At 57.1% G+C, this 57,671-nt stretch carries 50 protein-coding genes and 1 pseudogene (1 of these 51 running past the window's edge); 13 read left to right on the plus strand and 38 right to left on the minus strand.

What is annotated here, in order from left to right:
• Nucleotides 1-99: 99 nt before the first annotated feature.
• The 10 genes from NTX17_09115 to NTX17_09160 all read right to left on the minus strand — a co-directional run bounded on the left by NTX17_09115 (nucleotide 100) and on the right by NTX17_09160 (nucleotide 12,764).
• Entirely contained in the window at nucleotides 100-1,281 is a 1,182-nt protein-coding gene (locus NTX17_09115) for a hypothetical protein (protein ID MCX5801530.1), read from the minus strand.
• Nucleotides 1,282-1,816: 535 nt separating this feature from the next.
• Nucleotides 1,817-3,772 (minus strand): ABC transporter permease, encoded by a 1,956-nt coding sequence (locus tag NTX17_09120; protein ID MCX5801531.1) that lies wholly within the window; start codon nucleotides 3,770-3,772, stop codon nucleotides 1,817-1,819.
• Nucleotides 3,769-4,773 (minus strand): efflux RND transporter periplasmic adaptor subunit, encoded by a 1,005-nt coding sequence (locus NTX17_09125; GenBank protein ID MCX5801532.1) that lies wholly within the window; start codon nucleotides 4,771-4,773, stop codon nucleotides 3,769-3,771. Before NTX17_09125 ends, NTX17_09120 begins: the two co-directional genes overlap by 4 nt.
• The gene (locus NTX17_09130; protein MCX5801533.1) at nucleotides 4,773-6,002 is read right to left on the minus strand and encodes a TolC family protein; all 1,230 of its coding nucleotides are present in this window, start codon (nucleotides 6,000-6,002) and stop codon (nucleotides 4,773-4,775) included. Before NTX17_09130 ends, NTX17_09125 begins: the two co-directional genes overlap by 1 nt.
• A 270-nt stretch (nucleotides 6,003-6,272) precedes the next feature.
• Complete coding sequence (locus NTX17_09135; GenBank protein ID MCX5801534.1) at nucleotides 6,273-7,205, minus strand: hypothetical protein; 933 nt, start codon at nucleotides 7,203-7,205, stop codon at nucleotides 6,273-6,275.
• A 93-nt stretch (nucleotides 7,206-7,298) separates the two neighbouring features.
• Entirely contained in the window at nucleotides 7,299-9,491 is a 2,193-nt protein-coding gene (locus NTX17_09140; protein MCX5801535.1) for a DUF5916 domain-containing protein, read from the minus strand.
• A 182-nt stretch (nucleotides 9,492-9,673) separates the two neighbouring features.
• Nucleotides 9,674-10,609, minus strand: coding sequence for a magnesium transporter CorA family protein (locus NTX17_09145; GenBank protein ID MCX5801536.1), 936 nt, complete (start codon nucleotides 10,607-10,609; stop codon nucleotides 9,674-9,676).
• Between the two features lie 106 nt (nucleotides 10,610-10,715).
• Nucleotides 10,716-12,032, minus strand: a complete 1,317-nt coding sequence (locus tag NTX17_09150; protein ID MCX5801537.1) for a hypothetical protein — start codon at nucleotides 12,030-12,032, stop codon at nucleotides 10,716-10,718.
• Nucleotides 12,033-12,091: 59 nt separating this feature from the next.
• On the minus strand, nucleotides 12,092-12,427 hold the full coding sequence (locus NTX17_09155; GenBank protein ID MCX5801538.1) for a ferredoxin:thioredoxin reductase: 336 nt from the start codon (nucleotides 12,425-12,427) through the stop codon (nucleotides 12,092-12,094).
• Nucleotides 12,428-12,506: 79 nt separating this feature from the next.
• On the minus strand, nucleotides 12,507-12,764 hold the full coding sequence (locus NTX17_09160; GenBank protein ID MCX5801539.1) for a glutaredoxin family protein: 258 nt from the start codon (nucleotides 12,762-12,764) through the stop codon (nucleotides 12,507-12,509).
• A 305-nt stretch (nucleotides 12,765-13,069) separates the two neighbouring features.
• Here NTX17_09160 and NTX17_09165 point away from each other — a divergent pair, with 305 nt between their 5' ends.
• Both NTX17_09165 and NTX17_09170 read left to right on the plus strand, forming a co-directional pair.
• The gene (locus NTX17_09165) at nucleotides 13,070-13,861 is read left to right on the plus strand and encodes an electron transfer flavoprotein subunit beta/FixA family protein (GenBank protein MCX5801540.1); all 792 of its coding nucleotides are present in this window, start codon (nucleotides 13,070-13,072) and stop codon (nucleotides 13,859-13,861) included.
• 19 nt (nucleotides 13,862-13,880) lie between these two features.
• Nucleotides 13,881-15,080 carry an FAD-binding protein gene (locus tag NTX17_09170; protein MCX5801541.1) on the plus strand — a complete coding sequence of 400 codons (1,200 nt, stop codon included), beginning with the start codon at nucleotides 13,881-13,883 and terminating at the stop codon, nucleotides 15,078-15,080.
• 4 nt (nucleotides 15,081-15,084) lie between these two features.
• Here NTX17_09170 and NTX17_09175 read toward each other — a convergent pair whose 3' ends face one another.
• Nucleotides 15,085-16,284 carry an aminotransferase class I/II-fold pyridoxal phosphate-dependent enzyme gene (locus NTX17_09175; GenBank protein ID MCX5801542.1) on the minus strand — a complete coding sequence of 400 codons (1,200 nt, stop codon included), beginning with the start codon at nucleotides 16,282-16,284 and terminating at the stop codon, nucleotides 15,085-15,087.
• 175 nt (nucleotides 16,285-16,459) lie between these two features.
• Here NTX17_09175 and NTX17_09180 point away from each other — a divergent pair, with 175 nt between their 5' ends.
• Together NTX17_09180 and NTX17_09185 are read left to right on the plus strand one after the other, a co-directional pair.
• A complete protein-coding gene (locus NTX17_09180) occupies nucleotides 16,460-18,109 on the plus strand; it encodes a glycosyltransferase family 39 protein (GenBank protein ID MCX5801543.1) in 1,650 nt (549 codons plus the stop codon).
• A 50-nt stretch (nucleotides 18,110-18,159) separates the two neighbouring features.
• Nucleotides 18,160-19,128: a D-2-hydroxyacid dehydrogenase gene (locus NTX17_09185; protein ID MCX5801544.1), complete on the plus strand. Its 969-nt coding sequence runs from the start codon at nucleotides 18,160-18,162 to the stop codon at nucleotides 19,126-19,128.
• On the opposite strand, the gene NTX17_09190 is transcribed toward NTX17_09185, so the two are convergent.
• Nucleotides 19,125-19,325 carry a DUF6485 family protein gene (locus NTX17_09190; protein ID MCX5801545.1) on the minus strand — a complete coding sequence of 67 codons (201 nt, stop codon included), beginning with the start codon at nucleotides 19,323-19,325 and terminating at the stop codon, nucleotides 19,125-19,127. The genes NTX17_09185 and NTX17_09190 overlap by 4 nt on opposite strands.
• A 34-nt stretch (nucleotides 19,326-19,359) precedes the next feature.
• Nucleotides 19,360-20,781: an Ig-like domain-containing protein gene (locus tag NTX17_09195; protein MCX5801546.1), complete on the minus strand. Its 1,422-nt coding sequence runs from the start codon at nucleotides 20,779-20,781 to the stop codon at nucleotides 19,360-19,362.
• A 322-nt stretch (nucleotides 20,782-21,103) separates the two neighbouring features.
• On the opposite strand from NTX17_09195, the gene NTX17_09200 reads away from it, so the two are divergent.
• A complete protein-coding gene (locus NTX17_09200) occupies nucleotides 21,104-22,165 on the plus strand; it encodes a glycosyltransferase family 4 protein (GenBank protein MCX5801547.1) in 1,062 nt (353 codons plus the stop codon).
• A gap of 60 nt (nucleotides 22,166-22,225) precedes the next feature.
• On the opposite strand, the gene NTX17_09205 is transcribed toward NTX17_09200, so the two are convergent.
• The 7 genes and pseudogenes from NTX17_09205 to NTX17_09235 all read right to left on the minus strand — a co-directional run bounded on the left by NTX17_09205 (nucleotide 22,226) and on the right by NTX17_09235 (nucleotide 29,092).
• Nucleotides 22,226-23,695: an NADH-quinone oxidoreductase subunit N gene (locus tag NTX17_09205; protein MCX5801548.1), complete on the minus strand. Its 1,470-nt coding sequence runs from the start codon at nucleotides 23,693-23,695 to the stop codon at nucleotides 22,226-22,228.
• Nucleotides 23,696-23,989: 294 nt separating this feature from the next.
• A pseudogene (nuoK, locus tag NTX17_09210) lies at nucleotides 23,990-24,274 on the minus strand (NADH-quinone oxidoreductase subunit NuoK).
• Nucleotides 24,275-24,286: 12 nt separating this feature from the next.
• The gene (locus NTX17_09215) at nucleotides 24,287-24,799 is read right to left on the minus strand and encodes an NADH-quinone oxidoreductase subunit J (GenBank protein MCX5801549.1); all 513 of its coding nucleotides are present in this window, start codon (nucleotides 24,797-24,799) and stop codon (nucleotides 24,287-24,289) included.
• Between the two features lie 51 nt (nucleotides 24,800-24,850).
• Nucleotides 24,851-25,834 (minus strand): NADH-quinone oxidoreductase subunit NuoH, encoded by a 984-nt coding sequence (gene nuoH / locus NTX17_09220; protein ID MCX5801550.1) that lies wholly within the window; start codon nucleotides 25,832-25,834, stop codon nucleotides 24,851-24,853.
• A 90-nt stretch (nucleotides 25,835-25,924) separates the two neighbouring features.
• On the minus strand, nucleotides 25,925-26,284 hold the full coding sequence (locus tag NTX17_09225; GenBank protein ID MCX5801551.1) for an NADH-quinone oxidoreductase subunit A: 360 nt from the start codon (nucleotides 26,282-26,284) through the stop codon (nucleotides 25,925-25,927).
• A 159-nt stretch (nucleotides 26,285-26,443) separates the two neighbouring features.
• Nucleotides 26,444-27,385, minus strand: a complete 942-nt coding sequence (locus tag NTX17_09230) for a DUF4097 family beta strand repeat-containing protein (GenBank protein MCX5801552.1) — start codon at nucleotides 27,383-27,385, stop codon at nucleotides 26,444-26,446.
• Between the two features lie 156 nt (nucleotides 27,386-27,541).
• Entirely contained in the window at nucleotides 27,542-29,092 is a 1,551-nt protein-coding gene (locus NTX17_09235; protein ID MCX5801553.1) for an acyl-CoA carboxylase subunit beta, read from the minus strand.
• Between the two features lie 493 nt (nucleotides 29,093-29,585).
• Between NTX17_09235 and accC the strand changes: the two genes are divergently transcribed.
• The 4 genes from accC to mce all read left to right on the plus strand — a co-directional run bounded on the left by accC (nucleotide 29,586) and on the right by mce (nucleotide 33,885).
• Nucleotides 29,586-31,109, plus strand: a complete 1,524-nt coding sequence (accC, locus tag NTX17_09240; GenBank protein MCX5801554.1) for an acetyl-CoA carboxylase biotin carboxylase subunit — start codon at nucleotides 29,586-29,588, stop codon at nucleotides 31,107-31,109.
• Entirely contained in the window at nucleotides 31,084-31,590 is a 507-nt protein-coding gene (locus tag NTX17_09245) for a hypothetical protein (GenBank protein MCX5801555.1), read from the plus strand. The genes accC and NTX17_09245 overlap by 26 nt, the downstream gene beginning before the upstream one ends.
• Nucleotides 31,591-31,701: 111 nt before the next feature.
• Nucleotides 31,702-33,363 (plus strand): methylmalonyl-CoA mutase family protein, encoded by a 1,662-nt coding sequence (locus NTX17_09250; GenBank protein MCX5801556.1) that lies wholly within the window; start codon nucleotides 31,702-31,704, stop codon nucleotides 33,361-33,363.
• Between the two features lie 21 nt (nucleotides 33,364-33,384).
• Nucleotides 33,385-33,885 carry a methylmalonyl-CoA epimerase gene (gene mce, locus NTX17_09255; protein ID MCX5801557.1) on the plus strand — a complete coding sequence of 167 codons (501 nt, stop codon included), beginning with the start codon at nucleotides 33,385-33,387 and terminating at the stop codon, nucleotides 33,883-33,885.
• Between the two features lie 45 nt (nucleotides 33,886-33,930).
• Here mce and NTX17_09260 read toward each other — a convergent pair whose 3' ends face one another.
• The 10 genes from NTX17_09260 to NTX17_09305 all read right to left on the minus strand — a co-directional run bounded on the left by NTX17_09260 (nucleotide 33,931) and on the right by NTX17_09305 (nucleotide 44,053).
• Nucleotides 33,931-35,016 carry a DUF362 domain-containing protein gene (locus tag NTX17_09260; protein ID MCX5801558.1) on the minus strand — a complete coding sequence of 362 codons (1,086 nt, stop codon included), beginning with the start codon at nucleotides 35,014-35,016 and terminating at the stop codon, nucleotides 33,931-33,933.
• A gap of 114 nt (nucleotides 35,017-35,130) precedes the next feature.
• Complete coding sequence (locus NTX17_09265) at nucleotides 35,131-36,279, minus strand: acyl-CoA dehydrogenase (GenBank protein ID MCX5801559.1); 1,149 nt, start codon at nucleotides 36,277-36,279, stop codon at nucleotides 35,131-35,133.
• A 71-nt stretch (nucleotides 36,280-36,350) separates the two neighbouring features.
• Entirely contained in the window at nucleotides 36,351-37,202 is an 852-nt protein-coding gene (locus NTX17_09270) for a 3-hydroxybutyryl-CoA dehydrogenase (protein ID MCX5801560.1), read from the minus strand.
• 4 nt (nucleotides 37,203-37,206) lie between these two features.
• On the minus strand, nucleotides 37,207-38,391 hold the full coding sequence (locus tag NTX17_09275; GenBank protein ID MCX5801561.1) for an acetyl-CoA C-acetyltransferase: 1,185 nt from the start codon (nucleotides 38,389-38,391) through the stop codon (nucleotides 37,207-37,209).
• Between the two features lie 25 nt (nucleotides 38,392-38,416).
• Nucleotides 38,417-39,550, minus strand: a complete 1,134-nt coding sequence (locus NTX17_09280) for an acyl-CoA dehydrogenase (protein ID MCX5801562.1) — start codon at nucleotides 39,548-39,550, stop codon at nucleotides 38,417-38,419.
• A gap of 11 nt (nucleotides 39,551-39,561) precedes the next feature.
• Entirely contained in the window at nucleotides 39,562-40,236 is a 675-nt protein-coding gene (locus tag NTX17_09285; protein ID MCX5801563.1) for a hypothetical protein, read from the minus strand.
• 61 nt (nucleotides 40,237-40,297) lie between these two features.
• Nucleotides 40,298-40,711: a cobalamin B12-binding domain-containing protein gene (locus NTX17_09290; protein MCX5801564.1), complete on the minus strand. Its 414-nt coding sequence runs from the start codon at nucleotides 40,709-40,711 to the stop codon at nucleotides 40,298-40,300.
• Nucleotides 40,712-40,771: 60 nt separating this feature from the next.
• Nucleotides 40,772-42,424 carry a methylmalonyl-CoA mutase family protein gene (locus tag NTX17_09295; protein ID MCX5801565.1) on the minus strand — a complete coding sequence of 551 codons (1,653 nt, stop codon included), beginning with the start codon at nucleotides 42,422-42,424 and terminating at the stop codon, nucleotides 40,772-40,774.
• 71 nt (nucleotides 42,425-42,495) lie between these two features.
• Nucleotides 42,496-43,461 carry a methylmalonyl Co-A mutase-associated GTPase MeaB gene (gene meaB / locus NTX17_09300; GenBank protein ID MCX5801566.1) on the minus strand — a complete coding sequence of 322 codons (966 nt, stop codon included), beginning with the start codon at nucleotides 43,459-43,461 and terminating at the stop codon, nucleotides 42,496-42,498.
• 58 nt (nucleotides 43,462-43,519) lie between these two features.
• Complete coding sequence (locus NTX17_09305; GenBank protein MCX5801567.1) at nucleotides 43,520-44,053, minus strand: cob(I)yrinic acid a,c-diamide adenosyltransferase; 534 nt, start codon at nucleotides 44,051-44,053, stop codon at nucleotides 43,520-43,522.
• Between the two features lie 489 nt (nucleotides 44,054-44,542).
• Here NTX17_09305 and NTX17_09310 point away from each other — a divergent pair, with 489 nt between their 5' ends.
• Genes NTX17_09310 through NTX17_09325 form a run of 4 tightly spaced genes read left to right on the plus strand, consistent with a single transcriptional unit; the run spans nucleotide 44,543 to nucleotide 49,326 of the window.
• Complete coding sequence (locus NTX17_09310; protein ID MCX5801568.1) at nucleotides 44,543-45,334, plus strand: hypothetical protein; 792 nt, start codon at nucleotides 44,543-44,545, stop codon at nucleotides 45,332-45,334.
• Complete coding sequence (locus NTX17_09315) at nucleotides 45,334-47,766, plus strand: fibronectin type III domain-containing protein (GenBank protein ID MCX5801569.1); 2,433 nt, start codon at nucleotides 45,334-45,336, stop codon at nucleotides 47,764-47,766. Before NTX17_09310 ends, NTX17_09315 begins: the two co-directional genes overlap by 1 nt.
• Nucleotides 47,696-48,778, plus strand: coding sequence for a right-handed parallel beta-helix repeat-containing protein (locus NTX17_09320; protein ID MCX5801570.1), 1,083 nt, complete (start codon nucleotides 47,696-47,698; stop codon nucleotides 48,776-48,778). The genes NTX17_09315 and NTX17_09320 overlap by 71 nt, the downstream gene beginning before the upstream one ends.
• A gap of 23 nt (nucleotides 48,779-48,801) precedes the next feature.
• Nucleotides 48,802-49,326, plus strand: coding sequence for a DNRLRE domain-containing protein (locus NTX17_09325; protein ID MCX5801571.1), 525 nt, complete (start codon nucleotides 48,802-48,804; stop codon nucleotides 49,324-49,326).
• A 72-nt stretch (nucleotides 49,327-49,398) separates the two neighbouring features.
• Here NTX17_09325 and NTX17_09330 read toward each other — a convergent pair whose 3' ends face one another.
• The 8 genes from NTX17_09330 to NTX17_09365 all read right to left on the minus strand — a co-directional run.
• Complete coding sequence (locus NTX17_09330; GenBank protein MCX5801572.1) at nucleotides 49,399-50,691, minus strand: hypothetical protein; 1,293 nt, start codon at nucleotides 50,689-50,691, stop codon at nucleotides 49,399-49,401.
• Nucleotides 50,692-50,782: 91 nt separating this feature from the next.
• Nucleotides 50,783-51,973: a site-2 protease family protein gene (locus NTX17_09335; GenBank protein MCX5801573.1), complete on the minus strand. Its 1,191-nt coding sequence runs from the start codon at nucleotides 51,971-51,973 to the stop codon at nucleotides 50,783-50,785.
• 56 nt (nucleotides 51,974-52,029) lie between these two features.
• A complete protein-coding gene (ligA, locus tag NTX17_09340; GenBank protein MCX5801574.1) occupies nucleotides 52,030-54,057 on the minus strand; it encodes an NAD-dependent DNA ligase LigA in 2,028 nt (675 codons plus the stop codon).
• Nucleotides 54,058-54,121: 64 nt separating this feature from the next.
• A complete protein-coding gene (locus NTX17_09345; protein MCX5801575.1) occupies nucleotides 54,122-54,691 on the minus strand; it encodes an archease in 570 nt (189 codons plus the stop codon).
• A 78-nt stretch (nucleotides 54,692-54,769) separates the two neighbouring features.
• Nucleotides 54,770-56,203 carry an RtcB family protein gene (locus tag NTX17_09350; GenBank protein MCX5801576.1) on the minus strand — a complete coding sequence of 478 codons (1,434 nt, stop codon included), beginning with the start codon at nucleotides 56,201-56,203 and terminating at the stop codon, nucleotides 54,770-54,772.
• Nucleotides 56,204-56,341: 138 nt separating this feature from the next.
• Nucleotides 56,342-56,956, minus strand: a complete 615-nt coding sequence (locus NTX17_09355; protein ID MCX5801577.1) for a protein-L-isoaspartate(D-aspartate) O-methyltransferase — start codon at nucleotides 56,954-56,956, stop codon at nucleotides 56,342-56,344.
• A 147-nt stretch (nucleotides 56,957-57,103) separates the two neighbouring features.
• Nucleotides 57,104-57,412 carry an MTH1187 family thiamine-binding protein gene (locus NTX17_09360; GenBank protein ID MCX5801578.1) on the minus strand — a complete coding sequence of 103 codons (309 nt, stop codon included), beginning with the start codon at nucleotides 57,410-57,412 and terminating at the stop codon, nucleotides 57,104-57,106.
• 65 nt (nucleotides 57,413-57,477) lie between these two features.
• Nucleotides 57,478-57,671, minus strand: partial view of a NifU family protein gene (locus tag NTX17_09365; GenBank protein MCX5801579.1) — the 3' portion only. 28 nt of this gene lie beyond the right edge of the window; only the last 194 of its 222 coding nucleotides appear in the window; its start codon lies off the right edge, out of view; it ends in the stop codon at nucleotides 57,478-57,480.

A 57,671-nucleotide genomic window follows, 5' to 3' on the forward strand; every position in this document is an offset into this window, starting at 1 on the left:
CCGCGTGCTCAGACAGAGGCAGCTCCGGACGAACTGAAGAAGATGTGGTAACCAACACACGAATACTAGCCTGATGATCGTCGGTAAATCGCTCTCCTCTCACACAAAAAACATACTTGACTCCAGCCAGATCCATACTACCCCACCAGCACCATCTAAGGCGATCGTCGGCTGATACTGACTCCCCGTTGCCGTGCACAGCGCTACCCCATTCGCAGCCCACTGAACAACACCCCAACCATTCACCCTCTGCGCATAGATGTCCCAGTTCCCGCTGCGGTAGTCATACCACGTCACAATCGCCCCACCAGCACCATCAGATGTGATCGTCGGAGACCGCTGATCCCCCGTTGCCGTGCACAGCGCTACCCCATTCGCAGCCCACTGAACCGCGCCCAAAGCATCGATGCGCTGCGCATAAACGTCATTCTCCCCGCTGCGGGCGTCATACCACGCCACAATCGCCCCACCAGCACCATCTGACGTGATCGTCGGATACACCTGATTCCCCGTAGCCGTGCACTGCGCTACCCCATTCGCAGCCCACTGAACCGCGCCCAAAGCATCGATGCGCTGCGCATAAACGTCATAGTCGTCACCGCTGCGGGCGTCATACCACGCCACAATCGCCCCACCAGCACCATCTGACGTGATCGTCGGCCACCCCTGATCCCCCGTTGCCGCGCACAACGCTACCCCATTCGTACCCCACTGAACCACGCCCAAAGCATCGATGCGCTGCGCATAAACGTCATTCTCCCCGCTGCGCCGGTCGAACCACGTCACAATCGCCCCACCAGCGCCGTCGGACGTGATCATCGGATACACCTGATCCCCCGTTGCCGTGCACAGCGCTACCCCATTCGCAGCCCACTGAACCGCGCCCAAAGCATCGATGCGCTGCGCATAAACGTCATTGTTCCCGCTGCGCCAGTCATTCCACGTCACAATCGCCCCACCAGCACCATCGGACGTGATCGTCGGATACCCCTGATTCCCCGTTGCCGTGCAGATGGCCACACCATTAGCCACCCACCGAACCGCACCCAAAGCATCGATGCGCTGCGCATAGACGTCACTGTTCCCGCTGCGAGAGTCACACCATGTCACAATCGCCCCGCCAGCATCATCTGAGGCAATCGTCGACTGATACTGATCCCCCATCGCCGTGCACAGCGGATTACCGTTATCCGCCCAAAAGCCAAAAGAACACATCGGAAGTCCCACGACCACCAAGAACCCGACCATCGACACCCCGAACACTCTCATTAGCCTATTCATCTCCATCACTCCTTTCCTCCGAGGGTCGGCCCTCGACCCAAAAGGTCCAGACCAGAAGGATCTCCCGTCGTATGAACCGAGCGACACCCAGGACGGCAAGACATACCGCAACCAGCCCTTCGCCGAAACGAAAAAGCCTCACCGGGGGCCAGTGAGGCTAGTGATCCCTGCGAAAAGCAAGCACAATGGACCGTCTTCGGAAACATCCTTCTGCCCGCCATCATGATATGTGAAAGAGAAGAACTGAAGCTGCCAGTTGCTTTCGCCTGTTGCAAGCGTGGAATATATCACCAGAGTACCGCCAACGCAAGCAAAAAACTCCTGTCGTATTAGCAAAGTAATAATGTCCTATTGTGCGGTTGTGAGTGCTTGGCTTTTCCCATTCGCCCGGCCGGCAATACAAGAGGGGTGACCAGAATGTCTGGTCACCCCTCTCAATTCGAAACAACCCTATGGAGACTATGGTTACTTGAGCAGAATCATGCGGGTCGTATCATCTTCTTCAGTTTCTGAAGTTCTCGGCTTTACACGTCTCCTATTCATGTCGCAATGCCTCGATGGGGTTCAAAGTGGCGGCTTTGCGTGCTGGATAGAATCCGAAGAAGAGCCCTATTGCGAAGGCAAAAGAAAACGATAGCACCACGGAGGCAGGCGTGACTACCGTCGGCCAGCCTCCGAAGCGACTTGCAAGTTTGCTCGCCACCAGTCCCAGGAAAACCCCAACCAGCCCTCCGCTCAATGACACAATGATCGCCTCGACGAGAAACTGACCAAGGATGTCGCGCGGCTGGGCACCGATTGCCTTGCGAATGCCTATCTCCCTCGTCCGCTCGGTCACCGATACAAGCATGATGTTCATAATCCCGATCCCGCCGACGACGAGGCTCACGATTGCAATCCCCGCCAGCAGCATGGTGAATGTCTTGCTCGTCTCCTTCACGGTGGAGAGAATCTCCGCCTGCGAGTCCACGTGGAAATCGTCCTCTTGCCCTTCCCTAATCTCATGATTCTCCCGCAGGAGGCGTGTTATCTCTTCCGTGGCCGTGTCCATCACGCTCTGGGATTTTGCCTCAATGTTGATGGACGACAGGTGGTCCACGCCGAACAGCCGCTTCTGTGCAGTCGCCAAGGGGACGAGGACGATGTCGTCTTCATCCCTCCACCCGCTGCCGCCCTTCTCTTTCATCACGCCGATGACTTGAAACGTGCTTCGCTTGATCTTGATGTATTGCCCTATGGGATCCTCAGTTCCGAAGAGGTTTTCCACCACCGTTTGCCCCAGGACGGCTACCCGGCGCAAGTATCGGTTGTCGCTTTCGCTGATGAAAGAGCCCTTCGCCAATTGAAAGTTGTTGACCTCGGGAAAATTGGGCGTAACTCCGCTAATGCCGGTGTTCGTGTTCTTGTTCCCAAAGACTACCTGGGCGTTCCCTGAGAATGTGGCGTCGACTTTGGCGACGGACGGACATTCTTCCGCGATGGCCAGAGCGTCTGCATACGTGAGGGACGTGACTCCTCCCATCGCCCCCCTGGCAGGTCCCGTCGTTTGGGCACCTGCGCGCACCATCAGAAGGTTCGCCCCCATCTGGCTTATCCTTTGCGTGATTTGCAGGCTCGCTCCTTGACCAATCGCTACCATGGCAATCACAGCCGCCACGCCTACCACGATGCCGAGCATCGTCAGGAAACTGCGAAGTTTGTTTGAGAAGATGGAAAACACGGACACAAGCAGGCTCTCTTTTAGTTCGGAGATGGAGAACACTCTCTTTTTCTTGCCACTGCGTCTCGGCAAAGAAGCCCTGTCCACTTGAGCTCCACCGGCGTTCCTGGTGTCCTCCACAAGCCCACCGTCCCGTAGGCGGAGGATTCGCTGAGCGTGTGCCGCCACCGAATTATCGTGCGTCACCAAGATGACGGTCACGCCCTTCCTGTGTGACTCGGTCAGGATCGCCATTATCTCGCCGCCGGAAACGGAATCGAGGTTGCCCGTCGGTTCGTCCGCGAGGAGGATCGCCGGATCGTTGACGAGCGCCCTCGCGATGGCGACGCGTTGCTGTTGTCCTCCCGACAGTTCTCTCGGTCGATGGCGGGCTCTATCCTCCAGCCCGACGGAGCGCAATGCATCAATACACGTCTGCCTTCGCTTACCGTGATTGCCGGCGTATATGAGCGGGAGTTCAACGTTGGAGAGGGCGCTCTGCCGTGGCAACAGATTGAACGTCTGAAACACAAAACCTATTTTTTCGTTTCGTATTTGGGCAAGCTCGGAATCGGAGAACTCGCTCACGTTGACGCCGTCAAACAGGTATTGTCCGCTTGTGGAGACGTCGAGACATCCCAAGATATTTAGAAGAGTGGACTTGCCCGAGCCCGAGGGACCCATGATGGCAATGAACTCGCCGTCTTCGATCTTGAATGAGACGTTCTTGAGCGCGGGGACCTCTATGTCCCCCATTCTGTAAATCTTGTCGACGTTCCGCAGCTCTATCATCTTCGTCCCATGAACATTGGTATCCGCGGCCGAGAACTCGTCGTCTGCGTACTTGACGGCGTGCTCCCGGTTGTTACGGTTTCACTGAGAACCACCGTGTCGCCCGCCCTCAAGCCCTCGGTTATCTCGATCGTTTTCCCATCAGTGATCCCGGTTTTGACGCTTCGACGAATCGGCCTGTCTTCGAGAACTGTAACGAAGCTGTCTCCGTTCTCCTCAGAAACCGCGCCCTTGGGAATCACGAGTATGCTGTCCTTGCTCGCCACCACGAATTCCACGTTGGCGGTCATTCCGGAGGCCCAGTCGCCGGGCACTTGCACGGGCTCCACCATCACGTCGTATTCCACCACGCCCGAGACCAGGGTACCCTCGCGGGAGATCTTGGTCACCCTGGCGTTCACGCGCTCATCAGGAAAGGCGTCGAGCACCACCCACGCCTTCTGTTTCACTTTTATCTTGCCTATGTCTGCCTCGTCCACCTGGACGCTCGCCACCAGCCTGTCGGCGATCGCGAAGAGGACGGTCGCTGTGGTCACGTTCTGTCCGGGCTCGCAGGAGCGCATTATCACCTCTCCGCGTATCGAGTTGGTGAGAGGCACTAGTTTGTACGCCTTGTCTGCAATCTCGGAGGCCTCCTTCGCCTGCTTGATGGCTTCCTCGTCATTCTTCTCTTGGGCGGATTCAAGCGCGGAGCGGGCCGCGTCCAGGAGCGCAATTCTGTCTTCGCTGGAAATCCACGCGAGGATGTCTCCTTCCTTCACCCTGTCGCCTTCGTTGACTTCCACTTTGTCTATCCTGCCGCTGACAGACGAGCTGACCTCGACTCTCGTGTAGGGTTCGATCGTCCCCGTGGAAAGCACCTTGACCTCTATGCTGCCCGATTCGACTCTGGCAGTCTCGTAGGCGGGTTGATCCGTGTTGGCGAGACGTCTTTCTCGAAGGTAAAAGAGTCCGGCCAAGATGATCAGCACGGGGATTATTATGAAATACAGTTTCTTCATTAACTCGTCCTCCCACACGCCTTCTCCAACCTGGCAGCGGATACCCGGAGATTGTACAGCGCGCTTAGCTGGGTGGTCTCCGCCTGGGTAAGACCGGTTTCCTTCTGCTGCAGGAAGAAATAGGACGTCTTTCCTTGCTCGTATTGCAGCTTCGTCAGTTCGTACATATTGCGAGCGGCCTCCAGAGTCGACTTGTTCACTTCGATGATACTTTGTGCCAATTCCCAGGTCGAGTAGGCTTGCTCGACCTCTTCTTCTATCTGCTGCTGCAGTTCCCGGATTCGATCGCTCTGGCTCTCGAGCGACAAGGTGGCGTCCCGGACTTTCGCCTTTCTTGAGAAGCCGTCAAAGATGGGCAACGAAACACTAATCCCTGCACCCCAGTTGTCCCTCTGGTCCAGAAGTTCGCTGCCCTGCAAACCGTACGATGAGGAGAACGAAACGCCGGGAAGATAGTTGCTCCTGGCCTGTGTGACCTGAGCTTGGAGCGCACCAGTGTTGGCCGTTGCAGAGAGCAGCTCGGGTCTTCCAACCATTGCCTCCTCGATCAGACTCTCGAGTGGCGGAAAGTCGATCTCTGCGTCCCGATACTCCAGGACCACCTCCGACCTTCTAGGTCTGCCAAGAAGCAGGTTGAGCTCGACTCCAGCAAGGACCAATTCATCTTTTGCCCGCTTATCATCGTATTCTGCCTGAAGCACGTTCGCCTCGGCTTCTTTCACTGCAGGCGAGCTCTCTCTGCCTGCCTCGTATTTTAGATTGATGAGCACGAGGTCCTCTCTTCGTCTCTTGACCACGTCCTGCACCAGGGTGATCTGCTCCTGCTTCTGCAGTATCTTGAAGAAAGCCCCCTTCACTTGGAGGATCAGTTCGTCCTCCGACAGATGATACGCTTCCTTCGCCACGTCTACTTTGGCCGTGGCCGCATCCACGGCGGCCTTCCGATATCCCCCGTCGTAGATGGTGTAGCTCAGACCAATGCTGGTCGAGTAGCTCCCCTGCCGATCCCCAAAGGAGCTTCCCGAATTTCTGTAGCTGGAGGAGAGGTCTACGCCCGGGTAGTAAGAGGAATGGGCAGACGTCACGCCGACGTTGGATCTCTCTATCGACGTCTTTTGCTGAACGAGCGTCGGGTTGTTCTGTCTTGCAAGTGAAATGCAGTCCTGGAGAGTCAGTGGCTGTTCTGCAAAAGAGTCGACGCTCAAGATTGTCACCAGGAGGATAATCATCGAACAGAGTCTCCGAATCACGTCACTCCCCTTTTCGTTTCTATTCGCGGGTAACTCTAACCGCGGGAACGCTCTCGTTTGACGACCGTAACTCTTCTTCTCGATTTTCTACTATTTTTGACACCTTCACGACCGGCAAACTTGCGGTCTATTCCACAGTTTCCCCAACGAATAAGGCAACTGTCGCTCCGGGTGCTGCTGGCGCGACCGGCGAATAACTCCTTGGAAGATAACAAACTAGGGGGTGCCGGAAGGTCTGCCGGCGACTCTTCAGATCGCCTGTCGCTTCGTGGCGCAGAGCATCACTGAAAGATGATTCATTTGGTTGCGGTCGTCACGAAAGTCCCGATGCAGATGGGGTCTTATTCTCTCAAAAGCAGGGCCATCGAGAGTCAGTAGCGGGGTCATCACAATGTTCTCCCATCCCCATCTCTCAAAGGCCTCTCTGTACTGAAACGGTCTCACCCGGTTCGGGATGCCTCTGAATCGGAACAGGTCGTACACCTTTTGACCATATCTATAGATGTTGTTTGGATCTCTCTCACGTATCCACCTGGAATGAGTCATCATGCCTATTTCTGTGACAATTACTGCTCCGCTTCTGGCCACCAGACTCAATTGCCGTACGGTGCTCTCGACGTCGTCAAAATGCTCAAACGATGCCTGGCTGAAGATGAGGTCGATTCTCTCCTTTCCAAATGCGGAAACCGCGTCGAAATCGTCCCGGCAGACGTAATTCAGCCTGTCACTGCTTCCTTTCCGTGTCATTTCAAGTTGTCCCCGAAGAGAATCGAGATCCGCAGCGATATCCGCGCACTTCAGGCGTTCGAAAAAGTACTCGTAGAAGCCACCGGGAACGTCCTCAACCAGATTGTTGACGTCGATGGCGCTGTAGCGGCCGACGCCTTTTGCCAGGAGATACAGACCGACACCGAGATCGGAACCGGGCCCCAGCTCCAGAACACTCTTACCGACAAAAAAATCGTTTCTGCCGGTGTAGCCCTTCAGAAAAGAAAGCCACTTCTCGACCACTCCGAGGTCATATTCGGCACATCTGCGGTACTCACTGATGGAAAACGGCTTGGGAGACGAATACCCTTTGAGCGTACTCCTGGCTTTTGAGAGAAACAGGAATCCCAGTCCTGCCACATGGTAGAACAGATTTTGAAGTCTCGTGTGTAGCTTCCGTTCTAGGCCGGCCATTTGAAGACGTGCCTCCCGGTGGTCTCCACAATCGTTTTCGAGCGAGCAAGGTCAGGGCTACAAGGCCAGGGCCGAATTACTCGGAAGAATTACTCAGAAATAGAAGAGGTATTTTATCTTGAACACGCTGGTTCTGTCACTGACGTGCAATCTCTGCGGAAGCAGACTCCCGCCGCCGTCGTATTCGTCGCTCCTGTCGCGGACCTCGTTGATCGCAAAGTAAATCCAGCTCTTGGGGCGGAAATTGTACGAGAAGAGCAGCCCGCCGACCGCCTGCTCTATCTTCTCGGTAGATCGTACGTACACGTTGTCGAGGTACACGCGGACGTTCAAGTTGTTCACCGGCGTCAGGGAGAAGAAGGGACGAGTGTTGACCGTGACGTCCTCGATTCGGTTCTCCGGAGTCCATTCGGCAAAAACGTTCAGATCCGTGCCCACCTCGAGCATGTCCAGCGCCCGCCAATCGATTTCACTCTCCGACCAGAAGTAGGGAGCCAGGTAGTCACGCGCGAAGTTGTAGGTCTTTGAGTAGCCGCCGGACAGTGACGCGTCCCACTTGGGAGAGATGTTGTACCACGAAGAGAGATTCAGGTCGTAGGAAGTGAACTCCTTTTCCAGATCTTTCGAACGCCCCGTCGAAAGACTCAGTTCGTATCCCCAGTCGTTGCGGAACTGCATGTTGAACCCCAGGAGGGCGATTCTATCGGTGAAGGCGTCGGCCTTCTCGTATTGCAGAATCCCGCCCACGTAGACGAGAGCTTGTTGGACACAGCCCTCATCGAAGTACCAGCGAGGGCCGGCCAATCCTGTGAATTCGGCCGTGCCTTTCCACGGCACGAAGCCCACCTCACTCACGTCGAAATCTTCGCCCACGTACCTGCTTCGCGCGGCTAGCAGCCATTTGTCCTTGGGCACCCTCAATCCTGCAGACGCGGCGAAATCCCCTCGCGATTCCCTGTAAGACCGCGCGACCTGATAGGCAAGCTGCCAATCCGCTCCGCGAAAAGCTCCGTCAACATCGATGACTCCCGTCTTCTCGCTGTCGGTGTTCTTGCCGACGTACAACAAGCCGACGGAGGAATTGTCCAGGATTTGCTTCTTGACTCTCACGGAGCTGAACAGTGCCTGCGGTTCCGTGATGCTCTCTCCGTCTGACTCATAGTCCTTCTCGTCCGTCACTGCCAAGAAACCGCCGTATTCCCATTCGCCGGCGCGTCCGAATGCCTTGGTCCCCAGCAGCAGAGGCACTTCGCTACCGTCCGGAAGCTTCTTCCCGATTCTCCTGGAATAGAAAAGCTCGAGCGGCTCGTAGAAACCGGAGTTATTCTCGCGGCCGGACGGCATGAAGACTTCATTTCCTTCGGTGAAAAAGGGACGCCTTTCGTCGAAATACGACTCGTAACGGGAGATATTGAAGGCGTAGGGGTCCGCCTCAATCTGCGCGAAGTCGGGATTGCCGGTCAACTGGAACGTCAACCGTTGCGACGGATTGTAGAAAATGTCGACGCCCGCATTCGGGCTGAGCTTGTACCTGGAGTCGTGCAGGTACTCAGCTTTCAAGATGCCCACGGGATAGATTTCCAGGTTCAGGCCTCTCACGGAGGGACGGAAATCTTCAAGAACCAGCCGGCCGAATTTCGAGATTCTCTGGCCCTCGTTCTCTTCGTACGGACACCAGTAGATGTCTTCTTTCGTTGTCGGAATCCAGCGATCGAAATCGAGACCCCACGCCTCGAGGCCTTCTCGATACTGAATCGAACGATAAGGGATCTCCATTTCGATGACGAATCCCCAGTCGTAGATTCTGGCGGCCGAGAACCAGACGCCGTCCCAGTTGTAGTCGCGGTTGCGGGCGTCGTCCAGCAGTCTGCAATCCGCTCGCACGCCGGCGGCAGAAACGGCGAACTTGTACGCCGTGCGCCTGTCTCCGAAGGTATCGATCATGAGAGAGACGACGTCACCCTCGAAGTCATCGAGCGTGCCCTTGCTGCGCTGAATGTTCTTTCTTTCATCCTGGCAGATCATGAGGCAATAAAGCGCATCATCCGTGGTGAGAACTTTCGCAGTGGTTTTTCGGGAAGGCTCCTTACCATGGAAAGGCTCGAACTCTACAAAGTCGGAGGTCGAATCGGTCTGGCTCCAGAGGGGATCGATAACTCCGTCAACGGCCGGGCCGGACTGAACCTTCCTCAGCACCAGTGCCCTTTGTGAATCCGCCCGAACCTCCGACGGCCCCACGGTGAGTAGCACACATATTACCGCAAGGAAGATAATCTTGTTTCTCATCTTCGTGCTCGGCGAGTCCCTGAATCGAGGGACTCTAAAGACATGTCATCGGCGCCCGTCACTCGGGCCCGATACGCGACATACAGTACGCAGAATCGGGGAATATGTTGCACTCAAAGACGAACGAGAGGCGCGACCGCCTTCGCGCGGGCCTGCGGCCTTGCTGTTCGACTGCGTTCCGGCTATCTCCAGGTGCGCTCAACCTTCCTGATGAGGAAGAACGTGCCGAGGCCGAGGCATAACATGGCCACAAAGAAGAGCGGATATGCAATCTTCCACGACCGTTCCAGGCCGATCATGGCCGAGAATTCCGACATGCCCCCAACGCCGGCAAAAAAGCTCGGAATAGCAACGGCGATGACAATGGCATTGAGGTTCTTCATCATGACGTTCAGGTTGTTGCTGATTATCGAAGCGCGAGCATCCATGAGGCTGGAGATGACCTGGGAGTAAATCTGGGCCATTTCGTAGGACTGGGCGTTTTCTATGGCTATGTCGTCGAGGAATTCCGCGTGAGTCGTCGAGAGCCCAAGCTTGCTCGCGCTTGTTTTGAGCCGTTCGATGACGCGGCCGTTCGAGCTGATTCCCTCCAGGTAAAATACGAGGCTCTTCTCCAACGTGAACATGTTGAGCAACTGCCGGTTATTTATGGAGGAGTTTATCTGCTCTTCGAGTTCGTCGCTGCACATACTGATGGCCTTGATGTGCCCCTGAAAATGGGCCGTGGACATGTATAGGAGTTTAAGAACCACGTCTTGAATGGAATCGACCTTGGCGAATTGTCGACCGTAAAACAGCGGAATGTCCTCCGCGAGCAAAATAATGAGTCGGTTGGAGAACATGAAAAGACCGATGGACTCGACGTTGAAGAGAAAGCTGTCCTTCCCGGTGTAGCGCTTCGGCTGCTTTATGATCAGCGCCAAGTGGTCGGGCTCCATTTCCATTCGCGCAAGCTCGTTGGAGTCCAGGGAAGAGTGCAGCGTGTGTTCATCGATATTGAGACTCTCGATGAGGTATTTCCGTTCAGTCTCGTCGGGGTTGACGTACACGTAGATTGGACATTCTTTGTCCGAACTCTCCACGATTTTGCCCCCGCAGAAAGTGAATTCCTTCACCATGTTCGTTTACCTCCTCGCGTCTCAACGAAATGAGCCATTCTAATTCGCTGCGATCAGCCAGCATAGCATCAAGTCATGTTGGAAGCAATCTCAAGCCGGGAGAGTCTTACAGCGCCGCAGGAATAGGCCGGCGAGACCGCTCACTGTTTCGGCGCCGCCTGCCAAACCACTCCGCCGCGGCCCCCACCCCCAGCGTCGCGAAGATTATCATCAATGGGTACAGCTCGAGACTGTACCTCCCCCGTACGGCGAAGTTCATGTAGAAAAGCGTCTGCCAGATGAAGACACAACAGATCAGCAAGCGCGCGCTGTCACGAGGCAATCTAAGAGATACTGCGAGCCCGAGCAGGAAAAGCGGCAGCAAGAACGACATGAGGAGGATGATTGCGAGTCCCTCGCGAAAGTTGTAGCTCATTATGTTTGGGCTCGTCCACCACAGAAAGAGAATCCTGGTGAGGCTGCGCTGCACGGTTTCAACGGGATTGCGGAGCATGTAAGCAAGACCCTGGCGAAGCAATTTGCGATCGAAGCTCGCCTCATTCATGGTCGCGAGTTCGCCACGGTCAATCAGGTGTGCTTGGACGGCGGCATCCACGCAAAGCACATTGTAGCTCGAGTTGGCGTAGGCGTTGTGTGAGCCCGCCAGGTTGAAACCGAGATTGGTGGCGACCGGGACCAAACCGCGGAGAACAAGCGCGTTGCGTATGGTCCACGGTGAAAGGACCAGTGCGGCGACAAGCAATATCTGCCCGGTGATGGAAAAAGCCCGCGCCCAACTGATGCGCGCCCTGCGCAGGCCGAAGGGCAGAAGGACGATTGATCCAAGAAAATAGGGCAACGAGTAGCCCAAGAGTCCGTAGACGGCCCCGGCGCGAGCCGCGCGCCAGAAACCGGGGCGCCGTGCGACACCGTCAAGTAGTAAGAGCAACCCCGGAATCACTGCCGCATGGAAGCAAGCGGGAGTAAGCCTTATCGAGTAGATCATCAGGGGCGGCCAAAGAGCGACAGCGTAGCCGGAGAACCAGGCCAGATCTCCTCTAATGAACCTGGCCGCAAGTCGTCGGGTCCAGACGGCACAGAGAGCAAAGAAAACCCCCTGCACGGATTGAACCAGTCCAATCCAGTGAGCCGGTAGTACGGTCTTGGAAAAGACCAGGAAATATGAGTAGAACGGAGGAAAGAAGGCATGACGAGGAATCTCCGTTCCGTAGAAGTTGAATACGAAACCTCTGCCGGCAAGAACGTTCTGCGCCACCACTGCCCACTCCAATCCCGAGCCATGCTCACCCCTGAGTAACTGGGTCACCCCCAGGTGCACAAGATATGCGAACAGAAACAGACTCAGTTCGAGTGTGGCCATGCGAGGCAGGCGGCGCGGTGCGGCCTGGTTCGAGAGGGTGAGTACTAGGCTTTCAGCGGGCATATGCTCCAACCGCGTGATAGAACCGGGTCTACAGAATCAGACGAGTTCGCGACCTCTTTCTAGAAGCGGACCTTCTCCGGAGGCCTTCGATCAGGGACATAGACGTGAGGGACTTTCCCTTCGTTCCACTCTTCTGAGGAATAGAGATTGCAGAAGCACGTCCCGTATTCCTTGACGTCCGCCTCTCGGTAGGCGCACGGGCAGATTATGTCCCTGTCGGATTCGCGATCGCCTGACGCCAGCCTGCAGGGACAGCTCATGTAACCGTACCGCTCTTTGTTGGCAACGAGCGCCTCAATGACCTCGGAGGCCTTCGTCTTGTCTTTGTTGAAATAGTATCCCTTTGGTTCCTGCAGTTTTCTCAGGGCTTCGTAAAGTTTCTCGATGTCGCTCATGTCCAACCACCTCGGTCTCAGACTGACGTACGTCTCCAACGTCCGTCAGTCTGCGGTTCGTCTCAAACCTAGATTGACGTCATGTTATTCCCAAAGCATTCCTGATCTCATCTTCCTTGTAGCCCACGATTACCTTGTCTCCGATTATGATGGTGGGAAATGAGTACTGGGGATTCAGTCTCTTGACCTCCGCAAGTGCTGCCTCCCGCTCCTTGCCCGTAAGCAAATCCACGTCCGTGGCCTCATATTTCACCTTGCACTCGTCAAGAAACTTCTTCGTAGCCTTGCAGTAACCGCACGTACTGAGGGTGTACATTCTTACTGGTCTCTGCTCCATGGCGCCCCTCCTCTTGGATTCACAGACATCGATCGCACAATGTCTGCTCACAGAGTTTGGTCGTGAACTCCAAATGCGCGAGCTCTGGCCGGATTATTAGTGACGGCAATTGTCACACGTGACGCCGGCCAAGACAAGCGGATTGTCAGGGCATCCTGCGACGACCGCCACCCGAGCGATTCCTCCGGCCTGCAGTGAGTCGCGAGGGCCTTCTTGTCACTCTCACGTGTTTCTTGACAACCTCAAGCCGGGAGTGGTAGTTTTGGTTCTTTCAGGCGGCTTCTCTGCAATTCATGGAGGAACGCGTGCAAGCGATTGTGTGCATCAAACAAGTTCCAGAGATCCCAAACGTGGGCATCGACCCCCGCACGAATACTCTCATCAGGGAGGGAATCCCCAGCATCATCAACCCGTTCGACATGTACGCGATTGAAGAGGCTCTCCTGATGAAGGACAAGTTTGGCGGCAAGGTCAGCGTGATAACCATGGGACCTCCCCAGGCAGTGGAGGCTCTGCGAGAGGCCCTTGCCATGGGCGCGGACGAAGCGTTTCTTCTGAGCGACAAGGGATTCGCGGGCTCAGACACGTGGGCCACGTCGTACGCGCTCTCGAAGGCCGTAGAGAAGATCGGTGAGTACGACATCATCTTCTGCGGCAAGCAGGCCATCGACGGGGACACCGCCCAGGTCGGCCCTGGCGTCGCAAGGCGTCTCGGCATTCCTCAGCTCACTTACGTGTGCAAGATCAGGGAGATCGACCTGGCGGCAAAGAGAATTGTCGTCGAAAGGATGCTCGAGGCCGGAAAAGAAGTCGTCGAGTCGAAGCTCCCCGCCCTCGTCACGGTGGTCAAGGACATAAATCAACCGCGCTTCAGAACGCTCATAGGAATCAGGAAGGCCACTCAGGCGCAGATTCCGGTGCTGAAGCCGGCGGACATCAACTGCGAAGACGCCAAGATAGGCCTGTTGGGTTCGGCTACCGAGGTCGTGAAAATTTTCACCCCGGAGCCTCGGAAGGGCGGACAAGTCCTCGAGGGCGAGCCTGAGGAGACCTGCGAGATTCTTGTTCAGAAGCTGATGGACGCAAAGTTTCTGTAGTAGAGACGAAGGGAGTTTCGTGGCAAATCTTAGGGTCAACGAAGAAACCTGCACGGGGTGCGGTGCTTGCGTCGAGAGCTGCCCCTTCGGCGCATTGATTCTCGAGGGTGAGTTTGTGCGCATCGCAGACAACTGCAACGATTGCGGCGCGTGCGTGAGCTCGTGTCCCAGCGAAGCTCTCATTCTCGAAAGGCCCAAGCAGGCGCCTGCGGTTGACTTGTCTCAGTACAAGGACGTGTGGATCGTCGTGGAATATGAGAACAAGCGCGTCTCGCACGTGGCACTTGAGCTTCTCGGCAAGGGCAGGGAGCTTGCGGATGGACTGGGTTCCAGACTCTGCGGCGTCATATTGGGCGAATCGATCTCAGAGCTTTCACAGGAGATCTTTGCTCACGGCGCGGACGTCGCGTACGTGGTGGAGAGTCCGTCACTCCGCAAGTATCGAACGGACCCCTACGTCGACGCCGCCGCGTTCTTGATAAGAAAACACAAACCCGAGATAGTGCTGGTAGGAGCCACGACCACCGGCAGGGATTTTGCGGGCGCCCTCGCGACCGAAATCGGCACCGGCCTCACCGCAGACTGCACGGGCCTTGAGATCGAGTCCGAGACGAAGAATCTCCTACAGACGAGGCCTGCCTTCGGCGGCAATATCATGGCACAAATCGTGTGCCGCAGGCACAGACCTCAGATGGCCACTGTCCGTCCCAAGGTGATGGAGCTTCCGCGGCGAGTAGACGGAAGGAAAGGCGACGTCGTCGCAGAGAAGATTGACTTCGACGAGGAGAAGTTTCTTACCAGGGTGCTTGAATTCATCAAGGAAGAAGGCTCGACCGTGAATCTCGCTGACGCCAACGTGATAGTCTCGGGGGGACGGGGACTCGGAGAGCCGCAGAATTTCAAGGTCGTCGAGGAACTCGCAAGGGTTCTCGGCGGCGCGGTAGGGGCATCTCGGGCCGCCGTGGACGCGGGTTGGATCCCCTATCCCCATCAGGTCGGGCAGACCGGAAAGACCGTGAGACCCAAACTCTACGTGGCTTGCGGCATTTCGGGAGCCATTCAGCATCTCGCCGGCATGCAAACGTCCGACATCATTGTCGCGATAAACAAGGACCCCGATGCTCCCATCTTCAAAGTGGCCACCTTCGGAATTGTGGGAGACCTCTTCAACGTAGTCCCCCTCCTCACAGAAAAGTTCAAGAAGCGCCTCGGAAAATAGAACCCTAGATGTGCTCCATCGCCTGGTCCAGGTCGTAGATCAGGTCTGCGGCGTCTTCCAGACCCACGGAGAGTCTTATGAGGCCCTCGGTGATGCCCACTTCTTCGAGTTCCTGTCTCGAGTAACCCGTGTGCGTCATCGACGCGGGGTGCTGAATCAAGGTTGCAACGTCTCCAAGGCTCACTGCCAGAACGCACAGCCTGACGCCGTTCATGAGTTTGCGCCCGGCGTCCCTCCCTCCCTTCACCTCAAAGGCTATCATGCCGCCCGGACCGCGCATTTGTCTCTTTGCGAGCGCGTGCTGAGGGTGCGAGCTCAACCAGGGAAACCACACTCTCTCCACCTTGGGATGAGAGGACAGGAACTCCGCGACTGCAAGAGCGTTCTCCGAGTGCCTTTCCATACGAATGTGAAGCGTCTTGAGTCCCCTCAGGAGCAACCAGGCGTTGAAAGGACTGATGCATCCGCCCAGGTCTCTCACGAACTCCTTTTTCATTTGCTTGATCTTCTGGGCCGGGCCCACGACGATGCCCGCGACCGTGTCGCCGTGTCCGCCTATGTACTTCGTCGCGCTGTGGACCACAAAGTCGGCGCCGAGCTGAAGCGGGTTTTGGTAGTAAGGAGTGCTGAAGGTGTTGTCCACGGCGAGCGCAATCCCACGCCGTCTCGTGATTGACGCTACTGCGGCTATGTCAATCAGCTTCAAGGTCGGATTGGCCGGGGTCTCTATGAAGACGAGTCTTGTTCTTCCGTCAATTGCCCGCTCGACGTTCTCAGGTACCGAAGCGTCCACTTCGACGACCTCGAGGTTCAGGCGCTCGAAAGTGTTCCTGAAAAGCTGGTGTGTGCCTCCGTACAACGTGTCCGATGCGACGATCCTCTCTCCACTCTTGACGAGACTGACCGCCAGCGAGACTGTCGCGGCCATTCCGGAGGCCGTCGCAGCGGCAGCTTCTCCGCCCTCCAGAAGAGCCATCTGTTTCTCGAGAACTGCCTGCGTGGGATTTCCCAGCCTTGTGTAGTAGTAACCTTCTTGCTCGCCTGCGAATATGGCAGCGCCCTGCTCTGCGCTTTCGAACGCGAACGTCGAGCTCTGAAAGATTGGGGTGGACAGTGGATCGACGTGCACCTGTTTCTCGGTCTTCTCGTGTCCTTCCCTACCGTGCACCGCCAGCGTTGCGAATCTCAGTTTTCGGTCTTTCATGGCGTTCTTGCTCCTCCCGAACGGGCTTAAAGCCCACCGATGCCCAAACAGACAACTTTCCCACAAATCCGCACGTCATGTCAATTGCATTGAGAATCGCACCGGCACGCCGTTCGTGGCTCGCCGTTCGTCACGTCTTGACCGTCAGACCCTCGCGTGATATTGTGCCAGCACGATGAGTTCGAACCTCTCCTCGACCACACCCGGGTGCACGGACCGGCTCGACTACTACGCCGACGGATACCGCCACCAGCGACTCTACGTGGCTCTCCTGATCTTGTTGGCGCTTTTCCTGAGGCTCTATCGCCTGTCCAGCCAGAGTATCTGGGTGGACGAGATGCTCACGCTGTTCTGGAGTGGCTTCAGTGCGCCGTTCATTCCGGCGGACGTATTCACGAATCTGCACAGCCCGCTTCATTCGCTGGTCATGTTTCTCTGGACGAGACTGGCCGGGGAAAGCGAGTTTGCGCTGAGATTTCCTTCGGTCGTCTTCAGCGTCCTCTCCTTGTTCGCGATCTACAGGCTCATTCTCAGGCTCTCCGGCCCTCGAACGGCCGCGGTCGCTCTCGCGGTGATGGCGCTCTCTCCTTTTCACGTCTGGTATGCCCAGGAGGCCCGCAACTACAGCATGTTGCTCTTCTTCTCGGCCCTGTCCTTTGAGAGTTTCTTGAACCTTCTCTCCGAGCCCGATAGAAAGAGCTTCGGGAAGTACGTGCTCTTCACTTTCGCAGCCTTTCTGTCCAACATGAGCGCGGTCTTCGTAGTGGCCGTGCAGGACGTGTTCTTCTTGATCTCACGCCGAAAGCTCTCGTTCCGAAGCCTCGTCTTTGCGCACGTAATCTTGGCGTTCCTCCTTCTTCCCTGGCTTGGCGAGATGCTTCACAGGGTCGAATTCCTCCGACTCGCTAGGACTGCGCCATACGTGGGCACCGAATTCCTGCGGGGCCAGACCACGTTCACACCGTTTGCCGTTCCCTACACCTTCTTCGTCTTCTCTCTCGGCTATTCCTTCGGGCCCAGCCTCGCAGAGCTTCACGAGTCGGCACGCCTCGCGAGCTTCGCTCACTACGGTCCTGTTCTTATCCCCGCAGCCATTGCCTTCTCGCTCGCCGTACTGCTGGGAATCATCTCCTTGAGAAACAGGACGAAGCTTCTTTCGTTACTCCTTGTGTGGATAGCACTTCCACTAGTCGTCGTTTCCTTTTTTGCGATCAAGAACTTCAAGCCCTTCAATCCCAGATACTTAATGGTGAGTTACCCGGCGTTCGTCTTGCTTCTCGCGGAAGGCCTGCGGCTCGGGGGAGCCAGAGCCGTTGGTCCTGGCGCGAGTGAGCCGGAGGGAACCGTCAGGCGGCGGGGCATGGTATCTTTCCTGGGGACCGCGATGCGACTGGCCCTTTGCGCCCTCGTTCTCGGGACAATGCTTCTTTCCTTGTGGAACTACTACCGGGTGCCGCGCTACGGAAAGGACGACTTCAGGGCCGCGTCCAGGACTCTTGAGGCGGAGTTCGCGCCGGGCGATATGGTGTTCACGGAGGGAACGTACGAACCTTTGCTCTATTATCTTCGACACGGCCACTCGGGCCAGGGCGGAGCACCAATCACGTTTTTGCCTCTCTATCCGGAAATGGTCGGGAACGATGCCAGGGTGCGTGACTATGTTCTGGAGAAGGCCCGAGAAGCAAACCGTGTCTGGCTCGTGACATCCAGGCTTTGGAATTTGGATCCGGAAAGAAAAGTGCCCGCACTGTTCCAACAGATGTTTCTCGCCGAAAGGGAGTTTCACTTTCAGGGCGTGGACGTCGTCCTCTACTCCAAGAGATGAGAAAGGGCGACCCGGGTGCGGACCAGTGAGCGGAGGTTCGTTTGAAGCTTGTGATAATACATGCAAGGGCCTTCGAATACGAAGCCTTGATCAGGGCTGAAGTGAGGGACGATCTTCCCGATCTTGAGATAGTGGCCGCAAGAGACAAGAACGACCTTCCCTCCTCGATCGAAGACGCGGAGGCAATACTCGCGTGGCGCATTCCAAAAGACATCATAAGGAGGGCCACCGGCCTGAAGTGGCTTGCCTCGACCGGAGCCGGAGTCGATCATCTGCTCTTGCCCGAGTTGCCCCTCGACGTCCAGATTACCAAGGCACCTCCCATCTTCGCGGAAGCGATATCTGAATACGTGATGGGCTACACGCTGTACGTGTCGCTCGGTATGGAGAAGATTCTCTTCAACGCGCGCAACAGAGTGTGGTCCGTGCCGGAGCATTTCAGGCTTTCCGGAAAGCTCATGGGGATTCTTGGGATGGGCACGATAGGAACCCACGTCGCAAGGGCGGCGAAACTTTTCGGAATGAACGTCTGGGGAGTGAGGAGGACTGCTGAACGGGCCGGTGCGACGCCGGCACAGGGGACCCAGGCAGCCTCAGGGGGAGCCGACAGGATCCTTGGCAGAGACGAACTCGAAAGTTTCCTGCCTCACCTGGATTTTCTGGTCCTCACTCTCCCCCTCACCGAGGAGACAAGGGGAATGATAGGAAAAGACGAGATTTCCTTGCTCAAGCCCACGTGTTGGATAATCAACGTCTCCAGGGGTCGAATAGTCGACGAAGACGACCTCGCTCGGGTGCTCGGCGAGGGAAAACTGGGAGGGTACGTCTCCGATGTTTTCGCCTCCGAACCTCTTCCTGAAGACAGCCCGCTGTGGAGACTCCCCAACGTGATTATCACGCCGCACTATGCCGCGTTGACACAGCCGGAAGAATTCGTGCCCCATTTCGCGGACAACCTGAAAAGATTCGCGAGGGGCGAGGCCCTTCTGTTCCGGATTGACAGGGAAAAAGGCTACTAGCCCCTGACGGTCTTGGCAAGGTTTCGCAACGACCTATCGTAGGTTCTCTCCGCTGCCGTCGGAAAGAGACAGCCCGGCGCCTCGTCACTCTTTCTGTGGTACGCTATGCACTCGCAACAATTTCCTTTTCTCGCGCAGGGTTCGTACGTGCACGTACAGTTCTTCAGGTTATTCTTCTGCGACGGGCAATCAACCATCATTACCTCTCTTGGACCACAACGTCGGAATCGGTTACGGAGAAGAGGGAAAGTAGAACAACGTCATGTTGATTCCGACCGTGTCCGTAATCAGAAGAATCGGCGTTAACACCGGCTCTTCGCCCACAAGCTCGCCGTAGATGCCCACCGGCTCGATCGGCGGTCCTTCGTCCGGATCAAGTTTGTGATTGTGATTCGTGTCCATGTAGCACATCACATAGTAACAGCCAAAGAACAACGGTGAACTGGTGTAGGCTCCAAACCCCAAGGGCAAAACCTGCACGTCAACCGGTTCCCCGGCGCCCCCCTGGGTCGGATCATCCGCAAAGAACACAACATAGGTCGTGTCTGATTCCGTCACTTCTCCCTTCGACACCGTACCGGAGATGGTGGAATACTGGAATTGATACTCGAGCTCGAAATTCACTCCGCTCCGAGTGTGGCCGGCAGAGACAGTGATCGGGTCGGGTTGGGCATCATCGTCGGTATCGTACATGCCACACGGTTCGCCGGCGTCAGGCTCCCCGGAGAGATTGAGATCCATGAACGCGCCTACGTAGCAGGTGCCCGGCGGAACGGGGTCGATGGTGTAGCTGCCCGGCCCGTCCATGATGGCAGATGCGACCGGATCCCTAAAACCGAGATCTCTGAATACGACTATGTTCACCGACGTGTATGGAGGCGTCCCGGAGTACTCGATGGTTCCGGAGACAGCGCCGGCGTCCCCTGTAACAAAGCTCCATGCGTACGCCGAAGCAAGATGATTCCCCGTCACGTCAGTTGCACCTGTGTTGACGCCGGCGTAATACGTTGCGTAATTCCCCAGATGACTGGCAGGCGTAAAGACGACCCTCGTGTCGCCGGCCTCCCACACGAAACTCCCGGCCAGGTTTCCACCGCCGGAAGCCCGCTGGACGTAAAAACTGGTTTCAACGGAAGTGCGATTCATCTTCTCACTGAACTCCGCCGTGACCGTGGCCGTAGTGTCCACACCGCGCTCGCCGTCCTCCGGGTCAGTGCTTGCCACGACCGGGGCAGTCGTGTCCAGTTCGCTGCTGCCCTCGAACCCGAGCGTTTGAGTGCCCATGGCATTGCCCGCCAGGTCCTTCACGGCCGTCACAGACAAAACGTAAGAAACGGACGCTTGGGCGGAAGTCTCGATGGACACTGTCTTCTCGTCAGCCAGAAGCACCACGCTCGAAATCGTAACCGGACTGCCACCGCCGGCGGGCGTTATTGAGTAGTGGGACGAGTTCTCTGACGAACTCTCCTCGACCTTCTCGTTGAAGACAACTTCCACGTGGTACACATCAATTCCCGTGGCCGAACTGACAATGGGAGGCGTGGTGTCCACGTCGGGCTCGGATGTGTCCTCTTTTCCACAGCCGGCCCCCACTACGAGAAGGCTCACAAACAGCGCGATCAGAACCCAGGAACTCGCTCTTTCACAATGCATCTTGGACCTCCTTGTTTCTCGACGGTCAAGAAGCCACCGAAGTGTCCGGACGCGATCGTGCCCCGACGGCGTGACTGATAGCACAGTGCCCCGCGCGTGTCAACCGACTGTCGCGCCGGGATCGGCGGAGCCTCCGGATCGTCACACGTCAAGACGACAGCCCGCGGTACTCGTCCGCGATTTGCCGCCGCGACCGCGGGAGCGTCCTTGACGCCCGCTTGTCCTGCATGCTAGCATGCAGGACAAGACGCAAGGGGGCAAGAGCGGACACACGTCTGACGTGCTTTTGTTGACTGAATCGTGGTTCACGTGGGGATTTGCGATGAAAATCTGTTTTCTCGGTGACGCTTCGATGAATCATGTGGCAAGGTGGGTGAACTACTTCGTTGATAGAGGACATGATTGCTTCGTGATCAGCCTGGAAATGGGCCAGAAGTTCAAGTGTCCATTTCATCACGTGCACATGCCTCCGCTTCCCCCCTTCGCCAAGTATCCTCTTTCCGCCCTCCTGGTTTCGAGCCTGGTGCGCAGCTTCGACCCCGACGTGATGAACGCCCTCTTCATACCGAACTACGGTCTTGTTGCGGCCATACTCAACGCCAGGCCGCTCGTCGTAACCACGATGGGTTCGGACGTTCTTGTCGCTCCGAAGAAGAGTCCATTTCATCGCTGGAGGACAAGATACGTGCTCTCCAAGGCCGACCTCGTCACCTCCGACGCGTGGATGATGACGGAGAAGATAATCTCCTTCGGAATCGAGGCCGGAAGAGTGCTCACCGTACCCATGGGTGTCGACAGCACAATATTCAACATGGAGGGAAGGACCCCGCACTCCATGAAGGAACCCCTGATCGTGAGCACGAGGCAGCTCGGACCGCTTTACAACGTCTCACAGCTCGTCGACGCCATCCCAGAGATCCTGAGAGCGGTCCCGGGGGCCAGATTCGTAATCGCCGGCACCGGCTCGGAGCAGCAGAAGCTGGTCGAGGCGACGAAGCGTTACGCCATATCGGCATCCGTGAGCTTCCCGGGATGGCTGGACCCTCTTCAACTCTCGTCTCTTCTCAAAGAGGCCACGATCTACGTCTCGACCTCGACGTCAGACAGCACGTCCGTTTCTCTTCTCGAGGCCATGGCCTGCGGCACGTTCCCCGTCGTGAGTAATATTGCAGGAAACAGGGAGTGGATTGAGAATGGAATAAACGGGCTTCTCTTCGGGCTAGGAGGCCCTTCCCCGCTTGGCAAGGCAATCGTAGGTGCATTGTCTAACGAGCAACTCATCGCTTCTGCCACGGGAAAGAACAAGGAGATCATCGAGAAAAAGGCAATCTGGACCGACAACATGTCGGTCGTGGAGGGCGCGCTTGCAGTGCTCGGCAAGTGAGCAGGACCGGCAGAAGCAGGAGAGCAAGTACGAGGATCGGCGCAGGCTCTGATTGCGGTTCTAGAAGATCGCTGCGACCGCCGAGGCAACAAGACTCGCAACACCCGACGGAAAAATCCCAATCACAATTGTGCCAAGAACACAGATCGTAAGGGCCACGATTGTCGCCCGCGACGAGGAGACTTCTATTCCCTCGGATTCTTCCTTCTTGTACATGAGGAACACCACTCTCATGTAGATGTATACCGACACCAGACTATTCAAGACGCCGATGACGGCCAGGCTCGCGTACCCGGCCCCAACAGCGGCGCTGAATACGTAGAACTTGCCGAAGAAGCCCGCCGTAGGAGGGATCCCCGCGAGGGAGATCATGAAGACCGCCATGGCCACGGACAGGAAAGGATGACGTTTGGCGATACCCGAGAAAGACGATATCTCGACGGCCTCGACCTCGGCCCGTGTCAATAGGGTCACCACTCCAAACGCCCCGATCGTCATGAACGTGTAGGCAAGGACGTAGAAAAGGACGCCGGAGTAACCCGCCTCGGTCCCGGCAGTGAGAGCCACGAGGACATATCCGGCGTGGGCGATGCTGGAGTATGCGAGCATGCGCTTGATGTTCGTCTGCACCACGGCGACGACGTTCCCCAGGGTCATCGTGCACACCGCCGCCACCCAGAGAATCCTGGAGAGGTCGAGCTGGATTACGGGCACGCTGACGGCAAAGATCCTGATGAATGCCGCCAGAGCCGCCGCCTTCGAAATCACCGACATGTAGCCGGTTATCGACGTCGGCGCACCCTCGTAAACGTCGGGAATCCACATGTGGAATGGGACGGAGCCGACTTTGAAAAGGAGCCCCACCAGCAGCATGGCGCAGGCAGCGAGCACCAGCGGGCTCGGCAACCGCGAACCCGAGGAAAGCATAAATTGTAGGTTCGTGTACAGCGTGCTCCCGGTGGCGCCGTAGCAGAGCGCAATTCCGTAGAGGAAGAAACCGGAAGCAAAGGCTCCGAGGACAAAGTATTTCACGGCCGCCTCGACGGAGATACTTCTTTCCCTGAAGAATCCGCTCAGCACGCATAGACAAAGCGAGAAGATCTCAAGACCCAGGAAGAGGACCACCAGATCCCCTGCCGACGCCATCAGCATCGCTCCTGAGGTCGCGAACAGCATGAGTGAGTAGTACTCTCCTCGCTGGATGTTCTCCCTTCTTGCGTACGAGGACGAAATTAGCAGCACAAGTGCAGTCCCCAACAGAAACAGAAGCCAGAAAAACGAGGAGAACCTATCAAGGCTGATTGCGCCTCCGAAACCGTCGATTTTCCTGCCCCACAACAATGCGATCGAGATTGCTGCGACCACGACGCCGAGCAACGAAACGTACACCAGGATCCACTTCCTCCTCACCGGCAACAACATGTCTGCCAGAAGCACGACGATCGCGGAGCCGACCACAATGGTGAAAGGCAAGGCGGCAGCGAAACCCATGTCGGAAAATCGCAGTACCGAAGTCTCGGAACCTACCATCACATCTCCGGTCTAATTCAATTCCACGACCCGTCTGATCAGCTTCGACGCCGGTGTGACCTTTCGCACCGACTACTTCAACAACCAGAAGGCAAGGACGGCGATCGCACCCAGGGCGACCGACAGAGCGTAACTCTGAAGCGCGCCTGTTCGGACGCGCCTCAACGCTCTGCTTCCGGCTTTTGCCGCGGAGGTCGAGCCGTTCACCGCGCCGCCCGTGACCGGCGAATCAAACGACCTCCAGAGCGTAGACGCAAGCCTCGCCGCCGGCCTCACTAAAACAGCACCATGAATCTCGTCGACGTTCGTGGTCTCCCTGACCCTGAAGACGGCCAGCACGATGGCAAGCCCTACCGCCACTTCCGCCGCGGCTATCGTCATCACAAAAAGCGCAATTATCTGTCCGTCCATGTTGCCGATCGCCCGCGAGAAAGCCACGAAGGCCAGGTTGGCCGCGTTCAGCATGAGCTCCACGGACATCAGGACCACGAGCAGGCTCCTTCTGAGAAGAACTCCACTCACTCCGATGACAAAGAGCATGGCACTGACTGCAAGATAGTGACTGAGTGTCACCGGCATCGCCCCTCCTTCCTACGTTTCTTTCTTCTTCACGACGACGACGGCACCTACGACGGCGACGAGAAGAAGAACGGAGGCGACTTCGAATTGGAACAGGTAGCGTGCGAAAAGCTCCCTGCCGACGGCCTGCACCGTGCCGAAGGTCAGGCTCGGCTGCGTCATCCACGCCTCCTTCTTGACCCACATCGCGCCGGCAACGGCTATGATGAGAGTCTGGATTAGAAGCACTACCATCAGGACAACCGCCGCGAGCCTGTGCGCCAAAGACGAATGGAAAACCGTCACTTCTTTCTTCACGTTGAGCAGCATGACGACAAACAAGAACAGCACCACTATTGCTCCGGCATACACGATCACCTGCAAGGCCGCCACGAACTGTGCGCTCAGGAGAAGAAACAGAAGCGCGAGCGACAACAGACAGACGACCAGGAACAGAACGCTGTGCACCGGGTTTTTTCTCGATACGACCAGTGTCGCAGAGCTAACCGCAACCAGAGCACCCACAAAAAAGAGCAGGTTGGTCAACTAGACCCCCCCTTCTGCGAACCCTTAGTATTGCGAGAACGGTTTCCATCTTCAGTCCACCAGAGCGAGGACAACGCCCGTTGCGACGATGTTCGCGACGGAAAGCGGCAGGAGCACCTTCCAACTGAACTTCATCAACTGGTCGTATCTGAATCTGGGCAGCGTTGCTCTCACCCAGACAAACAGAAACAACAAGACAAAGACTTTCACCAGAAACCAGACCACGGGGGGCAGGAAGGGTCCCTGCCAACCGCCGAGGTACAGTGTCGTGACCATGGCCGAGGCCGTGATCATGTTTCCGTATTCTCCGAGGAAGAACATTGCGAATTTCGTGCTGCCGTATTCAGTGTGGAACCCGCCTACGAGCTCGTTCTCGGCCTCGAGCAGGTCGAAGGGAAGCCTGTTCACCTCGGCAAACGAGGCCACAAGGAAGACCAAGAAGCCCATTGGTTGCAGGACCAGGAACCACAAGTGCGCTTGACCGTCCACCAGATCCGAGAGACTCATTGAGCGCGTGATCATGACGACGCCTATTACGGAAAAGGCGAGGCAGAGCTCGTAGCTCACCATCTGTGCCGCCGAACGAAGTCCTCCCATTAGCGGGTACTTGCTGTTAGAAGCCCAGGCCCCGAATATGATGCCGTAGACTCCCAGCGAAGAGATGGCAAACACGTAAAGAACCCCGATGTTCACGTCCGCAACGGAGAGAGATATCTTGCGGCCGAACAGATGTATCTCGTTGCCAAACGGGATAACGGCAAACGTGGCAAACGCCGCGGCCAGCGACAGAACGTGGGCGAGAATGTATATGGGGCGGTCCGCCTGTGACGGAACAATGTCCTCTTTGAGCAACAGCTTTATCCCGTCCGCGATGGGCTCCAGAATGCCCGCGGGATCCACCCTGGTCGGTCCCACGCGCACCCGTGTGCGGGCCACAACCTTCCTCTCCAAAAGAGTGAGATAAGCCACCGTGAGCAGCAGCGCCACGAAAACCACGACGGACTTGATTAACGCAAGCAACACGTACTCAAGCACTGACTTTCTTCAACCTCACTCTGGTGACGGGTTCTCCGGTTCCAGTGAGTTCGAGCGCGCTTTCGGACAATTCAGTTCCCTGCACGTCTCTCAATCCTCCCAGTCAAACACGCCCTTCTTCCACAGGTAGACATATCCGATGAAGAGAATAAGCATGAAAAGACCCATTTCTGCCAGGCCGACGAAACGCATCCTTCGGTACACCACGGCCCACGGATAGAGGAAGGCCGCCTCGATGTCGAAAATCAGAAACACCATCGCGATCAGATAGAACCGCACGGGGATGGGCTTCCTTGCGTCGCCACTCGGGACGATTCCACATTCGTAAGGTGAAAGCTTGGCCGAGGTGGGTTTCTTGCGGCCGAGAAAGTGGGAGAGAGCCAGCACCGCCAGTGCCGCGGACGCCGTGAGTGTTATCCAGATGAGAACGGGAACGTATTTCAAGAGCATGAAGCAGAGCCTTCGGAAAGAACCCTCGCAAGACCGGGACAGACTCAACAAACCGGAGAGAAGTGTCGGCTCTGAATGCTAGAGCAACGGATGTGGGGTGTCAAGCGGTCATAGTTGATCCGGACGGTATCGGTACATGATCGGCACACAAACGGCAAGCTAGTCGCCGGATTCCTCCCCTTCGGCGCCGCTGGCTCTGACCTTTATCGAACCATCCGTCGTGGAAACAGAGACGGTGCCGCCACCACGTCCGAGTCTTGCGGATACCTTTCGCTCCGTCATCGCGCTGAGTTCGGCAGGAACAGCGATAGAAATGTGTCCGTCCGTGGTCGAGGCCTCAAGGTCGGCCGACAGGGAGGGAGGAACGCCCAACGTTATCGACCCGCAGACGGACGAGAGCACCCATTGTCGTGACACCGCGCTGCCCTCGGCGGCCTCAACGCGGATCCCTCCGTCAACCGACTTGACGCTCAAGCCCGAGAGTATCCCTCGGACCCTGATGCCACCGTCCGTCGTATTGACGCTCACGTCTCCGCTGACGTCCTTGATCGAGCAGCCGCCGTCTACGGTCCGGCACTCGATTGCACCCTCCACACCTTGGGCGTCGATCGATCCGTCCACGGTGGAGAGTTTGTGCGCACCCTTGATCTCGCTCACGCGCACGTCGCCGTCGACCGTAGAAACAGCGAGGGCACACTCTCTGGGAACGGACAGCTCGATGTCGACCTTCCAGTCCGACCCGAGGCGCCACAACTCCGAGAGTTCCGTGTGTCTCTTCCTTTCCACTCTGATGGAGAGCGAATTGTCCTCGTGGGATATTATGACGTCTATTTCTTTCATCAACTTGAGAGCATCCTTCTCGTTTTCCGCCCTCACGCTGACCACGCCTGTGACGGAGACTTCATTCTTGTCCCACGCGTTCACGTGAACAAAACCGTCGAGATTTTTCACGGTGACGCGCGCGGGAGTCCTTATGGCGTACGACTTCTCGAACTCATTCTTGTACCGGTTCCAGTCGTGGCGTGCTCCACCAACGCAACAGCACGAAGAAAACAGAAGCGCAAAGCACAGAACTCCAAACAGAAGCACTCTCGTCTTCATGAGAACCTCCTGCAAAAATCACACCGTCCTAAAGTCAGGTCGTCTTGGGTCGTCGCATGCAAGGCGTCACCCTCCGCAAAACGGACACAATCGCGGTGTCACCGAGCGGAGGGCGGCCTAGCGGTTAATACGTCGGATTCCCCTCGGAAGTTTCGACTAAAGCGGAATGTTCCCGTGCTTCTTCGGAGGCAGGCTCTGCCTCTTGTTCTGGAGCATCTCGAGGGCGCTTATGAGCCGCGGCCTCGTCTCCTGGGGCTCTATGACGTCGTCCAAGTATCCGAGTTCCGCTGCTATGTATGGGTTCGCGAACTTCTCGTTGTACTCCTCGACGAATTTCGCTCTGGCGGCCTCCGGGTCCTTGGCCTCCGCGATCTCTCTCCGATACATGATGTTGACGGCGCCCTCGGCGCCCATGACAGCGAGTTGAGCAGTGGGCCAGGCCACGTTGTAGTCGCCGCGCACGTGCTTGCTGGACATGACGTCGTATGCGCCGCCGTAAGCCTTCCTGGTAATCACTGTCAGCTTCGGGACCGTGGCTTCACAGTACGCGTACAGCAACTTGGCGCCGTGCTTGATGATCCCGCCGTACTCCTGTTCGGTACCGGGAAGAAAGCCGGGCACGTCCTCAAAAGTCACGACGGGGACGTTGAAGGCATCGCAAAATCTCACAAATCTCGCCGCCTTGATTGACGACTTTATGTCCAGAACGCCGGCCAGCACCTTCGGCTGGTTGGCCACGATCCCGACGGATCTCCCGTCGAGGCGCGCAAAACCGACCGTGATGTTCTCCGCGTAGTCCTTCTGGACCTCGAAATACTCTCCGTCGTCCACCACCCTCTTTATGATCTCTTTGATGTCGTAGGGCTTGCTCGGATCGTCGGGGACAATCTCGGCCAGCTCCGGGTCCATCCTGTTGGGGTCGTCGGTGCACGCCGTCCTGGGGGGATCTTCCATGTTGTTCTGCGGCACGTAGCTCAGAAGCTTCCTGATGTGCTGTATGCCGTCGCGACAGTCTTCTGCCGCAAAATGCGCAACCCCGCTCTTCGTGCTGTGCGTTATCGCTCCGCCCAATTGTTCAAACGTGACGTTCTCGTTCGTCACGCTTTTTATCACGTCGGGGCCGGTCACAAACATGTGGCTCGTGCCCTTCACCATTACGATGAAATCCGTGATTGCGGGCGAATACACTGCCCCTCCGGCACAGGGGCCGAAGACTGCAGAAATCTGAGGCACGACACCGGAGGCGAGAGTGTTCCTAAGAAAGATCTCCGCGTAGCCCCCGAGGCTCGATACGCCTTCTTGTATTCTGGCTCCGCCGGAGTCGTTCAGTCCCACTATCGGCGCACCGTTCATCAATGCCAGATCCATGATGTTGCATATCTTCTTTGCGTTTTCCTCGCTGAGCGTGCCTCCGAAGACCGTGAAGTCCTGGGCAAAGACGTACGTCAGCCTGCCGTCGATGCGGCCGTGGCCCGCGACTACCCCGTCTCCGGTTATCCTCTTCGAATACATCCCGAAGTCGCGACACCTGTGCGTGACAAACACACCCAACTCCTGAAACGTGCCTCTGTCCAGCAGGAGCTCGATTGACTCTCTGGCCGTAAGCCTTCCGGAAGCGTGAATCTTCTGAATTCTCTCGGCCCCCCCACCGAGCAGGGCCTTCTTCTTGCGACTTCTGAGCTCCCTGATCCGAGCTTCGTTTCCCATTTTCCTACCTCCTGGTACAAAGCGCAAAACCCGTGGGCTGGGGGGCCCGAGGCGAGATCGCCTGGGCGTGAGAGTTGAGCCAACCGCACTCGTCGTGCGCGCCAATCGCGACCGGCACCGGCACCCAAAGCTAACGCCGGCGCGCGGCCCGGTCAAGCACGGAATGTGGGCGGGAGTGGCGCGCCTCGGTTACGCGCCGCCTCCAGTCCGCCTTGAAAAGACAGACACCGAGTGCTATATTTGGGTGTGGAAAACGCCTGATCTCCAAGATGCTCGTTCTCACGGGTGTCTGAAGTCGTGTGTCACGCCGCTCGCGGCGCGGTCAGAAAGGGAGCGCGTCAAGGATGAATCTTGGAAGAATAGTGGCCTTGCTCTTGGTGGTGTTCTGTCTTCTGGTGCTGGTGGGATACTTGGTGCATCTCCACCCCGGCATAGGGTTGCGATAAGATCGTGAGTTCAACCACCCGCGCACAGTAGGGGCAGGAGAAACCTGTTGCTCAAACGAGTTCTCATTGCCAATCGTGGAGAGATCGCTGTCAGGATCATCAGAGCCCTGAAGGAGACGGGTATTACCGCCATAGCGGTCTACTCAGACGCTGACAGAGAGTCTCTGCACGTGAGACTGGCCGACGAAGCTTACCGAATCGGACCTCCGCCCAGTGAAGAAAGTTACCTGAGAATAGACACCATCGTCTCGACGGCCAAGAAAGTCAAGGCCGACGCGATTCATCCCGGCTACGGCTTCCTGGCGGAGAACGAGGATTTTGCCGCAGAATGTGAGGCGAGGCGGGTGATTTTCATAGGCCCTCCGAGCAGCGCCATCAAGGCGATGGGAAACAAGCTGGTCGCCCGAAAAACTGCCGTCGCCGCCAAAGTGCCGATCATTCCGGGCACCACCACCGCCACGAGAGATTTGAAGCAGGCCAAAGCTGCGGCCAAAAAGCTGGGCTATCCGATCATGGTCAAGGCTGCGGCAGGTGGAGGTGGAAAGGGACTCCGGGTCGTGAGAAGCGATGAAGAGCTTGAGAGCTCAATCCGACTCACCCGGGGCGAGGCCAAGGCGGCCTTCGGGAACGACGAGCTCTACATCGAAAGATATATCCCCAGACCCAGACACATCGAGATGCAGATACTGGCCGACAAGCACGGCAACTGCGTCTATCTCGGAGAAAGAGAATGCTCCATTCAGAGGAGACATCAGAAAGTAATCGAGGAGACGCCTTCGGTCGTAGTGACTCCCGCGATGAGAAAGCAGATGGGCGAGGCCGCCCTAAGAATCGCAAAAGCGGTGGGCTACACAAACGCCGGCACGGTCGAGTTCATTGTTGACGAGAAGCGCGATTTCTATTTCCTGGAGATGAACACGCGACTCCAGGTGGAACACCCCGTGACCGAACTCGTGACGGGCATAGACATAGTGAAAGAGCAACTGCGCATCGCCGCGGGAGAGAAGCTGTCCTTCGAGCAAGACCAGATCTCCCCGCGCGGCCATGCGATCGAGTGCCGCATTTACGCCGAGGACCCGTACAACTCGTTTCTTCCCTCCGCAGGAAGAATCCGACGGCTCAGGCTTCCGGAAGGTCCGGGAATCAGGAACGACACGGGGATCTTCCAGGGATACGAGGTCAGCGTCTATTACGATCCGCTCCTGGCGAAACTTGTCGTCTGGGCAAACACCAGGAATGAGGCCATGGAGCGCGCCCGGCGAGCCCTGCGCGAGTATTTGATCGACGGGGTGGCGACGACTATCCCCTTCCACAAGTGGATAATGGAACAGGAGGAGTTTGAGAAAGGAAACATACACGCCGACTTCATAGACGCGAACTTTACTGGAGCTACCCCGATGGAGGACGAAGAACTCCTCAGGGCCGCCCTCATTTCTGCGACGCTTGACGTCTTCGAGAAGGGGAAAAAAGTCTACGTGCCTCCGACAAGCGAAGGAAAGGCGCGAGGTGGCGCCTGGAAGCTCTACGGAAAGCTGAGAGGACCTCATGAAGTATATCGCCTCGGTAGATAAGAGACGGTACGAACTGGACGTGGAGCTTCAGAACGGAAGACACGTGGTGAGGCTCGGAGGAAAGAAATACGAGGTCGATCTACGAAGGATCCCCGGCAGTCCGGTCTTCTCGATGCTGATAGCAGGCAAGTCCTACGAGGTTGACGTGAGACGCGAGGCCGAATGGTTGAATGTTTCCGTCCAGGGCGAGTTGTATCGCATCTCCGTCAAGGAAGAGCTGTGGGCCACGGCCGCCGCCACGACGGCAACGAGCGCCGAGAGCGGCGTCTATCACCTCAAGACGCCCATGCCCGGACTCGTCGTGGACATCAGAACCAGAGTCGGAGATAAGGTACAACGGGGGCAGGCCCTCATGGTGATAGAGGCCATGAAAATGCAGAACGAGCTCTACGCCCAGGCGGGCGGAACAGTGAAGGAAATCCGTGTGAAGGAGCAAGACGCGGTAGACCCTACCAGGATATTGATGGTCATAGAATCGTAATCTCTCGCGTGGCCGTGAGGCGGGTACAGGCGCGATGCATCCGGCACGGCCGCTCGGCGGGCGCGAGCGTAGTTTCGGGACGAGGATCTCCAGTAAGAGCACGAGTCTTCCATGGCTGAGAACAAACAGGAAAAGCTCCGAGCCGAACTTGAGAAATGGAAACAGGCGCTACCTCCACCGAACAAGCCCGGCGAGAAAATACTTCACTTCGAAACGCAGAGCGGAATTCCCTTCCGAGAACTCTACACTCCTCTCGACACGCCGTCTTTCGATTATCAAGAGAAACTCGGCTTCCCAGGCGAGTCGCCCTTCACCAGAGGAATCCAACCCACCATGTACAGGGGGAAACTCTGGACGATGCGGCAGTACGCCGGTTTCGGCTCCGCAGAAGATACAAACCGCAGGTTTCACTATCTCTTGAATGCCGGGCAGACGGGCCTGAGTGTCGCCTTCGACTTGCCTACGCAGATGGGCTACGATTCCGACCACGAGCTTTCCCAAGGGGAGGTGGGCAGAGTCGGAGTCGCCATAGATTCCGTGGACGACATGGAGACTCTCTTCCGGGGAATACCGCTGGACAAGGTGAGCACGTCCATGACCATAAACGCCACGGCCATGGTCCTGCTTGCCATGTACATCGCAATCGCCGAACGCGCCGGAATCAAGGGTGAGTCGCTGACCGGAACCATCCAGAACGACATTCTCAAGGAGTACGTGGCCCGCGGAACCTACATATTCCCTCCGCGCGAGTCGATGAGACTCACCACCGACATCTTCGCCTATTGCAGAGACCGGCTTCCGTCCTGGAACCCGATAAGCGTGAGCGGCTACCACATCAGAGAAGCGGGCTCGACGGCCGTGCAGGAAGTGGCCTTCACTTTCGCCAACGCCGTGGCGTACGTGGAGGCGGCAATAGATGCCGGACTTGGGGTAGACGAGTTTGCGCCGCGGATTTCCTTCTTCTTCAATTCGCACAGCAATTTCTTCGAGGAAACGGCCAAGTTCAGGGCAGCAAGAAGGCTCTGGGCAAAGATCATGAGACACAAGTTTGGTGCGAAAGCGCCTGCCTCGATGCGGCTCCGTTTTCACACTCAGACCGCGGGCTCGACGCTCACTGCGCAGCAACCCGAGAACAACGTGGTCAGAGTGGCACTTCAGGCTCTCGCCGCCGTCCTGGGGGGAACACAGTCTCTCCACACCAATTCCTTTGACGAGGCCCTCAATCTCCCCTCCGAGACCTCGGTTCGGACGGCGCTGCGTACCCAGCAGTTGATCGCAGAAGAGACGGGTGTGGCCGACGTGGTCGATCCGCTGGGAGGTTCCTATTTCGTCGAATGGCTCACGGACAGGATTGAGGAGAAGGTCGAGGAATACATCAAGAAGATAGAGAACATGGGTGGGGCCGTCGCGGCGATAGAACGAGGTTACATGCAGCAGGAGATACACGAAAGTGCTTACAAGTATCAGAAAATGGTTGAAGAAGACCGCGTAACTATCGTGGGATTAAACAAATACAGAACCGATGAAGACCCGGGTCCGTCGAGCTTTTCTCACGATCCCGAGATAGAACGGCGGCAGCACGAGCGGCTTCGCACTGCCAGGGCGTCTCGCGGTGAGGAATGGAAGTCTTCTCTCACCGCTCTCAGGAGGGCCGCGGAAGGAAAAGAAAACCTCTTTCCCTACATCCTCTCTGCCGTGAAGGCCAAGGCCACTCTGGGAGAGACGTGTGATGTATTGAGAGAGGCGTGGGGCGAGTACAAGAGGAAACAGTAACAGCAGAACAAGGAGGTGGCCTTGAGAGAAAAACGTACCAGAGCTTCGGCGAGAACGAAACCGACTAACCCCTCGCCGGCAAAGGCGCCCGCTCGGAATGCGATCCCGTCTGCGCCTCCGTTCTCGACCGGAATCGAACACATCGGAATCGCCGTGAAGGACATCGACAAGGCCGCGGCTTCGATGCGCACGATTCTCGGCGCCAGGGTCCTCGAGACGATAGTGTCCCAGGAACGCGGCCTCAAGCTCGCCTTTCTTGACGTGTCGGGCACCAGGGTGGAGCTGTTGGAGCCCCTCACAAAAGAAGGAACCGTGGCGAAATTCCTGGAGACCAAGGGTGAGGGGTTTCATCACATCGCGTTCAAAGTCCGTGACATTCAGAAAACGCTCTCTCTTCTGAGGCAGGCAGGGGTCAAGCTGGTCGAGCCGGCGCCGCAAAAAGGCGCGCACGGGAACCTGTTGGCCTTCATCCATCCTTCGTCCGCGTGCGGCGTGCTGGTTGAGCTTTGCGAGAGGAAATGAGACGAATCTCCGGACGTTGATAGGCCGCGTGATTCTGAGGGCGCCCTAGTACCTCTCGAACAGCTTTCCCCACTCCGTCTTCATGAACTCCGCCACGCGTTTCTTGCCAACGCACGGATACCAGTAGACGTCGTGGTACAGCCTGGAGGCCAGGAAGGACCAGGGCACAATCGGACTCCTCAGCAGGCATTTCTCAAACGGCTTTAGAGGACCGTGGTAAATCATTTTCTGGCCGCGACTTGCGAACGTCTCCTCGTTTGCCTTGAAGTGGAAATTGACGCCACTCACGTCTTCTCCGACTATCTCGATCTTGCTGACGTCGCCGCAGCCAAGCCCTTTCTCGTGAGCCAGGCGGATGAACTTGAGCGAGAGGGGGTCAAAGCCCATCATCTTTGCCGCCACCGCATCAATGGCCACCGAGTCTCCACTCGCAAGGATGTAGTTCTTGACGTGAGGCCGCATCGCCCTCGGTCCCGGGCCGTCACCGGCCACGGTTCCGTCCATCACGGCAAAGACTCCCTTGTGGATTTCCTTCTGAATGACGAGGAGATCCACCAGCGTCTCGTGAATCACCCCGTGGGTCCAATGTCGCCGCTCTTGTAGAAGTCCTCCGAACGCGTTCTTCATGGCCCCCGTCATCGTCGTAAAAACGTGAGTCTTCATCGTGGGAAGGTGGATGATGCTCTGCCCGATGAGCGGCTCGGGAATGTAGATCCCGTCCGGAAAGACCTTGTCGAGTGCGAGCATCGGCTCCTTGGGCTCGTAACGGACCCACTGCACGGCAGGCTCGTTCAGGAAAATCGGCTCCAGACCGTATTTCCTGAGAATGGGCTCGAGCTTGTTGTTGACCTGTCCGGGGTGAGGGTCCACCACGACGGTGCTGTTGTGCACGGGTATGAGTTTCTTCGTGTCGTAGCCGTCGGAGACCAGTTTCTTGATGACTCCCTCTAGTTGCCAGGGGCTCGTGGAGCAGCCTGGAAAATAGTGGTGCCAGGAGATGTTTATCTTGAGACACACCTGTGCCTCGGTAGAGACGAAGTCCCGGTAGTGCGCAAGGTCCAGGAGCTTCCCGAAATCGTCCACCACTGTCTCGGGTTTCGTCTTCAAGACTGCCACAACCGAACGGTTCACTTGACTCTCCTTCCCCTTCCGCAGACTACCCCTTGAAAAGCGCCGGAGGGCGTCTTTGTGGCCATCAATCGCCGGCCGGCCTCGCAGAGCCCTACTTACCTGGCGAAACGCACGCTACACGATTTCTCTCAAAACAGACGCTGCAATGACCATCTTCTGCACTTCCGAGGTGCCTTCGTAGATCTGCGTGATTTTGGCGTCCCTGTAGTTCCGCTCGACTGAATACTCCCTCGTGTAGCCGTAGCCGCCGTGAATCTGTATGGCATCGGAAGCGCATTTCGTGGCCAGCTCCGAGGCAAAGAGCTTGGCCATGGCGGCCTCCTTCGAGAAGTACTTCTGTGTGTCTTTCGCAACGGCCGCCTTATACACGAGCAGCCTCGCCGCCTCAATGTTTACGGCCATCTCGGCGATCATCCACTGGATGGCCTGGAATTCCGCGATGGCCTTCCCGAATTGCTGGCGCTGCTTCGAGTATCTGACGGCAGTCTCGAAAGCCGCCTCGGCAATGCCGAGTGCCTGCGCCGCCACCCCGATCCGACCTCCGTCCAAGGCCTTCAGGGCGACCTTGAAACCCTCGTTCACGTTCCCGAGAACGTTCTCTTTCGGGACTCTCAAATCCGTCATGACGAGTTCGGCGGTGCTTGACGCCCTTATTCCGAGTTTGTGCTCGAGCGAGCCCACCTTGAACCCGTTCCATCCCTTTTCCACTATGAAGGCGGTGATTCCCTTCACTCCCTTGGACTTGTCCGTCGCGGCGAGAAGAATCACGAAGTCGGCCATGTTTCCGCTCGTGACGAATATCTTCGTGCCGTTTATGACGTAGCTGTCCCCGTCAAGGATTGCCGTCGTCTGCTGGTTGCCGGCGTCGCTTCCTGCGTTGGGTTCCGTGAGAGAGAAGGCACCCAGCTTCTGGCCCTGCGCCAGCGGAGTGAGATATTTTTTCTTGTGCTCGTCCGTTCCAAACTCATGAATCGGACAGCAGACGAGCGAGTTGTTGACCGACATTATGATGGCCGTCGATGCACATTTCTTTGCGATTTCGACGAGCGCAAGCACGTAGCTGAGTGTGTCGTATCCCGCCCCACCGTACTGGGTCGGAACGGTCATGCCCATGAACCCCAACTGACCAAGCTTCTTCACAATCTCGGCGGGAAACTTCTCCTCCTCGTCCAACTGCGCTGCCACAGGTCCTATTTCCTTCTGGGCGAAGTCTCTGGCGGCGTCCTGAATCATTTTCTGTTCGTCAGTCAACTCAAACTTCATGTTTTCCTCCCTCTAGACAGACGCAGTCCCACACGGGAAGCGTTCGCACATGAACAAGTGGCTGCCCGCGCCTACTTGTAATCGTAGAATCCCTTGCCTGCCTTTCTCCCGAGGTAGCCCGCGGCGACCATCTTACGGAGCAGAGGACAAGGTCTGTACTTGGAATCGGAGAATCCCGTGAAGAGGACCTCCATGATGTTGAGACAAATATCCAGGCCGATGAGATCGGCCAACTGAAGCGGCCCCATGGGATGGTTCATGCCGAGCTTCATGACCGTGTCTATGGCCTCCTTTGTCGCGACTCCCTCCATGAGGGCGTAGACGGCCTCGTTGATCATCGGCATCAGAACACGGTTCGAGATGAATCCCGGAAAATCGTTCACTTCAACCGGGGTCTTGCCTATCTTCGTGCCGAGCTCGAAGATGGTCTTGAACGTTTCGTCACTCGTGGCTATGCCCCTTATTATCTCGACGAGCTGCATCATGGGCACGGGGTTCATGAAGTGCATGCCTATGAACCTGTCCGCCCTCTTGGTGACCGCGGCTATCTGCGTGATTGAGATGGATGAAGTGTTGCTCGCAAGGATTGTCTCGGCCGGACACATCGAGTCGAGCTTCTTGAAAAGGCCCGTCTTGGTGTCCGCATCCTCGACTATGGCCTCCACTATCAACTGCGACTTGCAGGCGTCGGCGAGATCAAGGCTGCCCTTGATTCTGCTCAACGTGGCGTCCTTCACTTCCTGAGTGATCTTCTGCTTTTCAAGCATGCGGCCGAGGTTCTTTTCTATGGTGCCTCTGGCCCTGTCGATAAACTCCTGCTTGACATCAACGATGGTGACGGGGAATCCGTTCTGAGCAAAGACGTGGGCGATCCCGTTCCCCATGGTTCCCGCCCCGATGACGCTGATAGTTTCGATCTTCATGACATCACCTCATTTCGACGCTGAGGGCGACGGCGTTGCCGCCTCCCAGACAGAGTGTTGCTAGGCCGGCCTTGGCCTGCCTCTCCTTCATGGCATACAGCAAAGTCGTGAGAATCCTGGCGCCGCTGGCGCCGATCGGATGGCCGAGGGCAACCGAGCCACCGCGGACGTTGACGCGACTCCAGTCCCAACCGAGTCCCTTGCCGTCTGCCAGCGCCTGCGCGCTGAAGGCTTCGTTTGCCTCGATGAGGTCGAAATAATCCATCTTCTTCCCCAGCTTCTGGAGCAGGGCCTTGACGGCGAGGATGGGTGACTCAAAGAGATCGGCCGGCGGCGTTCCGGCCGTGGTGTAGCCGGTGATCGTTGCGAGAGGCGTCACTCCGAGCTTCGTTGCGGCGTCCGACGACATCACGACCACCGCTGCGGCGCCGTCGTTCGTCGAGGGAGCATTACCGGCGGTTATGGTCCCGTCCTTTGAGAACACCGGACGCAGCTTGGAAAGCGACTCGACGGAGCAGTCGGCTCTCGGCCCCTCGTCCGTAGTAAAGAAAATGGGGTCGCCCTTCTTCTGCGGAATCTCGAAGGCCACGATTTCCTGAGCGAACTTCCCTTCCTTCATGGCGCGCACGGCCTTCGCGTGGCTTTCCGCTGCGTAGCGGTCCTGGTCTTCCCGAGTGATGCCGAACTTCTTCGCAGTCCCTTCGGCAAGAATCCCCATGTGACAGTTCCCGTAGGGATCCCAGAGTCCATCGGAAACCATCGAGTCAAGGAGCTGCCCGTGTCCCAGTTTGTATCCGGTCCTCGCCTGGGCAAGAAGATAGGGACAATTGCTCATGCTTTCCATGCCGCCGGCCACGGCCACTTCAATGTCACCGGCCTTGATTGCCTGGGCAGCGAAAACGACGGCCTTCAAACTGGACGCACAGACTTTGTTGATCGTGACGGCGCCGACAGTGTCGGGAATGCCTGCCGCCAGGGCAGCCTGTCTTGCTGGCGCTTGGCCGACGCCGGCCTGCACCACGTTACCCATCAGCACTTCATCCACATCGGAACTCTTGATGCCGGCCCTCTTGACGGCCTCCTTGATCGCGACTGCTCCGAGTTTTGGAGCAGAAAAACCCGAGAGGCTTCCGAGAAAACGGCCGATAGCGGTGCGAGCTGCGCTAGCAATGACGACTTCTGTAGCCATGCCATTCACTCCTTGTCTGAGGTTTCTATCGCAGAAGTTCCCTCGCGATGATAAGTCTTTGAATCTCCGACGTTCCCTCCCCTATCTCGGTCAGTTTTGCATCTCTGAAGTATCGTTCAACCGGATAATCCTTCATGTAACCGTAACCACCGTGTATCTGAATGGCCTTTGTCGTCGCCCGCATTGCAGTTTCCGCGGCAAAGAGTTTACACATGGCGGACTGGGAAGTGACCTTGGCCCCCTTGTCTTTCTGCCTGGCCGCGTAGTACACGAGATGCCTGGACGCGGCAATCTCGGTGGCCATGTCTGCGAGCATCCACTGAATCGCCTGAAACTCACAGATCGGTTGTCCGAATTGTTTGCGCTCCTTCGAGTACTTGACGCTCGCGTCGAGCGCACCCTGGGCGATACCGAGGGCGAGCGCACCGATACTTATTCTCCCGCCGTCCAGCGCGTTCATGAAAATCGAGAAGCCCTGGCCTTCCTTGCCCAGCAGATTCTCGCGGGGAATGCGACAGTCTCTGAACACAAGCTCACAAGTATCGGAACCCCGCAACCCAAGCTTGTTTTCTTTGGTGCCCGCCGAAAATCCCGGCGTGCCCTTCTCCACGATGAATGCGCTTATCCCCTTCGTACCCTTGCCCTTCTCCGTCAACGCGGTGGCAACACAGATCTCCGCTACGCTGGCGCTTGTTATGAAGATCTTTGTGCCGTTGATAACGTAGCTGTCCCCGTCCCTCACGGCCGTAGTCTCGGTGCCGGCGGCATCCGAACCTGCGTTTGGCTCCGTGAGCCCAAACGCGCCTATCTTCTCGCCGCTGGCGAGGGGCACCAGGTACTTCTTCTTCTGATCCTCGGTGCCAAAAGCGTAGATGGGATAGCAGCCAAGCGAGACATGCGCGGCAAGCGTGATGCCGGTAGAACCGCAAACCCTCGATAACTCCTCAACGGCTATTGCGTAGGAAACGGTGTCAAGGCCGGCGCCACCGTACTCCGCAGGAAAGCAAATCCCCATGAGCCCCATCTCGCCCATCTTCTTGATGGTATCCCAGGGGAACTCGCACGTCTCGTCGATCTCTTTTGCCTTGGGCTCGACAACCTCCAGAGCGAACTTTCTGACTGTCTTCCTGACCATTTCCTGTTCGGGCGTGAGCTCCATCGTCTTCTCCTTCAACGAAATGTGACGCCAAGGCCGACCGCGACACCCACAAAATCAAAACCTTTCTTCGGGACGGCGACACTCTGTTCTTCATCCGCGGACGCGAGTGCACCGATGCCCCCAAACGAACCCTCTATGAAAGCGGAAAAGGGCGACTTTCCGAATCCCACCTTGCTCCCGACGGACACCGAGTAGCAAACGCGAACGGCCGACTCGGACTTCCGCCGGCTCGTGCTCTTGCCCTCGTATTCCACCGAGGTGAGAGTAGGTCCCACGCCCAGACCAAGGTATGGAGAAAGGGTGTTCTCCCGTCCTGCGGGAAAGATTCTCGCAAACAGTTTGACGCCCGCGTTCGACAGCCTCTTCTCAACGCTCTCAAGACTGTCGCTGTAACCCGGCACCGACCCTTGGTAAGAATCGGCGTTGTCAGCGTAATCCACCGAGACGCCCATCGCCCAAGAATCACCGCCTATGCCGAGCGCAGCCGAAGGGGACTTTGTGTCAAAAAACCAGGGAGTCTCCTCTGCCTCACTCACAAAGAGATAACCCAAGGAAGCGTCCAGGCTGAGCAACAGGCGGGCGTACGCGAAAGTGGGCGCGCACAAGAGCAAGACGAGCGCGACGAGAGACGCGGCCGCGAAGACGCCCGTGTAATGACCCTGAATTCCTCTGTAGGCGCGACTCAACTCTCGACTCCCGCTGTTCAAGAAAACACGGCCGCACACCGGACGTTATACGGCCTCGCCATCATACGTTTGCTCTGGACGAGCCTTCGAACCACTCTTTCAGGTAGCCCGTGATTTCCGTCGTCCGAGAACCAGGGCCAAAAATCCGCGCAACTCCGATCTTCTGCAACTTGTCGACGTCGCCCTGCGGAACAATGCCGCCACCCACGATAAGTACGTCGTCCACGCCCTTCGCCCTGAGAAGCTCAAGCACTCTCGGGAAGAGGGTCATGTGAGCCCCCGAAAGGATGCTCAATCCTATGACGTCCACGTCCTCCTGTATGGCGGCCGCCACAATCATCTCCGGCGTTTGGTGCAGGCCCGTGTAGATCACTTCCATGCCTGCATCGCGCAAGGCGCTTGCGACAACCTTCGCTCCCCTGTCGTGACCGTCCAAGCCGGGCTTGGCAACAAGCACCCTCACTTTTCTCTGCATACTGTTCCTCCGGCTCTCGCGCCACGCGAAGCTCTTCGAATAACGCGAAGTCGCTCGAAATCAGAAAATCGGGATCTCCTTGTATTCTCCAAAAACCGACTTGAGCACGTCTGTCATCTCACCGAGCGTAGCGTAGGCACGCGAGGCCTCGAGAATGGGCGGCATGAGATTGTCGGTGCCCTGCGCGGCCCTCTTCAAGGCTTCCAGGCGGCGTCTCACAAGCTCGGAATCTCTTCTCGCCCTCAACGCCTTCACCCTGGCAACTTGAACTCGCTCCACCTCCTGGTCGATCGTGAGAAGGGGGATTTCGATTTTCTCGTTCTCGACGACGTACTCGTTCACCCCGACGATTATCCTTTTCTTGCCTTCGATCTCTTTCTGGTATCTGTAGGCGGCGTCGGAGATCTCTTTCTGGAAAAAGCCCTTCTCGATCGCCCTGACGACTCCGCCGAGACGTTCAATCTTGTCGAAGTACTCGTAGGCCCTTTTCTCAAGTCTGTTCGTCGCGGCTTCGACGTAGTAAGAACCTGCGAGAGGATCGACGGTGTCCGGGACGCCGGTCTCGAAGGCGATGACTTGCTGCGTTCTCAAGGCCACCTGCACGGCCTTTTCTGAAGGAAGCGCGAGGGTTTCGTCCATCGAATTAGTGTGGAGTGACTGGGTGCCTCCCAGCACCGCCGCGAGCGCCTCGTAGGCCGTTCTCACGATGTTGTTCTCGGGCTGCTGAGCCGTCAGGGAACAACCGGCGGTCTGCGTGTGAAATCTCAAGAGCAACGACTCTTTCTTCTTTGCACCGTATTTCTCTTTCATCTCGCGTGCCCAGATTCGGCGCGCCGCACGGTACTTGGCGATCTCCTCGAAGAAATCTATGTGAGAATTGAAGAAAAAGGAAAGCCTCGGCGCGAAGCGATCGACGTCGAGACCTGCCTTGATACCCGCTTCCACGTAGCCAAATCCGTCAGCCAGCGTGAACGCCAACTCCTGGGCGGCGGTTGAGCCCGCTTCTCTGATGTGATACCCGCTGATGCTTATCGTGTTCCATTTAGGAACGTGATCGGAACAGAAAGCCATGATGTCCGTAATGATTCGCATCGAGGGATCCGGCGGGAATATCCAGCTCTTCTGAGCGATGTATTCTTTGAGAATGTCGTTCTGGATCGTGCCCGAAATCCTGTCGGGACTCACTCCCTGCTTCTCAGCCACGCAGATGTAGAACGCAAGGAGAATGGCGGCAGGGGCATTGATCGTCATGGAAGTGCTGACCCTGTCCAGCGGAATCCCGTCAAACAGGACCTCCATGTCTTCGAGGGAATCGATTGCAACTCCGCAGCGTCCCACTTCGCCCGCCGCCTTCGGGTGATCGGAGTCGTAGCCCATTATGGTGGGCATGTGGAAGGCGACGCTCAAGCCCGTCTGGCCCCGGTCAAGAAGGAAGTGATATCTCCGGTTCGAATCCATGGCAGTTCCGAACCCCGAGAACTGCCGCATCGTCCAGAGCCTTCCCCTGTACATGTTGTCTCTGACTCCCCTCGTAAAAGGATACTCACCGGGGAAACCGAGATCCTTCAGGTACTCCATGTCCGGTATATCATCCGGGGAATAGAGTATCTCCACCGGCTCACCGGATATGCTCTGGAAAAGAGCGTCCCTTTGCGGAGAAGACTTCTCGTATTTCTCTTTCCACTTCGTCTTTGCTTGTCTCATCGTCTCCATGTCATCCATGGCGACACCCTACCTCACGTCTCGACCGAGACACCACCAGACCGATCCTGTAACACCTCGATTCACGAGTCGCCGGCCGTTTTCAGACTTCTCAGAAGACTCTCGGCCGACCGGTACGGAGTCGACGCGCCGGCAAGCACCTTCGTCGTCTCGTCGTCTATCAACTGCGAAAGCTGATTCTGTTTCCACTCTCTTTCCAGTATGCGCGCGCGCACAACACCCGTTATCTTGGACCGCACACACTCTCTGCGTCTGATTTCAATCTTGCCAGAGGAGACGAGAATCCCCAGACGTTCTTCTATTCTGCGAAAGAGTTCGTCCACGCCTTTCCCGTCCAGTGCGACGGTAGAGACGACAGGGGGCCTCCATCCGTTGTCAGTCTGTTTGAGCTCGAGCGCAGATTCGAGTGCCCTTCTGGCGAGCTCTGCACCTTCTCTGTCGGACTTGTTCATGACAAATATGTCGCCTATCTCCATGAGACCGGCCTTCATGGCCTGGATGCCGTCGCCCGATTCCGGCACCAGTACGACGACCGTGCTGTGCGCAGCTTCCGCCACTTCGAGCTCGCTCTGCCCGACACCGACGGTCTCCACGACTATTCTGTCGGCCCCGAAAGCGTCCAGCACCTCACAGACGTCGAGCGTCTTCCACGCCACGCCGCCGCTACTCCCACGAGAAGCCATGCTGCGTATGAAGACGTCTTCGTCCAGAAACACTCTACTCATCCGAACTCTGTCCCCGAGAAGCGCACCACCGGAGAAGGGACTCGTCGGGTCCACGGCGACAATACTCACTTTCAGTGAGGACTCCCGCATTTGAAGGGCGAGTTGCTCTACGAGAGTGCTTTTCCCCGCACCCGGGGGTCCGGTTATGCCGATACGCAGGGCTCTGCCGGTCATCGGATAGAGGGCGTCGAGAATTGCGGCCGAGTCGGGATGGTCATTCTCGACCATGGTGATTATCCGAGAAAGCGCGACTCTGTCGCCGTCACGAAAGCTGTTGAGAAGACTCTCGGTCGATCTTGCCACTACGATTATCCCACGAGAGACGTTTCTTCCGGCAGGAAAACCCTCGGGCGATCGAAACCTAGTATTCGATGCCCTCTCTGGCTTCCACTCCCGCCACGTAATGATGTTTAACTTCAAGCATCTCGCTCACTGTGTGAGCGGCGGCTCTGAGCTTCTCGTGAGCGTATCTTCCGGTCAGAATGAGCTCGACATGTGGAGGCCTTTGCTCCAGGAGGTTAAGCACGTGGTCGAGAGGTATCAGCCCGTAGTCCACGGCGACGTTCACCTCATCCAGGATGATCATGTCGTACTCGTCGGACCCCAATGCCTCTCGCGCCTTGTCGAAACCCTTGCGAGCAAGCTCGACGTCCTCGGCGCAGGGATTCCCCTTCTCCACGAAAGAGTCTCTGCCGAATTGGATTATTTCGAATCCGGGAACATGCTTGACCGCGTCGAGCTCCCCGTATCGCCTGCCCTTCATGAACTGTATCATGAGAACCTTGAATCCGTGTCCGGCGGCTCTCAGGCCGCACCCGAGGGCGGCGGTAGTCTTGCCCTTGCCGCTGCCGGTGAAAACCTGCACGGTGCCCTTCTTGAATCTCTTCTGCTTCATACGTCCCGGGCCTGCGAACCTCAAGGCAGAACACGCGATACGCCAAAACGTTTAAGTCTACATCCGGACGGGCGTCAAGTCAAATGGTTTTCGCCTCGATGTCAAGTCAAAGGGAAAGGTAGTTTCTCGCGAGTGCCAGCGGCTGGCCGGCGTCTGACGCCACGGCCATCCTGTGTCCACAATCGACCCTGCGGAGTTGACCCCACAGATGCAGAAATTAGCAGAAAGAACACTTGACAGGACATGCGGCTTACTTAGAATATGTGATGAACTAGGCAGCGGCAGACGAGATATCACGATCTACCTTATTTGTGAGCCCGGGTACGCCCGTGCTAGCCCGCGCTGGGCGCGCCAATAGACACACTGGCCCACTAACACTTCTTGATGCTTTCTAATAAGAGGAAGGTTCCTCTCATGAAGTGCTTATCTGTCAGCCTACGTTTCCCATGTCTCCACTCTCAACCTCATATCGGGAAGGGGATTCCTCTTATGAAACACTCATTCCTCTGGGCGTTGGTTCTTCTTGTGTTGTGGTCTGTGCCTGGCTGCAGCTCGACCGAGAGCAAGCACAGCGCCACGATCGTGATTGCTGAAGGCAACTCGCTGGTCTACAAGAAGGCCGGGCCGAATGAGCCTACAACGTTCTACGGGACCGGGAGCAGGATAGTTGTGGAGTTGATCGGTGACACCTGCTACGTGAACGGTCAGGCTTACCTGCCCCAGCCCGCTGTCCCACCGACGGTATATCCCCTGGAAACCCTGAAGAGTAAGTACGGCAAGGTGCCGTTTGTCCTGGAGTATGTGCGCGGTCACTCCGGTGATGAGACGGAGGTGTGGAACGAGGCTTGTCGTGAGTGGGAGGAGCAACCGCTGTTACTGGCGCGCGAGGTGGTGCGGCGGTATGCATCCGACGTGCGGAGTCATAGCATGACTCCTGAGGCTGCAGCGGATACCGCGGTGGCGACGCTGCGTGCGAGCCCTTTTGTAGTGTCTGCGCACGAGGATGAGCGCTCTCGCCAAGGCAACTTGGTGTGCCGCATGATTTCGGTGCAGTGGGCAGGAGAAAGTGATTGGGAATTGCTCCTGCTTGATCCTCACCCCATTCTGGATTGGCCTCGTCCGAAGCCCATGAAGCTGGAGGAGTTCAAGTCTTTTGTTCACCTCTTGCGCAGCCTGGAGGGCAAGGGCCCCGTCACTATCGAGCTCAAGGGAGGCAACCTGAATTACATCAGCGGCCCCGGTACTCGGGAGAGAATAGAGGAGCAGAGGAGGGGTGAGTGATGAAGGCGTCCAAGCTCTGTCTGGTGGGGCTACTGGCTATGCTTATGATCCCGGCCGTTTTTTCGTCCGTGTGGTCAGACCGCTGCCATAGCACCAACACCGGTGTTCTTGGTTGGTATCCCGTGTTTTGGGATGAGCGGGATTCCTGTGGTTGTACGTACCACGAAATGATAGATAATCTTGTGTACGGGGCTTCAAAGGTGGATGCAAGCGCCAAGTACTATGTCCAATTTGACAAGAACGATCCGCCGGAACCCATCTCTACTCTTTATAGGGAGGCGCCCTCGCATCGGACCGTGTTCGTCGCCAGTCATGGTAACCCCTGGGGATTTGTCGGCGCCTTCTACAATGACTCGACCTCCCGGAATACTGCCTATACCCAGTTGGTTCAAGCCGGTTGGCGTGACAGCATCGAGATCTGGAAGACCAAGCCGCCTCCCGCCTACGGTATCTGGGTCTGGAATGCAGGCATCAGTAACAAGATCGCCGGGCGCATGGATTCGGAGCGCATCATCGGAGGCTTCTACTGCTACTCGATGTCTACGATGTCATCCTGGGGCGTCGCTACGAACGGCCCGGGAACCTTCTTCGGCTTCGCAGACACCGTAGGCTGTGAGAAGTGCGATATCATGGAGACCATCATCGCTAGGATGGGTTGTCTTTCGCCCTGGTACGGTCCTCAGGCTGAAGATGCGGTTCGCTTTATGACGGACGATGTGACCCTGGTGGGCCACAAGCACAACCAGTACAATTGCCGTTGTCGCGGTTGTCGGGGTCACTGCGTCGATAGTACTGAGGTCCAGCCCTTGGGGGGGTGCAACAGGCTCACCTGGACGGCCTATTGTGAATACACTTATTGCATCTACAGGAGCGACCATCCCTGGGGTCCCTACGTGCAGCTCACCGGGAATGCGGAAATCACCACGGAGGACTTGATCCACTTCACATGCATGGACAACACAGTTGAGTATTCGCGCCCATACTGGTACAGGTTCTGGGATGACGTGTATGTCGGCTCTGGGACACCCGAGGGTCTACCGGAGCCGACTCTTCCGAGCAGGCCGACGGGTCTCATCGCAGTTGGGGATACCACGGACTGTGGCGATACTGTCTTCCTCTCGTGGGGGGAGAGCGCGGGAGCAGACTCATACTATGTTTTCCGGTGTGTCAGTGAGACTCTTGACGAGTGCGTTCCAGTGCCTGAGTTTCTTGGATCGACTACATCCCTAAACTACGCTGACACTACGGCGGGCCCGGAGCTTACCTATTCTTACAGTGTGTTGGCTTGGAACGAGACTGGCTCGTCTGAGGAAAGCGCGGCAGTGTCGATACGGAAGCTTGAGAATGTATCGCCCACGGCATCTCTGGTTTGGGTGAACGACGACAATCTGCTGCTGTGTCCGGGCGGGGATGCAGACTCACTTGTTATAGGCGTGATCCTTCTGGATGTTTGTGGGGCATTCGTCGGGGGCGAACCTCCGTCCGAGGTGTACGCCGTGCTTGTTAAGAGTGAGGGGGACGTGCACGTTTGCGGCGGCGACACGCTGAGACCGTCTAGTGCGACTGACGGAACCGGGCATACACAAATTGTGGCTCATCACATTGGTGGATGTGGGACTGTAGGCGTGCGCGTCTACGCGGAGGGCCAGGTGCTTGCTCAACAACCCACGGTTGTCTTGAGGGGTCCCGATCTTAACGCAGACGGTGCCGTTGACCTGCTTGACTGGGTGAGGTGGGTCGCTGGAGGCGAATGCACCGATCTCAACTGGGACGGGATAGAGGGAAACACACTTGATTGGATCATTTTCAATGCGCACTGGCCTCACACAGCTAATCCTACAATTGCAGTCAACGCCCCGAACGGATCTGAGTGGTGGAACGACGGCGATGAGAAGGAGATTACCTGGCAGTTCACTCCAACGCAGATGCGGAATGCGTACAACAAGGTGGATCTGTCCCTTTCCGTTGACGGAGGTGCAACCTACACCCAGCCCATAGACAGCCTCCTGGCAAATGACGGCTCCTGCGTGTGGACGATTCCTCAAGAGCTATCCTCCGGGGAGTGCAAGGTGAGGGCAATAGCGAGAGACGTCCATGGGTGCAGCGTATCGGACGTGAGCGATACATGCTTCGCGATTGCGGCAGTGAAAAGTGGCTTTGTGGCTACGGACACGACTTGGGGCTCACCCGTGAGCGTGGTTGGCGACGTTGTCGTGGTAGAGGGAGCGCGTCTCGACTTAGTTCCTGGCGCCGTTGTGAGATTTGACACTCTGGACGCTCTTCAAGGAGGAGCGGACACAGGGAAATGCGAGCTCATTGTCATGGGTGGCATAGAGGCACAGGGTAGCGAGGCGAAGCGGGGTGGAGCTTTCGTCGCTTTCGGACGCTCCTCAGGCCAGCGATTGGCGTGGGATAAGGCTTACGCCCACTAGTTCGGACAACCTGCTAGACAACTGCGTGATCAAGTACGCCTACACCGGTATCGAGGCTTGCACGACTGCTGTCAGCGTGGATTCATGCACGATTTCTGATTTCTCGAACGACGGGGTAAAGGCAAGCGGTTCAACTGTGACGATAACGGGTAACAGCATATCGCTTGGGAGCACGGGGGTGAGAGGGATCGAGCTTGTGAACACGAGCGGGAGTGCTAGTTACAACGTGATTAGTGGGTCTTCTCAGGGTACTCGTTACGGGGTACAGTGTTCCGGCGCCGGTTCAGTGTCGCTGTCGCACAATGAGTTTGAGGGCATGTACATTGGGATCAAGGGGTACGGGACCTCTCAGTTGGACATCAGCGACAATCTCCTTACGGGCAATGTGTCGCAGGGAGTTGGTGCCGAGGGTAGTTGTGAGATGACCCTGAGGAGGAATCGCATTAGTGACTACGGGTACTTCGGGGTTGCGTTGAAGAACAGCGCTTACGTGAACCTTGGTGCGGAGCCAGACTCCGGTATGAACAGTATTCCGAAGAGGCCTCCTGTGAGCAGTTATTGTGTGCTGAACAAGAGGACGGTCACGGTGATGGCGGAGGCGAACTGGTGGGGTACGGACATGCCTCTTCCGAGCTACTTCTATGGTCCCGTGGATCGGATTCCGTATCTTACGGAGGATCCCCAGTTGGAGTTTGCCATGAGGGCGCCGGAGCAGGTCTTGGTGATTCCGAGGGCAGCTTACGTCGTGCAGAACTATCCCAACCCGATGAATCCTGTGACGACGATTGAGTACGGGGTGCCAGAGGACGGGGCGCGGGTAGCGGTGAAGGTGTTTGACGTTTCGGGGCACCTTGTGAGGGTGCTTGTCGATGGGGTCAAGCCTAAAGGGGTACATGTCGTGAGTTGGGATGGTGAGAGTGAGGCCGGGCGGCGTGTTGCTTCTGGGGTATACGTGTACGAGGCAGTGATAGGTGAGTATCGAGTGAGCAAGAAGATTGTGGTTCTGAAGTAGCCCTTGAGGGGAAGAGGTGAGCCATGAGGTCGAGAATTTTCCTGCTGTTTTTCCTGCTTCTCGCGCTGCCTGTCATGGCCGTGGAGGCGCGGGAGCTTGTTGTTGAGGCGACCGATGTTGTTGCGATTCGTCCTTCGGTTGCTTCTCAGGACATGCGTTTGCTGATCAAGTTCGCATTGCCCGAGGCTCTGTCCCGGAACTCTGTGGATTTTGCCTGTGCGGAGTTTGACGTCGGTTGTAGGGGGGCCAAAGGTGCGGTCTCGCTTGAGGCATTTCAGGTCACGACAGCTTGGGACAAGGCGAGTGTGAGTTGGGCCGGGCCGTGGAAGAAGGTTGGTGGTGACTGGGACGATGACGTATCGGCAGAATGTGTTCTGCCCGTGGGTGACGGGAAGACCGCGTATCTGGACATTACAGATTTTGTGAATGTGTGGTTGGAGGAACCTTCGAAGAACTTCGGGATTCTTGTGAAGGTCTCGGAGCCCCTCTCGGGGAGCTTCTCCCGCGACGAAGCACAGGGAAGACCCAGGCTTAGGATCCTGTACTAAGCCGCCCCACCACCCGGAAGCATCTAGAAGTTAGTGGACCGGTTGTTTGCAAGCTTGCTGCACGAGGAACACTCACCTCCTCAGCAACCCTTTCCCCAGCGAGTGTTCCTTCCAGAGATCCCTGAAGTCCCGGAAGGCCGTCAGCTTTCGCTTTCCGAGAAACGCCATCAGGCACTCAAATGCCACCCATCCGAAGTAAACGACCGTGATTTCTTCCCTGACGCCTGGCATCACGAATTGAACGAACCAAAGCAGGAAGAGACCGACGGCCTCGTGCACCCTGAATTCCATGTTTGCAAGAAGCATGAAGCCGAGGATCGACTGAGCCATCGTGAGCAGGATTTCCGTCCTCTGGTGATGATCGAAGACGATGGTCGAGTACCCACCCGAGCTCACACTGTAGACGATGGGGATCATGGCCACGAGCAGCGTCCACTGGTTTATGTTGGAGGAGACTATGTTCATGAAACCCATGGGAGCTTTTCTGACCGTCTTCGCCCAATAGAACGCGCTCAACTTCTCTGGAAACTCCGACAGGAACGGCGCGACCCATTGCACGAACACAAATTGCGACACGCCTAGACTTACGGCGAGAGCGAGCATGCTGTGCAGGAACGGTCTGGCGACAAGAAGTATGCCTACCCCCCCAACTATGAAGAGCGACGCAATCGCGACGTGCTTCCAGAACGAACTGAGAGACAGAATCTTTCGTGGGATACTCTCGAGGTCTTCAATCTTCTCGGGCTCCTGCGGAGGCACCTTTCTCACGACCGCTAGGTATGCGAGATACATGCAGACAAGAAAGATGCTGTCGATCATGTTCAGCGTGCCCTTGAAATATATGAGCCAGAAGTAGGCCAGAGGAGCCACGAGCCCCATGATTTCGATCGAGTGCTCCTTCTCCAGGACGATTGACTCGAAAAAGCGTGGTTCCGCCGCGGCATTGGGGCTCGAATTCAGGCGATGATATCCTGCCCTTGAGCGGGCGGCCGCACCACCACCGGCTCGCGACGCGACGCCGGAGGACTTGCCGGCGGACAGAATCCTGCGGTTTCTCCCGGCGGCAACGGCGGCAGTGAAATACACCAGCGGCCAACCCAGCCCGACAAGAAGACGGAGGGAACCGGTAAAGTTGGCCGTGATGAGAGGGACGTTTCTCTCCCAGGCAATCACTGCCTCGACCGCAAACTCTGGGAGTGTCTGGAGCCAAGCCAGGATCGCAAGCGCCAGTCCCTGCGAGACAAGAAACTGTGCGCTCTCGGCGGCCCACGCAAGCACGAAAGACGCAAGGACTACACCGGGAAACGTCCAGAGTGCATGGACAGCGTTTGCGGCGGACTTGCTAGAAGACGTTTCTGAGAACAAGCGAGACTCCTTGATTCAAGCGCGGCCCCGTGACACAATCGCGGCCTGTTGACGCGATCCCAGTCTTGTGACCTAACCGTGACTCTCTGATTCAAGCGCCCAGATCAGTCCTCATTCTGAGCAATGACATGACGTCACCTCTTGTGAGAATGCCGACCAGTCTCCCACCGACCACGACCGGCAGTTTGCCCAAGCCATTCTTGATCATCTTGGCCAAGGCATCCACGGCCTCATCCTCGGGACGAACCACAAGCTCTTCCGACACCGGCGCCATCACGTCCGAGGTCCTTGTCAGATGCCATTGTTCTCTCGGGATATGCTTTACGTGGCTCAGATCCACGACCCCTACCAACGTTTCCCCGTCCACTACGGGAAAACTGCTGAATCTAAAGCGGAAGAAAAAAGACTCAACAAGCACATCGAGCGTGAGCGATGGACTCACGTACACGACATCCGTGCTCATGGTCTCCCTTACTTTCACGCCGGACAGGGCCTTTCTCACGAGAACATGCTGATAACTCCCTTCGGCGGCCTGCTGTAGAAATAGGCCCACCAACACCAACCATGCACCAGTGAAATCGCTCATGACGAAGATCACAAGTAGGCCCAACACTATGAGAAGGACGGCAAACCCTTTACCAAGGTTGGACGCAAACCTGGTGGATTTGCCGACGTCGCCGCTTCTCTTCCAGAGAATTGCCCGAAGAAGTCTGCCACCATCCAGAGGAAAACCGGGAACAAGATTGAAGAGGAGGAGAGCCGCGTTGGCGTAGCCCAAATACTTGAAAAGAGCCACGAAAGGAGAGTCCAGCGCCGGGGCGTGGAAGAGCTGGAAAGTCACCGCCGACGAGCGCCCTTGCAGAGCGTAAAGAAGCACCGATAGTCCGTAAAAGAAGAACGACAGCACAAGGCTACAGGCCGGCCCTGCCGCGGCCACCTTGATCTCGGTGCCCGGATCCTCGGGCTCTTTGCCGAGCTCCGCGATTCCTCCAAAAATGAAGAGAGTGATTCCTTTTATACCAAGACCCAGTCGATTGCCGACGAAGGAATGGCTCAATTCGTGAAGAAGGACTGACGCGAACAGCAACAGCGCATAGGCAACGCTGCAAGCCCATATTGTCGCGGCGCCGAAGGTTCCGTAGGTCTCCCTGAAATTCTCGTGCATGCTCCATATCACCAACCCCAGCACGATGAACCAGGTGTAGTTGATCGAGATGCGTATCCCGCCCACCGTGAGAAGACTGAATCCTCTTCTTATCAAACCTCTCGTCAAGCCTCTCATCAAACCTCCGATTCCGGCTTGTGCCGCGCGCGGGGCCGCCGCATCCGCGACATTCTCTAGCTCCGGCCTATCAGCTCCTCGAATTCCTTTTCTGACAGGATCCTTATACCAAGCTCCTTTGCCTTCCGAAGCTTGCTTCCAGGCTCCTTTCCAGCCACAACGTAGTCGATTTTCTGACTGATGGAGGACGTAGCCTTGCCTCCGAGTGACTCCACAATCCTGCTCGCCTCCTCCCTCTCGTACTTCTCGAGCGTCCCAGTAAATACGAAGCTCTTGCCTAGAAGCCTCGCTCCCGATCGCGGCCTCTCGCCTCGAACTCTCACTCCGCCCGCAAACAGTCTGTCTACGACCGCAATGTTTATCTTCTGGTCAAAGAAGCTCCGAACGCTCAGCGCCACCTGAGGACCGATTTCCCCGATCTCCTGGAGCTCCTCGAGGCTCGCGGCGCGAAGCCTGTCCATTCGCCCGAAGTGATCGGCCAGTATGCGAGAAATGTGTTCTCCGGCGTGCCTTATGCCGAGCGCATAGAGTAGCCTGGCGAGAGTGGTGTTCTTGCTTTTCTCCACGGAGGCAAGAATGTTATTGGCAAGCTTCTCTCCCATCCTATCGAGTGTCATCAACTCGGCCGGACGCAGAGAATAGATGTCGGCAACGCTCTTCACCAGGCCCTTCTCGGTGAGCTGCTCTATGATCTTGTCTCCCAGACCTTGGATGTCCATGGCCCTCCTGGACGCAAAATGACTCACCAATTCCTTGAGTTGGGCCGCGCAGGCTATGCCGGTGCATCTTGTGACCGCCTCACCTGGAAGTCTCACCGTGTCGGAACCGCAGACCGGACACGTGTCGGGTATTCTGAACCTCCGCTCCCTTCCCGTTCTATTGCTAGTTATCACGCTGACGATCTCAGGTATGACGTCCCCTGCTCTCTGGAGTATGACCGTGTCGCCGATCCTTATGTCCTTCCTGTCGATCTCGTCCTGGTTATGAAGAGTCGCCCGCGAGACGGTAACGCCCCCGACGTTGACCGGCTCCATGACCGCGACCGGCGTCAGAGCCCCGGTTCTTCCCACTTGAACTACGATGTCGGTTACCTTCGTCGTCTCCTGTCTTGCCGGGAATTTGACGGCCAGAGCCCACCTCGGACTTCTTGATATTGTCCCCAGCCTGTCCTGCTGCGCAAAATCGTTCACTTTCACGACAACGCCGTCTATTTCGTAGCCCAGGGTGTCTCTCTTCTGCATCATGTCTCTGTAGTATTCCAAAACTTCTTCGATTGTGTCGCATACCCCGACGTGAGGATTCACTCTCAGACCGAACTTGGGAAGAGCCTTCAGAAGTCCGTCCTGAGTATCGAACTTCACCCCCTGCGCCCTCCCAATCCCATAGAAGAACACTTCCAGCGGTCGCGACGCAGTGATGCCGGGATCCAGTTGTCTCAGGGAACCGGCGGCGGCGTTCCTGGGATTGGCGAACAGTGGTTCACCTTCTCTCTCCCGCTCCCTGTTGAGTTTCTTGAACTCCTCTATTCTTATTATGACCTCTCCACGCACTTCGAGCAGTGCAGGGAGCGCCCTTCTCCTGTCAGGCAGAAGTCTCAAGGGAACAGAACGTACGGTCCTCAGGTTCTGTGTCACGTCCTCCCCGGTCACTCCGTCGCCCCTGGTAGAACCGACCGAGAGAGTCCCGTTCTCGTAGACAAGTTCCACGGCCAAGCCGTCAAGCTTGGGTTCGGCAATATATCGCACATCCTTCTCGACGCCGCTCTCGACGCCGAGGAGTTTTCTCATCCTCGTGTCGAAATCACGAATTTCTTCTTCGCTGAAGGCGTTCGAGAGACTCAGCATCGGAACGAAGTGCCTCACCTCCCGGAAGGCCTCGAGGGGACGGGCACCGACCCTCTGCGTGGGCGAGTCGGGTGTGACAAGCTCCGGGAATCCCTCCTCGATCTCCTTCAGACGTTTCAGCGTCCGATCATATTTCGCGTCGGAGATTTCGGGACTGTCGAGAACGTAGTAGCGATAGTTGTGATAATTGATCTCCCGGCGGAGTTCTGCGATTCGAGCCGTCGCTTCCTTCCTGCTCAACGACTCCACGTCCTCGTCGTCATGCTTGCCCGTGCGCTTGTTCGTATCCTTCTCCTTGGCAAGGTCAAACGTCAAAAATGATCTGAGCGCTCCAGCCCGAATCTTTCCTGGTTATGGCCAGTTCGTGATAGGTGACGGCCTTTATCTCGGTGATAAGCGTGTGCCGTCCCGGGTCATAGCGTTCGCCCCAGCACGTGACTTCGAGCGACGTTTTTGTGAGTTCGTCCGTCTCGAATGCGCACAGGAGCCGTTTCTTCCCGTAGAAAAGGTACAGCAACTCCCGCAACCATTCGACGAGGAGCGCCTCCAAATTCTCGGCCCGGAGGGAAATGCTCCATTTCGAATCCGGCCTGACGAGTGTGACTTTTGTGAGAAGATCGAAGAGGGCGAGACCGGCGTTCTCGAAGAGCCTCTCGAGATTCTGACCTCTCACTATCATACCGAGATCTGCGGTGTGGTCGATGAGCTCGTAGGGCGGCTTCACGTAGACGAAATCGTCCAACGCGGCGTCGCTCTCGTCCGCTTTTGAAAGACTCCTTCTGTAGCCTCTCTCGCCTCTCTTGGTCCCGATGGGCCTTCCTGACTTCTGAGGCAGGGGCAACCTTCTGCCCTTCTTGGGGCTTTCCCTCTTCACGACTCTCCTCGCAAGCACCTTGACGCGCCGGGGATTAGAGCGCCGGCGGCTCGATGTGCTCCGCCTGCTCGGGCGTGGCTATCCCTTTATCACGCCGACGGGTGTCGTCCTCGCCACCTTTCTCGATATCCCTGCCTTGTGCACCACGTTGACGACCTCGGACACGTCCTTGTAGGCCTCCGGCATTTCTTCTGCGAGCGTCGCCCGACTGGCCGACATGACCACAATGCCTTTGTCCTCGAGGTCCTTCACGATGGAGCGTCCTCGTGCATCGCGCATCGCCTGCCTGCGGCTCATGAGCCGCCCTGCACCGTGACACGTACTGCCGAAGGTCTCGTGCAGCGCCTTCTCCGTGCCAACGAGCAAGTACGAGTGGGTTCCCATGTCTCCCGGGATGAGAACGGGCTGCCCGATGTCCCGGTATTTTTGCGGCACCCTCTCGTCACCCCGCGGAAACGCTCTCGCTGCCCCTTTCCTGTGAACGCAGACCTCTTTTTCCTTGCCATCCACTACGTGTCTTTCCACTCTCGCCACGTTGTGTCCGAGGTCGTAGACGAGACGCATGCCAAGCTTGTTCGGCCCGGCCTTGAAAACTTGTTCAAAGGTCTCACGGGTCAGGTGCGTGAGGACCTCTCTGTTCGTGTAAGCATAATTCACTGCGCACGCCATGGCGCTGAGATACTCTCGTCCGAGCGGAGAGTCTATGTACGCGCATGCAAGCTGTTTGTCGGGAAGCTCGATGCCCAATGTGGTGTACTCGCGCGTCATAACCCGGAGGAAATCGTCGCAAATCTGATAGCCGAAGCCGCGCGAGCCGGAATGAATGATCACCGTGGCCTGATTCAAGAAAAGTCCCATGCTCTCTGCAATATCCGGCTCGTATATCTCGTCGACGTATCCCACCTCGACAAAGTGATTGCCCGAACCCAACGTGCCGAGTTGATCCTTGCCGCGCTCGTAAGCTCTCTGGCTCACAACTTCGGGATTGGCGCCCGCCATGAACCCGCCTTCCTCCGTGGAATCTAAGTCTTCCGAAAGGCCGTATCCATGCTCCACCGCCCACCTTGCGCCGACTTGAAGCATCTTCTTCGCTTCCGCCCTGGAGAGCTTGACGCTCCCGGTCGAACCGACTCCGCTCGGTACGTTGTTGAACAGAGCGGCGACCAGATCCTTGATTCTCGGCCGCACCTCGTCCACGTGCAGATCGGTGGCAATCAGCCTGCAGCCGCAGTTGATGTCGTAGCCCACGCCTCCGGGCGAAATCACTCCGCCCTCTACGTCGGTCGCCGCGACGCCACCGATCGGAAAGCCGTAGCCCCAGTGAATGTCAGGCATTGCGAGAGAGTATTTGACAATGCCGGGCAGATGAGCAACGTTTGCCACCTGCTGCGGACTCTTGTCGGCTCTGATGCGCGCCATCATCTTCTCGTCGGCATAGATTATTCCCGGCACTCGCATGCGGCCCGTCTTTGCAATCATCCACCTGTAGTCATCGAGCTTTTCAAATCTGATGCCGGTTTCGTCGCTCAATTTCGATCTCCTCGTTCCACTGCTGAGGCGCACGCTCAAAAAGCAAGAGGGCGATCGTGATCGACCTCTTCCAGGTACGCGGGAACCAAATTGTGTTCTGCCAGCCAGGCGAAGGAAAGCCTACTCTTGGCTCTCTTGAGCCTCGCCTGTCATCGGAACGAATCTCACCGGTATGACGTCCCTCTTCGTGATTCCTTTGTCTTTTTTCGTCACCACGACCAGCTCCTGATAAACATCCCCCACCGGGATGGACATTTTTCCGCCAACCTTGAGCTGATCTATCAACGGCTGCGGGATGTGGCCGGGAGCAGCGGTCACGATGATTGCGTCGAAGGGAGCCTCGTCCGGCCATCCTCCGTAACCGTCTCCGCATTTGACCTTGACGTTCTTGTAACCGAGCCGCTCCAGTGTCTCGCTGGCTCTTCTCGCGAGGGGCTCCACGATCTCTATCGAATAGACTTCCTTGGCAATCTCGGCCAGCACGGCAGCCTGATATCCAGAGCCAGTGCCGATCTCCAGCACCTTCGAACTCTTGTCGAGATTCAGAGTCTCAGTCATCAAGGCCACGATGTATGGCTGGGAGATGGTCTGCCCATCACCAATCGGCAACGGCTCGTCCGCGTAGGCATACTTCCTGTATGCTTCAGGCACAAACTCGTGCCTCGGCACGTTGCGCATGGCGGCGAGCACGAGGGTATCCGCGACACCTCGCTTGACTATCTGCTCGTCCACCATTCTTGAGCGTTCGAGGAAAAAGCTATCCGGCGCTTCGCCATTGTCCTGACCCTTTTTCTCATCTTCCGGCTGGCACGAAAACAAGACAAGAAGAGCAGCGCCAGAAAGAAAAACAGAAAACATGATCCGCCTCAACATGGGTGGGGCTCACCCGCCGGACTTCAGCTTGATCTCAACCGAGCTGATCTTTCCATCCATAGTGAGCGGCTTGTCCCTTCGATCGTCGATCTTCAGACTCGTGAGGACCCTGTTCGCACCTTTGCGAAAGCACGCCTCGTGTATTTCCTTGGCCAAGGCAAGAATCCTGTCGAGATCGCCCTCCACCGACGTGCACATCGGACCGAGCCGTGACTTGAGACCACTCTTTCTGATGACCCGGTGGGCCTCTGCCACATACTCGCTTATGCTGGAGCTTCCGGTCCCAACTGGGATGACGCTAATCTCGCAAACGGGCATGCCCAACACCCCCTTCACGCAAGAATCTGTGCAGACAGCAGTGTCGCCCATTTCCGCGGGCGAAGCTAAGGGACAGCGACAACGCGTGTCACTCCGGGGACTTCTCGCTTCAGAGTCTCTTCCACGCTCAATCTGAGAGTCATCGTTGATGCCGGGCACCCCGCGCAGGCGCCCTTCAGTCTCACCTTGACAACCCCGTCTTCTACGCCGACGAGTTCGATGTCACCGCCGTCCATGAGAAGACCCGGTCTTATCTTGG

It is taken from the genome of Candidatus Eisenbacteria bacterium, assembly GCA_026388185.1.
Classification (GTDB): Bacteria; Eisenbacteria; RBG-16-71-46; order JAFGJU01; family JAFGJU01; genus JAPLKG01.

Excerpts from the sequence above, each read along its gene's own strand:
- NTX17_09115 (MCX5801530.1), bottom strand. The coding sequence starts at position 1,281 with ATGAATAGGCTAATGAGAGTGTTCGGGGTGTCGATGGTCGGGTTCTTG.
- NTX17_09120 (MCX5801531.1), bottom strand. The coding sequence starts at position 3,772 with ATGATAGAGCTGCGGAACGTCGACAAGATTTACAGAATGGGGGACATA.
- NTX17_09125 (MCX5801532.1), bottom strand. The coding sequence starts at position 4,773 with ATGAAGAAACTGTATTTCATAATAATCCCCGTGCTGATCATCTTGGCC.
- NTX17_09130 (MCX5801533.1), bottom strand. The coding sequence starts at position 6,002 with ATGATTATCCTCCTGGTGACAATCTTGAGCGTCGACTCTTTTGCAGAA.
- NTX17_09135 (MCX5801534.1), bottom strand. The coding sequence starts at position 7,205 with ATGGCCGGCCTAGAACGGAAGCTACACACGAGACTTCAAAATCTGTTC.
- NTX17_09140 (MCX5801535.1), bottom strand. The coding sequence starts at position 9,491 with ATGAGAAACAAGATTATCTTCCTTGCGGTAATATGTGTGCTACTCACC.
- NTX17_09145 (MCX5801536.1), bottom strand. The coding sequence starts at position 10,609 with ATGGTGAAGGAATTCACTTTCTGCGGGGGCAAAATCGTGGAGAGTTCG.
- NTX17_09150 (MCX5801537.1), bottom strand. The coding sequence starts at position 12,032 with ATGCCCGCTGAAAGCCTAGTACTCACCCTCTCGAACCAGGCCGCACCG.
- NTX17_09155 (MCX5801538.1), bottom strand. The coding sequence starts at position 12,427 with ATGAGCGACATCGAGAAACTTTACGAAGCCCTGAGAAAACTGCAGGAA.
- NTX17_09160 (MCX5801539.1), bottom strand. The coding sequence starts at position 12,764 with ATGGAGCAGAGACCAGTAAGAATGTACACCCTCAGTACGTGCGGTTAC.
- NTX17_09175 (MCX5801542.1), bottom strand. The coding sequence starts at position 16,284 with ATGAAAGACCGAAAACTGAGATTCGCAACGCTGGCGGTGCACGGTAGG.
- NTX17_09180 (MCX5801543.1), top strand. The coding sequence starts at position 16,460 with ATGAGTTCGAACCTCTCCTCGACCACACCCGGGTGCACGGACCGGCTC.
- NTX17_09190 (MCX5801545.1), bottom strand. The coding sequence starts at position 19,325 with ATGGTTGATTGCCCGTCGCAGAAGAATAACCTGAAGAACTGTACGTGC.
- NTX17_09195 (MCX5801546.1), bottom strand. The coding sequence starts at position 20,781 with ATGCATTGTGAAAGAGCGAGTTCCTGGGTTCTGATCGCGCTGTTTGTG.
- NTX17_09200 (MCX5801547.1), top strand. The coding sequence starts at position 21,104 with ATGAAAATCTGTTTTCTCGGTGACGCTTCGATGAATCATGTGGCAAGG.
- NTX17_09205 (MCX5801548.1), bottom strand. The coding sequence starts at position 23,695 with ATGGTAGGTTCCGAGACTTCGGTACTGCGATTTTCCGACATGGGTTTC.
- NTX17_09225 (MCX5801551.1), bottom strand. The coding sequence starts at position 26,284 with ATGCTCTTGAAATACGTTCCCGTTCTCATCTGGATAACACTCACGGCG.
- NTX17_09230 (MCX5801552.1), bottom strand. The coding sequence starts at position 27,385 with ATGAAGACGAGAGTGCTTCTGTTTGGAGTTCTGTGCTTTGCGCTTCTG.
- NTX17_09235 (MCX5801553.1), bottom strand. The coding sequence starts at position 29,092 with ATGGGAAACGAAGCTCGGATCAGGGAGCTCAGAAGTCGCAAGAAGAAG.
- NTX17_09245 (MCX5801555.1), top strand. The coding sequence starts at position 31,084 with ATGAAGTATATCGCCTCGGTAGATAAGAGACGGTACGAACTGGACGTG.
- NTX17_09250 (MCX5801556.1), top strand. The coding sequence starts at position 31,702 with ATGGCTGAGAACAAACAGGAAAAGCTCCGAGCCGAACTTGAGAAATGG.
- NTX17_09265 (MCX5801559.1), bottom strand. The coding sequence starts at position 36,279 with ATGAAGTTTGAGTTGACTGACGAACAGAAAATGATTCAGGACGCCGCC.
- NTX17_09270 (MCX5801560.1), bottom strand. The coding sequence starts at position 37,202 with ATGAAGATCGAAACTATCAGCGTCATCGGGGCGGGAACCATGGGGAAC.
- NTX17_09275 (MCX5801561.1), bottom strand. The coding sequence starts at position 38,391 with ATGGCTACAGAAGTCGTCATTGCTAGCGCAGCTCGCACCGCTATCGGC.
- NTX17_09280 (MCX5801562.1), bottom strand. The coding sequence starts at position 39,550 with ATGGAGCTCACGCCCGAACAGGAAATGGTCAGGAAGACAGTCAGAAAG.
- NTX17_09290 (MCX5801564.1), bottom strand. The coding sequence starts at position 40,711 with ATGCAGAGAAAAGTGAGGGTGCTTGTTGCCAAGCCCGGCTTGGACGGT.
- NTX17_09295 (MCX5801565.1), bottom strand. The coding sequence starts at position 42,424 with ATGGAGACGATGAGACAAGCAAAGACGAAGTGGAAAGAGAAATACGAG.
- NTX17_09305 (MCX5801567.1), bottom strand. The coding sequence starts at position 44,053 with ATGAAGCAGAAGAGATTCAAGAAGGGCACCGTGCAGGTTTTCACCGGC.
- NTX17_09310 (MCX5801568.1), top strand. The coding sequence starts at position 44,543 with ATGAAACACTCATTCCTCTGGGCGTTGGTTCTTCTTGTGTTGTGGTCT.
- NTX17_09315 (MCX5801569.1), top strand. The coding sequence starts at position 45,334 with ATGAAGGCGTCCAAGCTCTGTCTGGTGGGGCTACTGGCTATGCTTATG.
- NTX17_09325 (MCX5801571.1), top strand. The coding sequence starts at position 48,802 with ATGAGGTCGAGAATTTTCCTGCTGTTTTTCCTGCTTCTCGCGCTGCCT.
- NTX17_09335 (MCX5801573.1), bottom strand. The coding sequence starts at position 51,973 with ATGAGAGGCTTGACGAGAGGTTTGATAAGAAGAGGATTCAGTCTTCTC.
- NTX17_09355 (MCX5801577.1), bottom strand. The coding sequence starts at position 56,956 with ATGGTGGACGAGCAGATAGTCAAGCGAGGTGTCGCGGATACCCTCGTG.
- NTX17_09360 (MCX5801578.1), bottom strand. The coding sequence starts at position 57,412 with ATGCCCGTTTGCGAGATTAGCGTCATCCCAGTTGGGACCGGAAGCTCC.